General features: G+C 69.9%; 54 protein-coding genes and 1 pseudogene (2 of these 55 running past the window's edge). 19 read left to right on the top strand and 36 right to left on the bottom strand.

Annotation, left to right across the window (positions count from 1 at the left end):
* The 7 genes from N538_RS0109250 to N538_RS0109220 form a co-directional block, all read right to left on the bottom strand.
* Nucleotides 1-60, bottom strand: the 5' end (the start) of a protein-coding gene (locus N538_RS0109250; protein WP_028637074.1) for an EthD family reductase. 270 nt of this gene lie to the left of the window's left edge; 60 of the gene's 330 nt are visible here — the first part of the coding sequence; the start codon lies at nucleotides 58-60; the stop codon falls past the left edge of the window.
* A gap of 36 nt (nucleotides 61-96) precedes the next feature.
* Nucleotides 97-1,131 (bottom strand): ornithine carbamoyltransferase, encoded by a 1,035-nt coding sequence (argF, locus tag N538_RS0109245; protein WP_081790384.1) that lies wholly within the window; start codon nucleotides 1,129-1,131, stop codon nucleotides 97-99.
* A complete protein-coding gene (locus tag N538_RS0109240; RefSeq protein ID WP_051549076.1) occupies nucleotides 1,128-2,390 on the bottom strand; it encodes an arginine deiminase in 1,263 nt (420 codons plus the stop codon). The genes argF and N538_RS0109240 overlap by 4 nt, the downstream gene beginning before the upstream one ends.
* Nucleotides 2,387-3,778, bottom strand: a complete 1,392-nt coding sequence (locus tag N538_RS24595) for an amino acid permease (RefSeq protein ID WP_081790383.1) — start codon at nucleotides 3,776-3,778, stop codon at nucleotides 2,387-2,389. Before N538_RS24595 ends, N538_RS0109240 begins: the two co-directional genes overlap by 4 nt.
* 547 nt (nucleotides 3,779-4,325) lie before the next feature.
* Nucleotides 4,326-5,054, bottom strand: coding sequence for an SDR family oxidoreductase (locus N538_RS0109230; RefSeq protein ID WP_028637071.1), 729 nt, complete (start codon nucleotides 5,052-5,054; stop codon nucleotides 4,326-4,328).
* Nucleotides 5,051-6,556 (bottom strand): MFS transporter, encoded by a 1,506-nt coding sequence (locus N538_RS24590; RefSeq protein ID WP_051549074.1) that lies wholly within the window; start codon nucleotides 6,554-6,556, stop codon nucleotides 5,051-5,053. Before N538_RS24590 ends, N538_RS0109230 begins: the two co-directional genes overlap by 4 nt.
* Nucleotides 6,553-7,185, bottom strand: a complete 633-nt coding sequence (locus N538_RS0109220; RefSeq protein ID WP_028637070.1) for a muconolactone Delta-isomerase family protein — start codon at nucleotides 7,183-7,185, stop codon at nucleotides 6,553-6,555. Before N538_RS0109220 ends, N538_RS24590 begins: the two co-directional genes overlap by 4 nt.
* Nucleotides 7,186-7,357: 172 nt before the next feature.
* On the opposite strand from N538_RS0109220, the gene N538_RS0109215 reads away from it, so the two are divergent.
* Both N538_RS0109215 and N538_RS0109210 read left to right on the top strand, forming a co-directional pair.
* The gene (locus tag N538_RS0109215) at nucleotides 7,358-7,975 is read left to right on the top strand and encodes a VOC family protein (protein ID WP_028637069.1); all 618 of its coding nucleotides are present in this window, start codon (nucleotides 7,358-7,360) and stop codon (nucleotides 7,973-7,975) included.
* A complete protein-coding gene (locus tag N538_RS0109210) occupies nucleotides 7,972-8,733 on the top strand; it encodes an SDR family NAD(P)-dependent oxidoreductase (RefSeq protein WP_028637068.1) in 762 nt (253 codons plus the stop codon). Before N538_RS0109215 ends, N538_RS0109210 begins: the two co-directional genes overlap by 4 nt.
* Before the next feature lie 21 nt (nucleotides 8,734-8,754).
* Here the strand turns inward: N538_RS0109210 and N538_RS0109205 are convergent, their stop codons facing one another.
* Genes N538_RS0109205 through N538_RS0109195 form a run of 3 tightly spaced genes read right to left on the bottom strand, consistent with a single transcriptional unit; the run spans nucleotide 8,755 to nucleotide 12,132 of the window.
* Nucleotides 8,755-9,255, bottom strand: coding sequence for a hypothetical protein (locus tag N538_RS0109205; RefSeq protein ID WP_028637067.1), 501 nt, complete (start codon nucleotides 9,253-9,255; stop codon nucleotides 8,755-8,757).
* On the bottom strand, nucleotides 9,252-10,994 hold the full coding sequence (locus N538_RS0109200) for a pyruvate dehydrogenase (RefSeq protein WP_028637066.1): 1,743 nt from the start codon (nucleotides 10,992-10,994) through the stop codon (nucleotides 9,252-9,254). Before N538_RS0109200 ends, N538_RS0109205 begins: the two co-directional genes overlap by 4 nt.
* A 16-nt stretch (nucleotides 10,995-11,010) precedes the next feature.
* The gene (locus N538_RS0109195; protein ID WP_028637065.1) at nucleotides 11,011-12,132 is read right to left on the bottom strand and encodes an acetamidase/formamidase family protein; all 1,122 of its coding nucleotides are present in this window, start codon (nucleotides 12,130-12,132) and stop codon (nucleotides 11,011-11,013) included.
* Nucleotides 12,133-12,212: 80 nt separating this feature from the next.
* On the opposite strand from N538_RS0109195, the gene N538_RS0109190 reads away from it, so the two are divergent.
* A complete protein-coding gene (locus tag N538_RS0109190; RefSeq protein ID WP_231496183.1) occupies nucleotides 12,213-12,980 on the top strand; it encodes a redoxin domain-containing protein in 768 nt (255 codons plus the stop codon).
* A gap of 157 nt (nucleotides 12,981-13,137) precedes the next feature.
* Here the strand turns inward: N538_RS0109190 and N538_RS0109185 are convergent, their stop codons facing one another.
* Together N538_RS0109185 and N538_RS29690 are read right to left on the bottom strand one after the other, a co-directional pair.
* Nucleotides 13,138-15,381 (bottom strand): helix-turn-helix transcriptional regulator, encoded by a 2,244-nt coding sequence (locus N538_RS0109185; RefSeq protein WP_231496182.1) that lies wholly within the window; start codon nucleotides 15,379-15,381, stop codon nucleotides 13,138-13,140.
* A gap of 3 nt (nucleotides 15,382-15,384) precedes the next feature.
* Nucleotides 15,385-16,005: pseudogene (locus tag N538_RS29690) on the bottom strand (AAA family ATPase); the annotation flags it as partial.
* Between the two features lie 418 nt (nucleotides 16,006-16,423).
* Between N538_RS29690 and N538_RS24585 the strand changes: the two are divergent.
* Nucleotides 16,424-19,207, top strand: coding sequence for an ATP-binding protein (locus N538_RS24585; protein WP_051549073.1), 2,784 nt, complete (start codon nucleotides 16,424-16,426; stop codon nucleotides 19,205-19,207).
* Between the two features lie 740 nt (nucleotides 19,208-19,947).
* On the opposite strand, the gene N538_RS0109175 is transcribed toward N538_RS24585, so the two are convergent.
* The 9 genes from N538_RS0109175 to N538_RS28365 form a co-directional block, all read right to left on the bottom strand.
* Nucleotides 19,948-21,210 carry an amidohydrolase gene (locus N538_RS0109175; protein ID WP_028637062.1) on the bottom strand — a complete coding sequence of 421 codons (1,263 nt, stop codon included), beginning with the start codon at nucleotides 21,208-21,210 and terminating at the stop codon, nucleotides 19,948-19,950.
* Between the two features lie 7 nt (nucleotides 21,211-21,217).
* Complete coding sequence (locus N538_RS0109170; RefSeq protein WP_028637061.1) at nucleotides 21,218-21,853, bottom strand: trimeric intracellular cation channel family protein; 636 nt, start codon at nucleotides 21,851-21,853, stop codon at nucleotides 21,218-21,220.
* Nucleotides 21,854-21,899: 46 nt separating this feature from the next.
* Nucleotides 21,900-22,796, bottom strand: coding sequence for a 4,5-DOPA dioxygenase extradiol (gene ygiD / locus N538_RS0109165; RefSeq protein ID WP_231496181.1), 897 nt, complete (start codon nucleotides 22,794-22,796; stop codon nucleotides 21,900-21,902).
* A 182-nt stretch (nucleotides 22,797-22,978) separates the two neighbouring features.
* Entirely contained in the window at nucleotides 22,979-24,874 is a 1,896-nt protein-coding gene (gene nhaA, locus N538_RS0109160; RefSeq protein WP_028637059.1) for a Na+/H+ antiporter NhaA, read from the bottom strand.
* Between the two features lie 335 nt (nucleotides 24,875-25,209).
* Nucleotides 25,210-26,445, bottom strand: a complete 1,236-nt coding sequence (locus tag N538_RS0109155) for a TerC family protein (protein WP_028637058.1) — start codon at nucleotides 26,443-26,445, stop codon at nucleotides 25,210-25,212.
* A gap of 49 nt (nucleotides 26,446-26,494) precedes the next feature.
* On the bottom strand, nucleotides 26,495-27,130 hold the full coding sequence (locus tag N538_RS0109150; protein WP_028637057.1) for a hypothetical protein: 636 nt from the start codon (nucleotides 27,128-27,130) through the stop codon (nucleotides 26,495-26,497).
* The gene (locus tag N538_RS0109145; RefSeq protein ID WP_028637056.1) at nucleotides 27,127-27,420 is read right to left on the bottom strand and encodes a hypothetical protein; all 294 of its coding nucleotides are present in this window, start codon (nucleotides 27,418-27,420) and stop codon (nucleotides 27,127-27,129) included. Before N538_RS0109145 ends, N538_RS0109150 begins: the two co-directional genes overlap by 4 nt.
* A 151-nt stretch (nucleotides 27,421-27,571) precedes the next feature.
* Nucleotides 27,572-29,482 carry an FAD-dependent oxidoreductase gene (locus N538_RS24580; RefSeq protein ID WP_081790381.1) on the bottom strand — a complete coding sequence of 637 codons (1,911 nt, stop codon included), beginning with the start codon at nucleotides 29,480-29,482 and terminating at the stop codon, nucleotides 27,572-27,574.
* Between the two features lie 67 nt (nucleotides 29,483-29,549).
* Complete coding sequence (locus N538_RS28365; protein ID WP_155992023.1) at nucleotides 29,550-29,699, bottom strand: hypothetical protein; 150 nt, start codon at nucleotides 29,697-29,699, stop codon at nucleotides 29,550-29,552.
* Between the two features lie 85 nt (nucleotides 29,700-29,784).
* Here N538_RS28365 and N538_RS0109130 point away from each other — a divergent pair, with 85 nt between their 5' ends.
* Nucleotides 29,785-30,279: a MarR family winged helix-turn-helix transcriptional regulator gene (locus N538_RS0109130; RefSeq protein ID WP_028637055.1), complete on the top strand. Its 495-nt coding sequence runs from the start codon at nucleotides 29,785-29,787 to the stop codon at nucleotides 30,277-30,279.
* 249 nt (nucleotides 30,280-30,528) lie between these two features.
* Here the strand turns inward: N538_RS0109130 and N538_RS0109125 are convergent, their stop codons facing one another.
* Together N538_RS0109125 and N538_RS0109120 are read right to left on the bottom strand one after the other, a co-directional pair.
* Nucleotides 30,529-30,936 (bottom strand): (R)-mandelonitrile lyase, encoded by a 408-nt coding sequence (locus tag N538_RS0109125; RefSeq protein ID WP_028637054.1) that lies wholly within the window; start codon nucleotides 30,934-30,936, stop codon nucleotides 30,529-30,531.
* 20 nt (nucleotides 30,937-30,956) lie between these two features.
* Complete coding sequence (locus N538_RS0109120; RefSeq protein WP_028637053.1) at nucleotides 30,957-31,838, bottom strand: helix-turn-helix transcriptional regulator; 882 nt, start codon at nucleotides 31,836-31,838, stop codon at nucleotides 30,957-30,959.
* Nucleotides 31,839-32,011: 173 nt separating this feature from the next.
* Between N538_RS0109120 and N538_RS0109115 the strand changes: the two genes are divergently transcribed.
* The 3 genes from N538_RS0109115 (at nucleotide 32,012) to N538_RS0109105 (ending at nucleotide 34,148) form a co-directional block, all read left to right on the top strand.
* Nucleotides 32,012-33,031: a zinc-dependent alcohol dehydrogenase family protein gene (locus N538_RS0109115; RefSeq protein ID WP_028637052.1), complete on the top strand. Its 1,020-nt coding sequence runs from the start codon at nucleotides 32,012-32,014 to the stop codon at nucleotides 33,029-33,031.
* A gap of 170 nt (nucleotides 33,032-33,201) precedes the next feature.
* Nucleotides 33,202-33,555: a cyclophilin-like fold protein gene (locus tag N538_RS0109110; RefSeq protein WP_231496180.1), complete on the top strand. Its 354-nt coding sequence runs from the start codon at nucleotides 33,202-33,204 to the stop codon at nucleotides 33,553-33,555.
* A 5-nt stretch (nucleotides 33,556-33,560) separates the two neighbouring features.
* Nucleotides 33,561-34,148, top strand: a complete 588-nt coding sequence (locus N538_RS0109105; protein ID WP_036569982.1) for a sugar O-acetyltransferase — start codon at nucleotides 33,561-33,563, stop codon at nucleotides 34,146-34,148.
* Nucleotides 34,149-34,226: 78 nt separating this feature from the next.
* On the opposite strand, the gene N538_RS28360 is transcribed toward N538_RS0109105, so the two are convergent.
* The 4 genes from N538_RS28360 to N538_RS0109085 form a co-directional block, all read right to left on the bottom strand.
* On the bottom strand, nucleotides 34,227-34,403 hold the full coding sequence (locus N538_RS28360; RefSeq protein WP_155992022.1) for a hypothetical protein: 177 nt from the start codon (nucleotides 34,401-34,403) through the stop codon (nucleotides 34,227-34,229).
* The gene (locus tag N538_RS0109095; RefSeq protein WP_028637049.1) at nucleotides 34,400-34,627 is read right to left on the bottom strand and encodes a hypothetical protein; all 228 of its coding nucleotides are present in this window, start codon (nucleotides 34,625-34,627) and stop codon (nucleotides 34,400-34,402) included. Before N538_RS0109095 ends, N538_RS28360 begins: the two co-directional genes overlap by 4 nt.
* A 128-nt stretch (nucleotides 34,628-34,755) precedes the next feature.
* Complete coding sequence (locus N538_RS24575; protein WP_036570050.1) at nucleotides 34,756-35,985, bottom strand: cytochrome P450; 1,230 nt, start codon at nucleotides 35,983-35,985, stop codon at nucleotides 34,756-34,758.
* Nucleotides 35,986-36,027: 42 nt separating this feature from the next.
* Nucleotides 36,028-36,276, bottom strand: coding sequence for a hypothetical protein (locus tag N538_RS0109085; RefSeq protein ID WP_028637048.1), 249 nt, complete (start codon nucleotides 36,274-36,276; stop codon nucleotides 36,028-36,030).
* 228 nt (nucleotides 36,277-36,504) lie between these two features.
* Here N538_RS0109085 and N538_RS0109080 point away from each other — a divergent pair, with 228 nt between their 5' ends.
* Nucleotides 36,505-37,233 (top strand): ANTAR domain-containing protein, encoded by a 729-nt coding sequence (locus N538_RS0109080; protein ID WP_028637047.1) that lies wholly within the window; start codon nucleotides 36,505-36,507, stop codon nucleotides 37,231-37,233.
* Nucleotides 37,234-37,290: 57 nt separating this feature from the next.
* Nucleotides 37,291-38,007 (top strand): GAF and ANTAR domain-containing protein, encoded by a 717-nt coding sequence (locus tag N538_RS24570; protein ID WP_081790380.1) that lies wholly within the window; start codon nucleotides 37,291-37,293, stop codon nucleotides 38,005-38,007.
* Between the two features lie 51 nt (nucleotides 38,008-38,058).
* Here the strand turns inward: N538_RS24570 and N538_RS0109070 are convergent, their stop codons facing one another.
* The gene (locus tag N538_RS0109070) at nucleotides 38,059-38,709 is read right to left on the bottom strand and encodes a CGNR zinc finger domain-containing protein (protein WP_197025287.1); all 651 of its coding nucleotides are present in this window, start codon (nucleotides 38,707-38,709) and stop codon (nucleotides 38,059-38,061) included.
* 39 nt (nucleotides 38,710-38,748) lie between these two features.
* On the opposite strand from N538_RS0109070, the gene N538_RS24565 reads away from it, so the two are divergent.
* Complete coding sequence (locus tag N538_RS24565; RefSeq protein WP_081790379.1) at nucleotides 38,749-39,687, top strand: DMT family transporter; 939 nt, start codon at nucleotides 38,749-38,751, stop codon at nucleotides 39,685-39,687.
* 122 nt (nucleotides 39,688-39,809) lie between these two features.
* Here N538_RS24565 and N538_RS0109060 read toward each other — a convergent pair whose 3' ends face one another.
* The 8 genes from N538_RS0109060 to N538_RS24550 form a co-directional block, all read right to left on the bottom strand.
* Nucleotides 39,810-41,537: an ABC transporter substrate-binding protein gene (locus N538_RS0109060; protein WP_028637045.1), complete on the bottom strand. Its 1,728-nt coding sequence runs from the start codon at nucleotides 41,535-41,537 to the stop codon at nucleotides 39,810-39,812.
* 274 nt (nucleotides 41,538-41,811) lie between these two features.
* Nucleotides 41,812-42,993, bottom strand: coding sequence for an HNH endonuclease signature motif containing protein (locus tag N538_RS27315; protein WP_081790378.1), 1,182 nt, complete (start codon nucleotides 42,991-42,993; stop codon nucleotides 41,812-41,814).
* 327 nt (nucleotides 42,994-43,320) lie between these two features.
* Nucleotides 43,321-43,953 (bottom strand): response regulator transcription factor, encoded by a 633-nt coding sequence (locus tag N538_RS0109050; protein WP_028637044.1) that lies wholly within the window; start codon nucleotides 43,951-43,953, stop codon nucleotides 43,321-43,323.
* Nucleotides 43,950-45,533, bottom strand: coding sequence for a phytoene desaturase family protein (locus N538_RS0109045; RefSeq protein ID WP_028637043.1), 1,584 nt, complete (start codon nucleotides 45,531-45,533; stop codon nucleotides 43,950-43,952). The genes N538_RS0109050 and N538_RS0109045 overlap by 4 nt, the downstream gene beginning before the upstream one ends.
* Nucleotides 45,530-46,729 carry an aminomethyltransferase family protein gene (locus N538_RS0109040; RefSeq protein WP_028637042.1) on the bottom strand — a complete coding sequence of 400 codons (1,200 nt, stop codon included), beginning with the start codon at nucleotides 46,727-46,729 and terminating at the stop codon, nucleotides 45,530-45,532. The genes N538_RS0109045 and N538_RS0109040 overlap by 4 nt, the downstream gene beginning before the upstream one ends.
* A 41-nt stretch (nucleotides 46,730-46,770) precedes the next feature.
* On the bottom strand, nucleotides 46,771-47,514 hold the full coding sequence (locus N538_RS0109035) for an amino acid ABC transporter ATP-binding protein (protein WP_028637041.1): 744 nt from the start codon (nucleotides 47,512-47,514) through the stop codon (nucleotides 46,771-46,773).
* 8 nt (nucleotides 47,515-47,522) lie between these two features.
* On the bottom strand, nucleotides 47,523-48,437 hold the full coding sequence (locus N538_RS24555) for an amino acid ABC transporter permease (RefSeq protein ID WP_051549065.1): 915 nt from the start codon (nucleotides 48,435-48,437) through the stop codon (nucleotides 47,523-47,525).
* Nucleotides 48,434-49,351: a transporter substrate-binding domain-containing protein gene (locus tag N538_RS24550; protein ID WP_051549064.1), complete on the bottom strand. Its 918-nt coding sequence runs from the start codon at nucleotides 49,349-49,351 to the stop codon at nucleotides 48,434-48,436. The genes N538_RS24555 and N538_RS24550 overlap by 4 nt, the downstream gene beginning before the upstream one ends.
* Before the next feature lie 112 nt (nucleotides 49,352-49,463).
* Here N538_RS24550 and N538_RS24545 point away from each other — a divergent pair, with 112 nt between their 5' ends.
* The 8 genes in view from N538_RS24545 to N538_RS0108985 are tightly spaced (at most 49 nt apart) and all read left to right on the top strand, a layout consistent with a single transcriptional unit that may run on beyond the window.
* Nucleotides 49,464-50,006 (top strand): TetR/AcrR family transcriptional regulator, encoded by a 543-nt coding sequence (locus N538_RS24545; RefSeq protein ID WP_051549062.1) that lies wholly within the window; start codon nucleotides 49,464-49,466, stop codon nucleotides 50,004-50,006.
* Nucleotides 50,003-51,220: a cytochrome P450 gene (locus N538_RS0109015; protein WP_028637040.1), complete on the top strand. Its 1,218-nt coding sequence runs from the start codon at nucleotides 50,003-50,005 to the stop codon at nucleotides 51,218-51,220. Before N538_RS24545 ends, N538_RS0109015 begins: the two co-directional genes overlap by 4 nt.
* On the top strand, nucleotides 51,217-51,993 hold the full coding sequence (locus N538_RS0109010; RefSeq protein ID WP_028637039.1) for an SDR family oxidoreductase: 777 nt from the start codon (nucleotides 51,217-51,219) through the stop codon (nucleotides 51,991-51,993). The genes N538_RS0109015 and N538_RS0109010 overlap by 4 nt, the downstream gene beginning before the upstream one ends.
* Nucleotides 51,990-53,336 carry a cytochrome P450 gene (locus tag N538_RS0109005; RefSeq protein ID WP_028637038.1) on the top strand — a complete coding sequence of 449 codons (1,347 nt, stop codon included), beginning with the start codon at nucleotides 51,990-51,992 and terminating at the stop codon, nucleotides 53,334-53,336. The genes N538_RS0109010 and N538_RS0109005 overlap by 4 nt, the downstream gene beginning before the upstream one ends.
* A 49-nt stretch (nucleotides 53,337-53,385) precedes the next feature.
* On the top strand, nucleotides 53,386-53,583 hold the full coding sequence (locus N538_RS0109000; RefSeq protein ID WP_028637037.1) for a ferredoxin: 198 nt from the start codon (nucleotides 53,386-53,388) through the stop codon (nucleotides 53,581-53,583).
* 1 nt (nucleotide 53,584) lies between these two features.
* The gene (locus N538_RS24540) at nucleotides 53,585-54,193 is read left to right on the top strand and encodes a hypothetical protein (protein WP_051549060.1); all 609 of its coding nucleotides are present in this window, start codon (nucleotides 53,585-53,587) and stop codon (nucleotides 54,191-54,193) included.
* A complete protein-coding gene (locus N538_RS0108990) occupies nucleotides 54,190-55,641 on the top strand; it encodes an aldehyde dehydrogenase (protein ID WP_028637036.1) in 1,452 nt (483 codons plus the stop codon). The genes N538_RS24540 and N538_RS0108990 overlap by 4 nt, the downstream gene beginning before the upstream one ends.
* 8 nt (nucleotides 55,642-55,649) lie before the next feature.
* Nucleotides 55,650-56,232: the 5' portion of an SDR family oxidoreductase gene (locus tag N538_RS0108985; RefSeq protein WP_028637035.1), read on the top strand. It continues 149 nt past the right edge of the window; the window shows 583 of its 732 coding nt (coding positions 1-583); the start codon lies at nucleotides 55,650-55,652; its stop codon lies beyond the right edge, outside the window.

The raw sequence follows: 56,232 nt of genomic DNA, 5'->3' as shown, positions 1-56,232 counted from the left end.
CGCTTCGAACGCCTCGGGATTGAGAGGGTTGTCGTAGATGAGCGTGATCTTCGTGGTCATGGCGCTGGCTCCTCTGTTGGCGGTTTGGTTCGGCGATCAGTGGTTTTCCGGGCTGGTCAGGGCCGAGACGATGACGGCCTTGATCGTGTGCATCCGGTTCTCGGCCTGCTGGAAGACATCGGAGGCCGGCGAGGTGAAGACGTCGTCGGTCACCTCGGCGCCGTGCAATCCGTACCGGTCGAGCACCCGCCGTCCGAGCTCGGTGTGCTCGTCGTGGGTGGAAGGCAGGCAGTGCATGAACCGCGTCGTCGGCTTGCCGGACGCGGCGATCAGCTCGGGTCTCACGCGGTACTCGCGCAACAGCGAGACCCGGTCGTCCCAGACCGAGTCGGCCTCGCCCATGCTCACCCACACGTCGGTGTAGACGACGTCCGTGCCGGTCACGGCGTGCACCGGGTCGTCGGTCACCCAGGCGCGGCCGCCGCTTGCTCGTGCCAGCGCTGCGGCCAGCGCCTGGACGTCCTGGGGGGGTTGGAGTGCGGCGGGCGCTGCGATGCGGACGTCCATCCCGAGCATCGCCCCGGTGACCAGGATCGAGCGGGCCACGTTGTTGCGGCCGTCGCCGACATAGGTCCAGGCGACTCCGCGGAGCTCCTTGGACACGGTCTCCCTGATCGTGAGGACGTCGGCGAGCATCTGAGTCGGGTGCCACTGGTCGGTCAGGCCGTTCCAGACCGGCACGTCGGCGTGCTCCGCGAGCTCTTCGACGGTCTCGTGGGCGAAGCCGCGGAACTCGATGCCGTCGTAGAGGCGGCTGAGGACCTGGGCGGTGTCGGCGATGCTCTCCTCGCGGCCGATGTGGCTGCCCTCCGGTCCCAGATACGTGGTCATGGCGCCCTGCTGCGCCGCGGCCACCTCGAAGGCGCACCGGGTCCGGGTGGAGGCCTTCTCGAAGATCAGGGCGATGCCCTTGCCGGCCAGCCGCGGGACCTCGCGTCCTTCTCGCCGCGCGGCCTTGAGGTCGGCGGCCAGGTCGACCAGGCGCAGGAAGCTCTCCCGGCCGAGGGCAGCTTCGGTCAGCAGCGAGCCGGCGGCCGGTCCGGCTTGGGTGCGTACGGGGCTGAGCGTCATCGGCGCTCCTCGACTGGGTCGCGCTGGATGGGACAGGTCATGCACCGGGCCCCGCCGCGCCCGCGGCCCAGCTCGTTGCCGACCAGGGGCAGGACCTCGACGCCGTGGTCGGCCAGCAGCCGGTTGGTGTCGGTGTTGCGCTCGTAGCCGATGACGATGCCGGGGGCGATCGCGAGGTAGTTGTCGGCGTCGTTCCACTGCTCGCGTTCGGCGGTCCGGCGGTCCTGGACGGCGCGCAGCACGCGGACGTCGTCCCGGCTGAGCACCTCGGCGAGCGTGGCCTCGAGCCCGCGGCGCTCCTCGACCTGTGGTCGGGCCGGGTCCTCACCCGCCGTGAGGAGCCACATCCGCACCTGGTCGCCCTCGAAGTAGGGATAGGCGACGAAGGTGGCGATGTCGACCATCGTGAGCACGGTGTCCAGGTGCATCGCTGATCGAGCCTTGGGCAGTTCGATGGCGAGCACGCGGCGGGCGCTGTTCGAGGCAAACAGGCTGCGCGCGAGCATCTCGACGCCCATCGGTGTCGTGCGCTCGCCCATCCCGATCATCACCGTCTCGTGGGAGAGCACGTGGATGTCGCCACCCTCGAGCGTGGCCGGTGCGCGGTCGAGGTCGTCGTCGCCGTAGTGGATCGCGAACGTCGCCTCCGCGAAGAGCGGGTGGTGCCGGTAGACGGTTCGGGTGTGCAACGACTCGCGGCGCCGGGCGGGCATCGCCATCGGGTTCACGGTGGCGCCGTGTCCGATCCAGGCGGTGTTGTCGCGCTGGAAGAGCGTGTTGGGCACCGGGGGCAGCACGAAGTCGTCGACGTCGAGCGAGGCCGAGGTGAGGCCGGTGAACCCGAGCGGCCGCAGCTCGGAGGCGACCAGTCCGCCGATGAAGATGTCGGCAAGACCGGCCGGGTCGGTGTCGGCGAAGAGGGCGCGCAAGTCTGCAGCCAGGGCCGGTCCGAACCGCTCGTCCGCGCACACCCTCTCGACTGCGAAAGCGCGTCCGTCCGGGGTGGCGAGCGCCTCCTCGAGCAAGGCCGCGAAGTGGTGCACGCGTACGCCGCGGTCGGAGAGCAGCTCGCTGAACGCGTCGTGCTCCTCACGTGCGCGGTCGGCCCACATCACGTCGTCGAACAGCAGGCCCGGCGCGTTGGCCGGCGTGAGCCGATCGAGCTCGCGACCCGGTCGGTGCACGATCGCCTCGCGGAGCTGGCCCACCTCGGAGTGGATCCCGACGCCGAGGCGGGGTTCGTGGACCGTGGCGCTCATCGGGCCACCGCCGAAGGCAGCACCAGGGTGCTCGCCGGGCTCTCGAGCACCGGCACGGATTCGCCGTACTCACCCTTGCGGCTCTTGTGCCAGACGTAGACCGGGACACCCAACAGCACACCGAACATCCCGTAGTAGACCGCCTGCTGGCCGCTGCCCTGCAGCGCCCAGAACGAGAACACCAGAGCTAGCAGCCCCACGATGAGGTCTCTGGCCAGGTGGGCTGGATGCAGGGTCCGGGCCGACGTGGCCAGCCAGTAGACCTGCGCCGCGGCCGAGAAGAGATACGGGATCACCGACGTCAGGACCGACAGGAGGACCACGGTGGTGAAGACCTCGTCGAAGGACGTGTAGCTGACCACGGTGAGCACCGAGGCGAGGATGGTCGCGGACACGATGCCGAACGCCGGGACGCCGCGGCGACTCTCCCGCAGGAACGCCAGTGGGAACACTCCGTCCCGGGCGGCAGCCTGCGGCATCTCCGCGACGATCAGGGTCCAGCCCACGAGAGCTCCGAACCCGGAGACCACCGCGGCCACGCCCACGGCCTGGCCGGCCCAGACGCCTCCGAAGATCGCGTTCGCAGAATCCGTGAAGGGCGCCGAGGACCCGATGAGCTGCGCGTGCGGGACCGTCCCGAAGACGGCCAACGTGCCGATCAGGTAGACGACCGCGCACGCGAGCGTCCCGAGGACCGTCGCCCGGCCGACGTTGCGAGCCGGGTTGCGCACCCGGCCCGCTGCCACGGACGCCGTCTCGATGCCCAGGTAGCTGAACAGGGCGATCGCACCCGCGGAAGAGATGGCGCTCCAGCCCGACCCGCCCGAGGCATTGAACTCACCGAAGTTCGCGCGACTCATGAAGAACAGGCCGATCACCGCCACGAGGAGCAGCGGCACGAACTTCAGCACCGTCGTGACCACCTGGAACGCCGCGATGCTGCGCAGCCCCGCCAGGTTGACCGCGGCCGGTAGCCAGAGCCCGACGAGTGCGATCGCGATCGAGCCGGCCTTGCTGTGGCCGGTGTTCCAGAACACCTCGACGTAGCCGACCCAGGCGACCACGATCGCTGCGTTGCCGGCCCAGGCCGTGATCCAGTAGCTCCAGGCGTTGAGAAATCCGGCGAACTCGCCGAACGCGTCCCGCGCGTACACGTACGGGCCGCCGGAGCCCGGAAGCCGGGCGTTCAGCGAGCGGAAGGTGAGCGCCAGTGCCACTGCGCCCACCGTGACCAGCACGAACGCCACCAGAGAGATCGGGCCGTACGCCGCGAGGGCGCCGGGCAGTGCGAAGACCCCGGTGCCGATCACGGAGCCCACCACCAGAGCCGAGGCCGAGGGCAGTCCGAACCTTTCGGAGGTGGAGGTGGGCACGTTGGTGGCGGTCATGGTGGTTCCTTCCGGCGCAGTGGTGGCGTCTCCGTGGATGCCCCTGCGTCCACCGTGTCCGGTTCAGCGTCTGCTTCGCGCCCGTGACCACCCGTGCCTGCTCACCGGTCTGGAGGCGTCATACGCGGGTGCGAGTGCCGTGACGTCCTTCTTCGGCCCCACTCCCGGTCAGGGCCCAAGGAGAGCCGGGGACGCGCGTGGAGGAGAGCAAGGGCAATCCACCACACCGGAAGAGCTCGGCGCTGCGGGGTCGACAAGCCGAATGTGCGGTGTTTGACGCGGCGATCGCCGCCGCCCGCTCGGCTGAGAGTCGGGTACTGGTGGTGCGAGGCGACGCAGGTGGCGGGGAATCTGCGCCCCTCGAACACCTGGCGAGCTCGACGGATGAATGCGGATGCTGCGTGCACTCGGCGTCGAGTCCGAGATCGAGCTCCCCCTTCGCGGCGTTGGATCAGCTCTGGGCGTCGGCGCTCGAGCGGCAACGAAGATCCGCCGGCCGCTCGTGACTTGAGACCGGCCAGTTTCCGCCGGACTCAAACCGGCTGCCTCAGGGGATGAGCTGCTGGCCGCCGTCGACGTCGTAGGTGGCTCCGGTCACCGCCGTGTTGGTCATCAGCTGGATGGCCACCGCGGCGACGTCGTCCGGGCCCACGACCCGATGGATCGGCAGGGTGGCGCGAAGCTCGTCGCGGCGACGGTCGAACTGGTCGCCGAGAAGCCGAGCGGACAGTGCTGTGTCGACGAAGCCGGCCGCGATCACGTTGGCCCGCATCGGTGCCAGCTCGACCGCGATGTTCGCGGCAATGACCGGCACAGCGGCAGCGGCGATGGCCGCGATGCTCAACCCGACGCCCGGGCGGCGCGCGTGGGTGCCGGTGATCAACGTGAGCGAACCGCCCGCACGGACGCGGGCGGCACACGCCCGCGCGATCCTCAGGGCACCCAGGAGGTGCTCGTCGAGCACGCGGAGCGCCTCGTCGAAGTCGAGGTCGACGATCGGCGAGTAAGTCGGACCGCCACCGGTGACGAGCACGTGGTCGATCCGCGCCGGCAGACCGGTGAAGAAGCCGTCGACTGCGACCGGGTCCGCCAGGTCCACCGTCGCGGTCGTGAGCGCGCCGACCTCGTTCCCGGCGCGCTCCAGTCGTTCCTTGTTCCGACCGGTGATGATGAGCTCGGCGCCGGCGGACCGCGCCTGCCGGGCGGTTGCCAGGCCGATGCCGGAGCTCCCCCCGATGATCACGACGGTCTGTCCGGCAAGGCTGGTTTCGTTCATGAGGTCCTCCCTGGAGCGGCGGGTTCGGGCAAGGCACAGGCGGAGACTCGTGGCGTGGCAGTCGGCAGTTGCGAGACCGGGACGCGACCGTGCGACACGAACAGCACCGTGATGGCCGCGGCGGCCAGACAGAGGATCGCCATGACGAGCATGGCCGCCGGGTAGTCATCGGCGAGAGGTCCGGTGAGGTCACGCGCACCGCCCGCGCCGAGCAGGACCGGGACGAGCGCGATCATCACCACCCCGCCGACGCGCGACGCGGCGTCGTTGATCGCCGTCGCCTCGCCGAGGTCGGAGTCGTCGACGGCGGCGAGGACGCCGGCGGTCAACGGGGCCACCGTCAGGCCGATCCCCAGGCCCCACAGAATCGCACCGGGCAGGATCGTCTGCGCGTATCTGGTGCCCGGTTCCGCCGTCGAGAGCCACGCGAACCCGCCGGCCACGAGCAGGATGCCGACCGCCATCGGGACTCGGGTGCCGACCCGCGCCACGAGGCCGCCGACGAGCGGGGAGACCAGCAGGAACACGACCGACTCAGGGATGAGAGCCGCGCCGGCCTCCGTTGCGGTGTAGCCGAGCCGGAGCTCACACTGCAGGACGATCAGGTAGCTGGTGGCGGCGAGTGCTCCGTAGAGCAGCACGGTCGCGATGTTGATGGCGTCGAATTGACGCGATCTGAACAGCGAGGTCCTGAGCATCGGTCGGGGGCGTCGCTGTTCCACGGGGACCAGGGCGGCGAGACAGAGGCTGCCTACGCCCGCGGAAGCGAGCACGTAGGCGTCGCCCCACCCGGATGCCGGGCCCTCGGTCAGGGCGTAGATGACCCCACCGAGGCCGAGGACGGCGAGCAGGCCGCCGAGGAGGTCGACGGACAACGGGCGCCGATGGAGGTCGACCTCGGGCACGATGCGCAGCACCAGGAGAGCCCCGACGATCAGGGGGAGGTTGAGTAGGAACACCCACCGCCAGGACGCGTGGTCGACCAGCCATCCGCCGCCGTACGGACCGAAGGTGGTGCCGAGGGTCGCGAGGCCGGCCCAGACGCCGATGGCCCGGGCCCGGTCGGGACCCCGCAGTGTGCCGTTGAGGAGGGCGAGGCTGCTCGGCACGACCAGCGCGGCGCCGACACCCTGGGCCAGCCGGGCCGCGATCAGGGCGCCCGTTGTCGGCGCGGCCGCGCAACCCAGCGAGGTCACGAGCATCACGAGGAGCCCGACGACGAGGATGCGTCGTCGCCCGAAGTGGTCGGCCAGCGCACCGGCCAGGAGCAACAGGGCGGCGACAGTGATCAGGTACCCGGTCAGCACCCACTGCAGGTCGGTGACGCTCGCGTGCAGGTCCCCACCGATGGCCGGTACGGCGACGTTGATCATGTATGCGTCGAGGAACGCCACCATGGACGCCAGGACCGTCGCGGCGACGAGGGCGACACCCGTCCGACTGCGCAGCGCGAACAGGCTCTCGGGTGCGGCGCCGATCGTCGACGGCGTGTCGACAGTCATCTCGGCGTCCGCACCGGCGCACCGGGCGCCGCTGTCGACGCGGGATCGCTGGGGTGTCGGGTCAGCGGCACGGTGTCGACGGCGAGCCAGTCCCTCATCGGAAGCGACCGCAGGATCGCGCCCATGGCCGCGCTGTCCGGGGCCTGCCATTGACCCAGGACGCGCGCGGGACTCTGAAGAGTCCAGAGCCGGACCAACCGGCCGTCCCGAGCGAGCTCGCGTGCACGGTCGGCCTCCCGAGCCGTGACGGTCTCGACCAGGTCGGGGCTGGTTCCGGGCGGAACGGTGACGACGAACGTCGTCAGGAACTCGGTACCGGTCGGATCCACAGTCGTTCGTGCGGGACCAGGGTCGTTGGGATGCGGACCAAGCGCGGTGACCTCGTCGGTGCGCCAGATGCGCAGCGGCATCGAGGCGAGTATCTGCTCCAGCTGCTCGGAGTCGTCGGCAACGAACAAGCCCAGCGTGCGCCACTGACCCGGCCGCACGGGCGGACGCCACAGGCGACGAACGCGTCCCTCGAGCACGAGGTCCGCCGTGCGGGCCGCCTCACGCTCCCGCATTCGGGCAACGTCACGGTCCGAGACGCCGTTCGGCACTTGCGTGGTCATCGTGACGAGGAACTCCATGCTCCGCCTCCAGGTTCGGGCTTCGTCCGGCACGGCTCAGTCTTCGGTCTCCAGCCGTCGCTCGCGCCCGTGAGTGTCACTGGTACGGGCCGACCAGTGAGAGTCACGGGCGCGACCGAGCACGAGAGCGGGTCATGGTCGTGGCATTACACCCGAGCGCAAGGAGCGCACCATGGACATGAAGCTCGAGCTCGTCGTCATCCCGGTCTCCGACGTCGACCGGTCGAAGGACTTCTACAAGGCGTTGGGTTGGCGGTTGGACGCCGACATCGCCACCGACGCGGATTTCCGGGTGGTGCAGCTGACCCCACCCGGGTCGCCGGCCTCAGTCATCTTCGGTACCCAGGTCAGCTCCCAGTCGCCAGGCTCTGCGCAGGGCCTGCACCTGATCGTCAGCGACATCGAGGCTGCACACGACGAGCTGACGCGCCTCGGCGCGGAGGTGAGCGACGTCTTCCATGACGCCGGCGGTGTCTTCCACCACGCCGGCACGCAGGGCCGAGTGGTGGGTCCGGACCCCGAGGGGCGCAGCTACGGTTCGTTCCTGTCCTTCAGCGACCCGGATGGCAACGGCTGGGTGCTGCAGGAGATCACCAGCCGGCTGCCCGGGCGCATCGACCCCACGGTCACGTCCTTCGCCTCCGGCGCTGACCTGGCAGGGGCGTTGCGGCGTGCGGCGGCTGCGCACGGCGAGCACGAGGCGCGGACCGGTGCAGAGGACCCGGACTGGCCGGACTGGTACGCCGAGTACATCGTCCGCGAACAGGCCGGGATCGAGCCCCCGTCGTGACCACACTGGATGGGGCAGTCGCTCTGGTCACCGGCGCCAGCAGCGGCATCGGTGCGGCGACGGCCCTTGGGCTGGCGCAGAACGGCGCGTCGATCGCGCTGATCGGGCGACGCCGTGACCGCCTCGACGGCGTTGCGAACGACATCACGGAGCTCGGCGCGAAGGTGCTCGTCCTCGAGGGCGACCTCACGGACCCGAAGGGCGCCGAAGACATGGTGCAGGAGACGATCGACCGCCTCGGGCGGCTGGACGTCCTGGTCAACAACGCCGGCATCATGCTGCTCGGCACGGCACTGCACACCACGACCGAGGACTGGGACCGGATGGTTGCCCTCAACGTCTCGGCAATGTTGCACATCACCCATGCCGCGGTTCCCTACCTGATCGACGCGGCGGCGACGTCGCCGCGCGGGGTCTCCGACATCGTGAACGTCAGCTCGACCGCCGGTAGGGTCGCGCGACCGAGCAGCAGCGTCTACACCCTGACGAAGTTCGGGGTGAATGGGTTCACCGAGTCGCTTCGCCAGGAGCTCCTGAGCGAACGGGTGCGGGTCAGCGTGGTCGCGCCGGGCACGGTCGACACCGAGCTGGTCGACCACCTGCGCGACTCGATCCGTGACGCGGCACGGCGGCAGGTCGACAGCATCGAGCCGCTCCGGCCGGCCGACATCGCGGATGCAATCGGTTACATCGTCACCCGCGATCGACGGGTCGCCGTCAACGAGATGCTGATCCGCGCCGGCGAGCAGACCTGGTGAGGGGTTCGCGCCGGCGACCGATTAGGTGGTCAGCAGCGCGAACGTGGCGCTGGCGACGGCTCCGTACACGAGGTGCGCAGAGAGGTCCTTCTCCAGAGTGGGCGCGTCATAGGTCCACACCGGCCGGTACACCTTCGCGAGCGGAAGCACCACGTAGCTGGCCGACCAGGCCGCCGGCCCCAGTGCGAGAGCTCGCAGCCAGGGATGGCGCGCGGTTCGGCCGGCGAGGACGCCGTACTGGACTCCCCAGCCGACGCCGGTGGCCCAGTGCACGAGTTGGGTCGTGGTCCGAGCCCATCGGTCCGGAGCGGGCTTCCCCATGACTGCGTCCAGTGCTTTCCGACCGAGCTGTCCCGGGGCCGACGCCTGCTCCCAGGTGGTCACGTCCCGTGCGGACTCCCATTGCCACAGCGCCTCCTGGCCGCCGTCGCGTCGGTAGCGCCGGTACCAGACCAGGTCCATGGCTGCGGTGCCGACGGCTCCGGCGACGACGCCGGCGACGGCGTTGCGGATCAGCGTCATCTCGTTCCTCCAATTGCCCCGATGTTGCGGATGTTGGTGCGGGCGAGGTCGAGCATGCTGCCGACCCCTCCGTCGAGCACTGTCTTGCCCACCGCGGTGGCGAACCCGCGGATCTGCGCGCCGGTGACCTGTGGAGGCAGCGACAGCGCGTTCTTGGTCGTCACCACTTCGAGGAGAGTGGGACCGCGGTTGGCCAGGTAATGCGTCAACTCCGGTCGCAACTGCCGTGGATCGGTCACGCGGACCGCATCGAGGCCGATAGCCGCCGCAATGTCCGCGTAGTTCACGGAGGCGAAGCTGGTGCCGTGAGGGAGAAAGCCCTCGACGAGCATCTCGAGCTCGACCATGCCTAGCGCCGAGTTGTTGAAGACGACGACCGTGACACCGAGGTCGTGCTGTCTCAGCGTGATCAGCTCGCCGAGCAGCATGGCCAGGCCGCCGTCGCCCGACATGGCCACGACCTGCCGGTCCGGGTACGCGAACGACGCGCCGATTGCGTGGGGCAACGCGTTCGCCATGGTGCCGTGCACGAACGACCCGATGACCCTCCGACGCCCGTTGGGGGTGAGGTACCGGGCAGCCCACACGTTGTTCATCCCGGTGTCGACGGTGAAGATTGCGTCGTCGGCCGCGAGTTCGTCGAGCACCGCGGCGACGTACTCGGGATGGACCGGGGTCTGCTGATGCGCTTCCCCGGTGTAGGTGGTGATCGCACGGGCCAGTGCCCGTTCGTGGCGCCTCAGCATGTCGTCGAGGAAGGCTCGGGACTCCTTGTGCTTCACGAGGCTCTCGAGGGAGCGCAGGGTCTCTCCCACATCACCGTGCACCGCGACCTCGAGTGGTGTACGCCGCCCGAGGTGCGCGGCGTTCGCATCGACCTGGGCGGTACGGCGCCCAGGCAGCAGGTCGTCGTAGGGAAAGTCCGTCCCGAGCAGCACGACGAGGTCGGCCTGGTGCATCGCTTGGTGGCAGGCGCCGTACCCGAGCAGGCCGATCATCCCGACGTCGAACGGGTTCTCGTACTGGATCCACTCCTTCCCGCGAAGTGTGTGACCGATCGGCGCATGCACCCGCTCGGCGAAGGCCAGCACGTCGGTGCGGGCGTCTCGCACCCCGGCACCGCAGTACAGCATGACCGTCTCCGCGTCGTTCACCGCGTCGGCTAGCGCCTGGAGCTGGTCAGATGGCGGCACCACGCGGCCTTGTTCGGCGCACCACGTGTGCTCACCAGTGGGGTGGTCGATTTCGAGGTCGGCGATGTCTCCTGGGACGACCAGGACGGAGACACCCTTCTCTGCGAGCGCGTGCTGGATCGCGATGCGCAACATCCGGGGCATCTGGTTGGCTCCGGCCAGCGTCTCGCACCAGGTGCTGCAGTCCGCGAACAGCGACGCGGGGTGCGTCTCCTGGAAGTACGCGCTGCCAATCTGGTCGCTGGGGATGTGCGACGCCAGCGCCAGCACTGGTGCCCCAGAGCGGTTGGCGTCGTACAGACCCTGGACCAGGTGGGTGTTGCCCGGCCCTGAGCTTCCGGCGCAGACGGCGAGCCGCCCGGTGAGCTGCGCCTCCGCGCAGGCGGCGAAAGCTCCAGCCTCCTCGTTGTGGACGTGCACCCAGTCGATGCCGGGCGCGCGCCTGATCGCATCGACGATGGGGTTGAGGCTGTCGCCGGCCACGCCGTAGACGCGCCGGACACCGGCCTGGATGAGGACCTCGACGAGCTGCTCGGCGATGTTCATGCGCTCTCCGCCTTCGTCAGTTCTCGACGACCGCGAGCGGCAGCACAGCCGACACGATGAAGTTCGGGACGTCGACGAGTTCGCTGATCTTCAGGTCGACCGCGACGCTACAGATCGTGTACGCCTGCTGGCGCGTGTAGCCGTACTCGTCGCCGAGGTGCTTGATCATGTTGCGCAGGGCATTGCGGGCGGCCTCCGTTACGTTCTCGGAGTAGTTCGTCCCGTCCCCATCGACCGCGATTCCGGTTGTCGCGAAGAACCGCCGCGGTGCCTGGAGCTCCGGTGGCAGGAAGTAGTCGTCGCGCTCGAACTGCACGTCGCGGATCCCGCGCTCGGCAGCGACTCCCTTGCGGAGGTCGAAGCGGGCCCGGAAGGTCGCCGCCATCTCGATGGCCGTGCCGCAGGTCTCGCAGTCTCCCTGGGCGTAGTGCGCGTCGCCGGCAGAGAACAGCGCCCCCTCGGTGAACACCGGCATCAGCAGCCGCGCTCCCACCGCGGTGTGCTTGATGTCCATGTTGCCCCCGATCTCCCGCGGGGGAATGGTGCGCAGGGCCTCACCGGCGATGTCCGGGTCCGACGGCACCGCCCCTCCCACGTCGGGCGGAAGGACGAAGCCTCCTCGGTCCAGCAGTGCCTGCTCGCGGGCAGTGATCTGTCCCAGCAGTTCGCGCGACGGGGCGACACCCATGATGCCCATGAACGGCGCCCCCGCGACCCGGACACCGGGAAGCGAAGCCGAGGTCGCGTACCCGTCCTCGACGTCCCACTTGACGATGTACGGGTCTGGGAAGTCGTCGCGAAGGAACCCGAAGCCCGGGACCTGCGCCGTGTACGGCGTCCCGGCGGGTCGCACGTCGAGGATCTCGACGACCAGCAGGTCACCAGGCGCAGCGCCCTCGACGAAGACCGGCCCGGTCAGCGGGTGCACCAGGTCCAGGTCGACTCCGGCGATCTCCTCGCCCGTGAGGTCGTCGGCAGCGAACTGCAGGTCGAAGGCGTCGCGCGTCTCCATCTCGACCTCGTCGCCCGGCCGGCACCTGACGATCGGCTCGATGTCCGGGTGCCAGCGGTTGTGCCCGCTGGCCGGCTCCTTGGCCAACGGATTTGAGCGATCAATGCGGATCTCGTATTCGGCCACGTCAACGTCTCCTCATCGGTCCGGCAGGCGGTTCGCGCTGCGCTTCCCACGCTCGCAAGGCCAGGACGCTGGTCGCGCCAGTGCGCACACGGGCCAGTGCACTGGTCGTCACGCCCGTGAGGGGCACGGGCGCGATGCCCCGCCCCCAACTGACATGTTCGCTACGTCGGCACATCCCGGCGTCGATGCATCGACCGGCACAGACGAGAGAGGTCCACATGCGATCCGACATCAGCCCTGGCGGGGTCTTTCCCGACTACCAGCTGCCCGACCACACGGACACGATCCGCACGCTCAGCGAGTTGCAGGGAGACGACCCGATGGTCCTGACTCTTGCCCGCGGTCATTACTGTCCGAAGGAGCACCAGCAGCACCTGGAGCTGGCTGCCATGCAGTCGAAATTCGCCGTTTCCTACACGCAGGTCGTCACGATCGCGACGGACGAGCACCACGTCTTGCAGGAGTTCCGCGCGTCGGTGGGTGCGGACTGGACGTTCCTGTCAGACCCGGAACGCGTCGTCCAGAAGGACCTCGACATCCAGGTGTACACCGACCCCGAGCACGACCCGATGATCCCGCACACGCTCGTCCTCAAGCCCGGCCTCGTCGTGCACAGCGTCTACAACGGCTACTGGTTCTGGGGACGTCCGTCCGTGGACGACCTCTGGCGTGACCTGCGGAATGCATCGAGTGAGATCCGACCCGACTGGGACCTCAGTACGCCGGGACTCCGCGACGCCTGGGACAAGGGCGACGTCTCGTCCTTCCACGGGTGGGATCGGATGTCACCCGAGGAGGTCAGTCGAGCGCGGGCAGCCGGGCCGCCACATCTGGTCCTTCAGCCATGATCCAACCGGCGAACAGCCGCGGTCTGGGTTGACGAGCCCATGGGTCCCTCGGTCGCGCTCTTCGCCAGGTCAACCAGACGGCGCCGCCCTTGGCCACCAGTGGGCCATTTCATGGCCACGGACAACCGGCACACGACTGCACGGAGGCCGACCGTGCTTATCGATCTCCCAGAGCGCTTCGCAGGTCCTTGCGCGAGCTGATGACGAGCTTTGCAAACACTTTCCGTAGATGCCACTCGACCGTGCGAGCGCTGATGAAGAGACGTTCTGCGATGTCGGCGTTCGTGAGACCAGAGATGGCGAGCTCTGCGATCTGCATCTCTTGAGGCGTCAGTTCGGTCGGGTCCTCCACGTGGGCACGCTTGCGCACCGTTTCGCCGGTCGCCGACAGCTCGCGCCGCGCCCGCTCGGCGAACGCCTCCATCCCGATAGCAGACAAGAGGTCCTGGGCGGCACGCAGTTGACTTCGTCCGTCGACGCGGCGGTTCTCGCGGCGCAACCACTCGCCATACAGCAGATGCGCACGTCCCAGTTCGCCGCGGAGCCGGGCACGGTCGAAGCAAGCGATCGCTTGGAGGTAGTACTCCTCAGCCGTCGGTCCCGCACTCAGCAACGCGCGAGCCCGTGCCTCGACGCCACGTGCAAAGTCGGTTGCCGCGGGCGCTGTCGTGCGGACCAGGCGGTTGAGAGCCTCTTGTGCAACAGCTGGCTTCCCGGTCCGCACGGCCGCCTCGACCAGCTCCGGCAGCGCCCAGGCCGATGGAGGCAGGTCCAACGGGTCGCGACTGGCAAGTTGAGCCTGGGTCAATGCCTCCTCGTAGCGGCCATGGCCGTTGTGCAGCACTGCTGCCGCCCAGTGGGCGATATCGGCGGCAAGTCCTTGTCCCTGCTCGGTGGCCTGACTCAACGTGGCCTCGATCATTGCCGTGGCGGGATCGGTCCCGCGCAGGGAAGCGACGTACATCGGTCCATGGGCGACGAGACCGGTGCCAGTGGCGGCGCGTACCTCGGCACCCTCCGCACCGAGAGTCTCCGCGCCAGCGAGATCGCCCGAACGTGCCACGACGATACTCAACGCGGCGAGGTAGAAGGGCAGCTGCTCGAGTGCCCCTGTGGCCCGCACGAGCTGGATTTGCCGAGAGCAGATGGCCCTCGCCCCGTCGTCGTCCCACAGGAGAAACGGGGCGGTCACGCCCATCCATCCCCAGGCAATAGTGGCCTCCTCGCGCGCGAACATGTCCGTTGCCTGCCGCAGCTCCGCCGCCGCAGCGGCGCGCCCAGCAGTGACCAACAGGGCGAGTCCGTCCAGGAGATGATCCATGGCGCGTGGTGATCCGGCCGGCGTTCCGAACTGGACGACGGCTCGGCTGATCTCGGGCAGATCGCCAGCGTCGGCCCGGTCAGCGAAGAGCGCCGCTCCCCACGCGTTCAGGTAGGTCTCGCGAGCGAGTTCGATGTCGAGCGGTTCGAGTTCTCTGGCCGCCGCGAGCAGCAGTTGGGCAGCCGCGCTGGTCGCCCCTGAGCTGAACGCGAGTTGACCTCGCAGGAGGGTCAGCCGCGCGCGCTGGACGTTGTCGAGGCTCGCTGATCCCGCGGCAGCCAACATCCGGAGAGCGACCTTGAACGAGCCCGCATTCAGGCTTGCTTTGGCAGCGGCCAGGGCTCGGTCGGCGCGCAGCCTCGGCTCTGGCGTGAGTTCCAGTGCTCGTTGCAGGAACGCTGCCGCCGCGACGAGTCCGCCACGTGCCCGGGCTCGGCCGGCGCATCGTTCCAACTCCGCGGCGACCTCTTCGTCGGGTCCCGCGGCTGCCGCGGCCAGATGCCAGCCGCGTCGTTCGGCATTGATCTCCTGGTGCGAGACCTCAGCCAACACGAGATGCACCTTGCGACGCGTCGCAACGGTCGCGGCATGGTAGATCGCCGATCGCACAAGGGGATCGCGGAAGACGACCCGCTCCGTCATGGAGACGATCTGATCGGTGTGTGCTGCGGTCGCGGCGGATGGGGGGACACCAAGTCTGCCGGCTGCCGCCCAGACCAGCGCCGCGTCACCCCCAGGCTCTGCGGCCGCGATGAGCGCGAGGAGTTGGCTATCCGCGGGCAGTGCGGAGAATCGCTCTCGAAATCCTTCCTCGATTCGGCCGGTCAACGAGTCTTGCGCGATGGCTCCGAAACCGGTCGCCAGCTCACTGGACATCAAGCCTCTGGGTAGCTCGAGCAAGGCCAGTGGATTGCCCCTGGTCTCCGCCACGATTTGCTCAAGGATCCGCCTGTCCAGGCGAAAGCTCACCTTGGATCTCAGGAGCGCACGTGCGTCATCGGGACCCAGGCCCAGGATCTCGAGGTTCGGGAGCCCGCGCAGCTCCCCGATGGGGCCTCTGGTGCCGAACAGGATCGCCACCGACTCCGCTTGTAGGCGTCTCGCCACGAATCCCATCACTCGGGCGGAGGCCGGATCCAGCCAATGAGCATCGTCCACGACGCAGACGAGTGGTCGCTCCGCGGCAACGTCCGCGACCAGTCCCAAGACGGCAAGGCCGACGAGGGACCGATCCGGAGGGTCTCCGTGGCTGAGACCGAAGACGGTCTCGAGGGCCGTACGCTGAGGCTCGGGCAAGCGCCCTATCCGGTCGAGAATCGGTGCGCAGAGCTGGTGAAGCGCCGCGAAGGGCAGCTCCATCTCAGACTGGACTCCTGCAGCGCGCAGGACCCGCACGTCATGCGCCGATGCAACGACATGGTCCAGGAGTGCGGTCTTTCCTATACCCGTATCGCCAGTGAGGACAAGAGCGCGGCTCTCGCCTCTTCTCACTGCACCCATCATGGTCTCGAGAACCGTGCACTCATCCTGACGCCCGCGAAGCGTTGCCCGCTCGGTCGATGCTCTCGGCTTCACACTTCGTACGGCCCCTAGTCTCGGCCCGGCGCGCACCCACGGCGCTGAGAAGGAGATGTCGCCGAGGAACAGTTCTTCGGACACTAGAGCGCGGGATGTCCGGTGGCAACGGCAGTCACCTTCTCTCATCCCGATTGGAGGCTGAATCGACGTCTCAGTGAACTACCTCTAGAGTTCGCGCCCTGGCACGGACTGGCCAGGACCCCGGAAGTGCGCGGCCTGGCCGGGGCTCGCGACGTGCGCCCAACAGCATCTCTGAACCGCTGACGCCAAGCTCGTCACGATCGAGCGCTCGCCCGCGGCGGACTGACCAATCTGACAACGCTCGCGGGCGCGCAGATAAGTAGCAACCACGCGGGCGAACTCGTAGAGTGGCCGACAGACTGGCTTTCGTGATCCACATCGTCGGCCGCCACATCCAAGTTCCATGATCGACCACCGATCGCGCTGGACCGGCCGGCATCCTGCGGCGGTCGCCTGTTTGTGATCCTGGTGGTTCTTGCCCTCGCGTTGTCGACGTGGTCTTGAACAGGGAAGGCGACCAAAGTTGGAGGTCAACGAACGCCTGTTTCCCGGCGGAAAGGACGGCCGCCTGTTCGGACGCGACGCCGAGTCCGACCGGTTCGACGAGTTGCTGGCATCGGCTCGGTCCGGGACGAGCGGGGTCATCATGATCCGTGGAGGCCCCGGGCTCGGGAAGTCGATGGTGCTGGAGCATGCCGTCGGCAGAGCGAAGGACATGCGGATCCTCCGTGCACTCGGGGTCGAATCCGAGATGGAGCTCGCCTATGCCGCCTTGCACCAGCTCTGCGCGCCACTCCTGCCTTTTCTGCCCAAGCTTCCGGCACCGCAAAGCGAAGCTCTGGCAACCGTGTTCGGCATCCAGACCGGTCCACCCCCTGACCGCTTTCTTGTCGGTCTCTCGGCGCTCAGCCTCCTGTCCCAGGCTGCCGACGACCAGCCGCTGTTCTGTGTCGTGGACGACGCACAGTGGCTGGATATCTCCTCGGCCCAGGTTCTCGGGTTCGTCGCTCGCCGACTCCTTGCTGAACCGATCGCAATCACGTTCGCTGCGCGGCAACCGCCGGTGGGGCTCCTCGGGCTGCCGGAGCTCGAACTCGCCGGTCTCCGTGACGATGACGCCCGCGTCCTCCTGAACTGGGTCACCCGCACGCGGCTCGATGCGGACATCCGCGATCAGATCGTCGCGGAGACCAGGGGCAACCCGCTGGCCCTGCTGGAGCTTCCTCGCGGCCTCACCACCACCGAGTTGGCCGGCGGATTCGGTCTGTTGCAGGCTGGCGCGCTGCCGGATCGGATCGAAGAGAGTTTCAAGCGTCGCATCGACGGTTTGTCTGAGGGCACCAGGACGCTCCTCCTCATCGCCGCGGCTGAGCCCGTCGGTGACCCGGCCATTATGTGGCGAGCCGCGGAGCGCCTCGGCATCCAGCTCAGCACCGCCCTCGACAACGACACCGAAGATCTCCTGGCGATTCACGAACGCGTCACCTTCAGGCACCCGCTGGTGCGCTCAGCGGTGTACGGCGCGGCCAACTCGTCGGATCGCCGTACGGTCCACCGTGCCCTGGCTGCGGTCACCGACAAGGACCTCGATCCCGACCGTCGAGCGTGGCACCTCGCTTCCGCGGCAGCCGGTCCCGACGAGTCTGTAGCCGCCGAACTGGAGCGCTCTGCCGAGAGGGCTCAAGCCAGAGGCGGACTGCCAGCAGCAGCCGCGTTCCTGCAGCGAGCCGTGACCCTCACCACCGACGCGGCCCGACGTGCCGACCGAGCCGTGGCCGCGGCGCGCGCGAGCCTTCACGCGGCCGACCTCGAGACCGCCGGCCGGTTCGCCGAGATAGCGAGCCGGGAGGCGCAGGACGAGTCGCAGGAGGCGAGGGCGCTACTGATCCAGGGTCACATCGCCTTCGCTTCAGGGCTCAGCGACAAAGCCATCCCGCTGCTGTTCGAAGCAGCCCGGCGCCTGGAGCCGCTGGACATGGCCCTCGCGAGGGAGACCTACCTCGTCGCCTGGGGGTCGGCGGCCGTGCTCGCCGCCGACCAAGAGAATGTCGAGAAGATCTCCCGTGCAGTCGTGGCACTGCCGCCCTTGACCGCTGACCCCCGGCCGCTCGACCTCGTGCTGGATGGTTGCGCCCGCTTGGTCACCGACGGTCGGGCGGCAGCTATCCCCCTGCTGAAGGAGGCTGCGGGAGCCATCGCCGAGCTACCGGCCCGCGATGTGCTCACCTGGGGTTGGCAGGCAAGCGGTGTCTTTGCCGCCATCTGGGACGACGCACTCCAGCGCGCCGTGCACAGCCGCGAGGTCGATGTGGTCCGAGCGGCGGGTGCGTTGACCGAGCTTCCGATCCACCTCGTCTCCAAAGCAGTGACTGTGATCTGGACCGGCGATTTCGCCGCCGCTGAAGTCATCGTCGCCGAAGGGGATCTGGCAGCTTCTGCGATCGGCACTCAGCTGGCGCCAAGCGCGGGCCTCATCTTGGCCGCGCTTCGTGGCCGAGAGACGGAGGCTGCGCCGCTCATCCAGGCGATCACCGAGCAAGCGGGCGCGGCGCATCAACTCATGGGAGTCACGTATGCCAACTGGGCCGCTGCCATCCTGTACAACGGGCTCGCCAAGTACGACGACGCCGTACGCGCGGCTCGCGTTTGTGCGGACATTGGGGACCTCTGGATCTCGGTCTGGGCGCTCCCGGAGATGGTGGAAGCGGCGACGCGTGCGGGAGACGAGGAGACCGCGCGGGCGGCGCTCACCCGACTCGAGGACGCGATAGAACCTTGCGGCACCGATTGGGCACTAGGAGTCCTGGCTCGCTCGCGGGCGCTGCTGGCAGACGAGGACCGTTCGACGGAGCTGTTCGCTGAAGCCGTGAATTGCCTGAGCCGCACCCGGTTGCGCCCCGAGCTGGCCAGGGCGCACCTCCTGCACGGTGAGTGGCTGCGAGGGAACGGACGGCGCGAGGATGCCCGCGAGTCTCTGCGGAAGGCGTACGACATGTTCGACGCGATCGGTATGGAGGCTTTCGCAGAACGGGCGCGTCGAGAGCTTCTGGCAGCCGGAGAAAAGGTCGGGCGGCGAGCAAGCCGCTCCACCGCTAACGACGAATTGACGCCTCAGGAGCGTCAGATCGCAGTGATGGTGCGAGCCGGGTTGTCGAACCCCGAGGTCGGTGCTCGTCTCTTCCTCAGCCCGCGCACGGTCGAGTGGCATCTCCGTAAGGTCTTCGCCAAACTATCGATCACGTCTCGGCAGCAGCTGCGCGACGCCCTGCAAGGCTTCGACTGGGTACCAACCGACGGGGCGGCATGATCGCCGCCGAGGGATGAGCCGCCGGCCGCGCGACCTTTCTAGACCACCCGAGCCGCCCGGGCATTTGTGGCGTTGGGAGTTCGATCCGATCGACTCGTCGCAGACGCGGGTCACACACCTACGACTGGACCGAACTGACTGACGAGAAGCGCTTGCCTCGCGCCCGAGCGACGACGGCCGACAAGCTCGAGGCGTCGCTGGAGCGACTCGCCGCTCTTGCCGAACGGGGCTGACAGGCTCACGTTCTCGCCGCCCCGCGGCGCGTGGGTTTCGATCGTGGGACATCTATGGGCCAGTGACTAGCGCGCAACGGCGAGCAGTGGTGGGCTATCGTGAGCAGCGTCAAAGTGCCGTTCCACGGCCGTCACCAGCAGAGATGCGCTGTAACGGGCACTGACGAGTACCAGCGGGCAAGTGGTCGACCTTATCCAGAGGTCGCAGGTTCAAATCCTGCCCCCGCTACGCGATGGAGTGGCCCTCACCATTGATGGTGAGGGCCACTTCTGTTTGTGCGACCATCGACACGGTTTCGCGCCCGACCAGTCACATCCGAGAAGCAGGGTTCGCTCCTTGCAGTGGCGGAGGTGGACCAGGCCTGATGTGGTGGTGCATCCCGGGCCGCCGTACCTGGGCGGTCCGCCCGCCGCTGCCCAGGTGCTGGGGCTACCTACGACCCCGAGACGACCTGTTCCGGCGAGGGTGCGCCTCGACAGGGCCCATCCAGCGAACCACTTCCTGGGTCAGTCTGCCGACGGACTGTGCTGCAGCCAGGCCATGGCGGCGACGACAAGCGCTTGCGTCCCGGTGTCCAGGGTCGGCTGGAGGACCGGAGCGAAGGTGGCGGAGTGGTTGACGGGGATGTCGTCGGTGATGCGGCCGGCCTCCTCCGCGGCACGGTAGGCATCGGGGTCGGTGCCGCCGAAGAACCAGTAGGTGTACGGCGCGCCGAGGGCGGCCGGGATGTCGCTGAAGTCTTCGCTGGCGCTCTGTGCAGGCAGCTCGCGGGCGCGGTGGCCGAAGAAGTCCGCGAAGGCGGCGGCGACCCGGCCGGTCACCTCGGGATCGTTGCGGGTCAGCGGGTAGCGGTCGAACAGCTCGAACTCGGGGTCCGCCGGCGAGCCGGACGCCGTGCACTCCGCGCGCACGATCCGCTCGATGGCTTCGAGCACCTTGGTGCGCGTCTGCTCGTCGTAGGTGCGGACGTTGAGCTGCAGCACGGCGCGGTCCGGGATGACGTTGCTCTTGGTTCCGGCTTGGATGCTGCCGACGGTGAGCACTGCGGTGTCGGTGGGGGCTACTTCGCGGGCGACGATGCTTTGGAGCCGGACGACGATCATCGCGGCGAGCACGACGGGGTCGACGGCCGCTTGGGGCGTGGACCCGTGCGCGCCACGACCGTGGACCGTGACCCGCATGCTGTCCGCCGCGGAGAGCGCGGGCCCGGGCCGGGTGCCGAGGGTCCCGGCGGGGAACGGGAGCACGTGCTGGGCCATCGCAACGTCGACACTGCCGACGAGCTCGACGAGGCCGTCGGCGACCATGCCACGGGCGCCGTCGGCGGCCTCCTCGGCGGGCTGGAAGAGCGCGACGACCGTGCCGGACCACTGCTCGGGGGCGTCGCTGAGCAGCGTGGCGGCACCGAGGAGGCAGGTGACGTGTACGTCGTGACCGCACGCGTGCATCGTCGGCGTCCCGTCGTCGGTGACCTGGGTGCTCGCATAGGGGAGGCCCGTGTCCTCGCGCACGGGGAGTGCGTCCATGTCGGCGCGCAGCAGCACGACCGGACCTTCGCCGTTGCGGAGGATGCCGACCACGCCGGTGCCTCCGACCTGCTCGTGCACCTCGTACCCGGCGTCTCGCATCCGCCCGGCGACCTGACCGGCGGTCCGACGCTCCGCGTGCGGCAGCTCGGGATGTGCATGCAGGTCGCGGTAGAAGTCCTCCTGCCAGCCGCGCACGGTCGCGAGACCGTCCAGGACGGCGGTCACTGGGGCGTCGGTCATGAGTCCATCATGCGCCGCGCCTGGTCCTCGGGGGTCCGGGGGCGTCGAGGCCCAGGACGACGCCGAGCATGCGGATGGCGAAGCAGGTCCCGGCTGCGACGAGCGCGGTCGGGAGCGCTGGGGTTCCCAGCTGTGCACCTCCGGCGGCGATGAACGCGCCGACCAGGGCCGGGATCGCGTAGAGACCGCTGGTGAGGACGGCCGGGACCTCCCGGATGAGGACGTCACGCATCGTGCCGCCGCCCACCGCAGTGATCGCCCCGAGGATGGTGGCCTGGGCGACACCTACGTCGAAGTCCATCCCCTTGAGTGCGCCGCTGACCGCGAACAGGCTCAGACCGGCCGCGTCCAGGATCACGATCGCGTTGGAGATGCGGTCGAGGCCGCGGCCGAAGGCGAACGCGACCAGGCTGCCGGTCGCGGCGACCGCGAGGTAGCGCCAGTCGCGGAAGGTCGCCGGGGGCAGGGCGCCGAGCAGGATGTCGCGGACCATGCCCCCACCCAGCGCCGTGAACATGCCCAGGGTCAGCACGCCGACGATGTCCAACCGGGCGACCCGGATGGCGGTCAGCGCGCCGTTCAGCGCGAACGCGAACACGCCGGTCAGGTCCAGCACCAAGAACAGCGGCGACGACGTGTCCACCTCGTCCCCCTACCCGGCGCTCAGGAAACCAAGCAGAGGGGCTCGCCTAGATGTTCGACCCGTCGGGCGGTACGTCAAGAGGCGGCTGTGGGGATCCACCGGCCGGCGAGGTCGCCGGGGAGGACATTCCGATCGTGTAGGCGGTCATCGACAGGGACCCGTAGGCGTATCCGTCGACGAGCACCCGGGTGTCGCTGGACTGGCCGGCGGCGTCGGCGAGCCCGGCGAGGTAGAGCGCGGGGATGAAGTGGTCCGGGGTGGGGACGGCGTGGGCGTAGTCGCGGTGCGCGTCGAGCGCCGCGAACCCCGTGGGGTCGTTGAGCATCTGCTCCTTGGCGGCCTCGTCGAAGCGCTGCGCCCAGTCGTAGCCGTCGTCGGCGAGGTTCCAGTCCATGCCGCGCAGGTTGTGGACCACGTTGCCGCTCGTCACGACCAGGACCCCGCGTGACCGCAGGGTATGGAGCTTCGCACCCAGGTCGAGGTGGTAGTCCAGGGGCTTGTCCGCGTTGATGCTCAGCTGCACCACGGGGATGGAGGCGTCGGGGAACGCGTGCACGAGCACCGACCAGGTGCCGTGGTCGATGCCCCAGCTGTCGACGTCAGCCCCGACCCAGGTGGGGTGCACGACGTCGCTGATCTCGGCGGCGAGCTCGGGCATCCCCGGGGCGGGGTAGTCGACGTCGAACAGCTCCTGCGGGAACCCGTAGAAGTCGTGGATCGTGCGGGGCCGCGGCATCGCGGTCACCGCGGTCGCGTTGATGTACCAGTGCGCACTGACCACCAGGATCGCGCGGGGCCGCGGGACGGACTGGCCGAACGCCCTCCACGCGGCGGTGTAGCGGTTGTCCGACAGGGCGTTCATCGGGTTGCCGTGTCCGAAGAACGCCGCCGGCATGATCGACGGCCCCCCGGCTGCCTGGACGTTCGTGCTCTGGTCGCTCACGCTCGGATCCCGCCTCTCGATGCCATCACGCGTCCTCCAGAACCCCGGCCCGTGCGCGTTGTCGCGGGGCCTCCCACGGTGGTTACCCGTGCCAGTCTGCCGCGCACCGGACAGGTCTGGGAATGCCATGTGTACGCCGACGAGGCTCGGCACCGCCCGGTGTGGGGCGCCGGGCTACCGGTTCACCGGCTCTCGACGGGCCCCGTTCCAGCACCGGCGGAGTCCCGGGTCGCCCAGACTGCGCGCGTGATCGTTTCGGCGTCGTGTGGGCCGGTGTGCCGCACGCCGTTGATGAAGAACGTCGGGGTTCCTCGGGCCCCGCTGGCCTCGGCGCTTGCGATGTCCTCGCGCACCCGGGAGGCGGTGTGGTCGGCCTCGAGATCGCGGAGGAACCGTTCGACGTCGAGTCCGAGCTCCCCGGCGTAGCCAGCCAGGTCCTCGTAGTCCAGGTCGGCCGCGTGGGCGAACAGTGTCTCGTGCATGTCCCAGAAGCGTCCTTGGGCCTGGGCTGCGACGGCGGCTCGGGCGGCGAGCTCGGCGTGCGGGTGCACGTCGGCCAATGGGAGATGCCGGAACACGTAGCGGATGCCGTCGCCGAACCGGGCGCGCAGCTCGTCGGCCACGCCGGTGACGGCCGCGCAGAAGGGGCACTCGTAGTCGCCGTACTCGACGAGGGTGATGGGGGCCTCGGCCGAGCCGCGGATCGGGTCGCGGTCGGGGTCCACCGACGGGACCAGGCGCCGGGGTAGGTCGGCGTCGGTCTGGCCGCGCAGGACCGCCGCGGCGCGGAAGGCGACCCAGCCGGCGACGGTCGCGAGCACCGCCGCGACCAGGATGCCGACCACGGCCCGGCCGTGGTTCATGGGATCGGGGAACGCGAGGCCGGCGATCAGCAGGGACACCGTGAACCCGATCCCCGACAGCGCGGCGCCTCCCGTCACGTGACCGAACCCGACGCCCTGCGGCAGCTTGCCGAGCCCAGCGCGCACCCCGGCCCAGGACGCCAGCGTGATGCCGACGAGCTTGCCGACGACCAGAGCAATCGCCACGGCCCAGGTCAGGCGTGAGGCCAGCGCGTCGGTCAGGACGCCGTCGCGCAGGTCGACCCCGGCGTTCGCCAGGGCGAAGAGGGGGACGACGACGAAGCTGGCCCACGGATGCAGCCGGATCTGCAGGCGTTCGTTGACCGACACCGCACGCACCAGCTCACGGTGAGCGGTTCTGCCGGCCTCGACGCCCGGCGACTGGCGAAACGCGCGGAAGCGCCTGACCGCGCGTTCGACGGCATCGCGGCGCGGGAGGTGGGCAGCGATCAGCAGGCCGCCGAGCATGCCCGCGATGGAGGCATGCAGGCCCGCGTGCAGCGTCGCCAGCCACAGCCCGAGGCCGGCCAGCAGGTAGGGCATCGCGGGCCAGACCCCGTAGCGGCTCATCAACGCCATCACCGCCGCGAACACCGCCATGAGCACCAGCCCCGAGAGGCGCAGGGAGTCGCTGTAGAACACACCGATCACGCTGACCGCCACGATGTCGTCGATGACCGTGAGGGTCAGGAGGAAGACCCGTAGCTGCGTGGCCAGGCGTGGCCCGACTACGGCGAGAGCGCCCAGCATGAACGCGGTGTCGGTCCCGATGACCACGCCCCACGCGCCGTTCGCGTCGCTCGGCGCGAGCAGAAGGTATCCCAGAGCCGGGATGGCCAGGCCGCCGATCGCGGCGATCACCGGGATCGCGGCCCGCCGAGGGTCGGTCAGCGCGCCGACGGAGAACTCGCGGCGCACCTCCAGGCCGACCACGAAGAAGAAGACCGCCATCAGGCCGTCGTTCACCCAGTGCGCCAGGTCCATCGACAGGTTCCAGTCCGCCACCGAGATCGAGGCAGTGGCCGACCACAGCGAGACGTACGACTCCGACCACGGCGAGTTCGCCCAGACCAGCGCAAGCGCGGTCGCGGCGAGCAGCAGTCCCGCGCTGCCGGCCTCCGTGCTCAGGAACTGCCGCACGGGTGCCGCGAGCTGGACCAACAGGGAGCGCCGGACGGCCGGCGTCTCGTGCTGGCCGGTTCCGCCCCGGGTCATGTGCGGGCCGCCTGCTCCGGCCGGCGCTCGGGCCGCCCCTCAGCGCTGAGTCCGGCCGCGCGTGCGCCGGCGGGTCCGCCCACACGTGCGTTCCCCGAAGTCGTCCCGCTGTCCGCGCCGCGGCGGTCAGCGGCACCGCCGTCTGCGGCACGGCGGTCTGCAGCACGGCGGTCTGCGGCGAGGGCGGTGGAGACGACCCCGGTGAGCAGCAGACCGGTCACGGTCACCACGAACACCACTAGCGCCATCATTTCAAGGAATCCGTGCACGGTGGGTCCTCCGTTCCGTGTTGTCGACGTTCGCCCTGGCCATGGCGGGCTTCGGGCGGTGGTCGGTCATGTCGCCGAGCCGATGATCCTGGTCGGCCCGACGGGTGATGCCTCGCCGCGCTCGACCGCCTCGTCGTGGCTGTCGCGGGCGCGCTCGAGGAGCGCCATGAGCTCTGGTTCCTGGCGGACCGTGTCCCGGTACTCGGGTCCGAGGGCGAGGAGCTGGTCGCGCTCGGCGAGGAGGAGTCGAAAGATCCGCTCTCGCTCGGCGGGGTCGGTGGTGTATTCGGAGTCCAGGTACGCCGTCGCGTGCCGGCGGGCGTTGCCGATGGCGGTCTGCGCACGGCCGGCCGGACTGAGCAGGGACGCGGCGACGGTCACGGCCAGCACGCCGATGATCACGCTCAGCGACACCGCGGTGGTGATCTCCACGACGGGCACCGGGCGGCCGTCGTTGATGAGCGCCAGGTCGTTCTCGTGTAGCGCATGGAGGATCAGCTTGATGCCGATGAACCCCAGGATGGCGGCCAGGCCGTAGGAGAGGTAGATCAACCGATCCAGCAGGCCCTCGATGAGGAAGAACAGCTGGCGCAGACCGAGCAGCGAGAAGGCGGTGGCGGTGAACACCAGGTAGGTGCTCTGGGTGAGTCCGAAGATCGCCGGGATGGAGTCCAGCGCGAAGAGGATGTCGGTGCCGCCGATGGCCACCATGACGAGCAGCATCGGGGTCATCGCACGCCTGCCCTGGTGAACGGTGACAAGTCGGTCGCCGTCGTAGTGGTCCGTGGTGTGGATGAACCTGCGCGCCAGCCGCACGACGATGTTGTCACCGGCGTGCGACTCCTCCCCGTCGGGCTTGACCATGTTGCCCGCCGTGAGGATCAGGATGAGGCCGAAGAGGTAGAAGACCCAGGCGAAGGAGTTGATCAGCGCCGCGCCGAGGAAGATGAAGCCGGTGCGGGCGATGAGCGCGAAGGTGATGCCGAACAGCAGCGCCTTCTGCTGATCCTCGCGAGGCACCCGGAAGCTGGCCATGATGATCAGGAACACGAACAAATTGTCGACCGACAGGGCCTTCTCGGTGACGTAGCCGGCGAAGTACTCCGACCCGGCCGTGCCTCCGCCGAACACGAGTACTCCGAGCCCGAAGACCAGCGCGATCCCCACGTAGAGCGCCGACCAGGTCGCAGCCTCGCGCAGCGAGGGCACGTGAGCCTTGCGCACGTGGAAGACATAGTCGAAGGCGAGGAGCGCGACGATCGCTGCAACGGTCAGGCCCCACACCCAGGCCGGCACGCTCATGGCACTCCGATCCTCAGCTCGCCGCAGCGGTACCCGGCGCTCTGGACGGTCATGAGGCGAGCCGCCGTACGGCGTCGTCCCAGTCGACCGGCTCCCCGGGGGCGAGCAGGCCGGTGACGTGTGCCGGGTCCCGCTGCTCGAGCTCCTCGAGGTAGGCCTGGCGCCGGTCGACGAGCTCGAGGACGTCGGCCGTCGGGACCGATCCGGGGAGCGCGCGGCGCGCGTGGAGCGCGTGGAGCGCGGCCTCGGTCTCGCGCCACGCGTCCCACAGCTGCTCGTCGGTGAGCTGGCTCAACGGTGATGCCGGCACGTATCCCGGAGCCATGGGGGCGAGCCCACGCGTCAGAGCGTCCAACGTCCGCGCCGTACGCGACGGCACGGCGGCCATGCGGTCGCGTGCTGTCAGAACGCCGGGTGCGCTCCCGACCGCCATGATCACGATCAGCAGGAGGCCCGCGCCCAGGGCCTCGGCGTGCCCGACCACCGCCGCCGAGACGGCACCTGCGGCGACCGCGGTCGGACCGGCGCGGCGGCCGCGCCGGCGCAGCGTCCAGACGACACCGGCGACGGCGCCGAGCAGGAACATCACGGTGGTCAGGGCCGGGGTGTGCGCGATGCCGAGGACCAGGCCGCGGGCCACCAGGATGGAGACGGCGGCGGTCCAGATGAGCCGGTAGGTCTTCATCGCTGCCTGCCAGCGTTCGCGTACGCGCGGGCGCCGTGGCCGTCGGGGTCCCCATCAGTTGGTTCAGTCTCGAGCCGTCGCTCGTCGGCGGCGGCCGCCGCTGCGGCGTCGTCGTCGGCCGGAGTCCTCCCGTTAGCGCGGTCACCGCTGGCGCGGGCATCGGGCGCTGGCCGGGTCGGGCTGTTGTCGTCGCCGATGAGGCCGGCTGCGGCGAGTGTGCCGATGGTGAGGACGGCGATGATCATCGCCGCGGTCGCTATGAACCAGATCATGTAGCCGTTGTCGGACATGGTGAGTCCTCCTCCGTTCTGCCAGTGGGTAGGGAGGCCTCGGGGCACCTGGGGTGCCGGGAGGTGGGGTTCAGGGTGCGGGCACGGTCGGTGCCGGCGTTGCCCTCGGCCGCTGTGCGAGTCGCGGCTGTCGAGGGCAACGCCGGGTGGTTCAGGCGTCGACCGGTGCGCGCGCCGCGTCGTTGGCGACTTCAGGAACAGCCTCGCGCGCGGCGTCAAGGCCGGTGTCAGAGCCGGTGTGGTTGGCGGCCTCACGCCCGGCGAGGTGGCCGAAGACCAGGCCGAGGGCGATGGTTCCGCCAGCGCCTCCGTAGAACCCCTTGGTCGGTGCGCCGCCGGCGTTGCCAGCGGCGTACAGGCCGGGAATCGGTTTGCCGTCGGTGTCCAGCGCCCTGCCCAGGGCGTCGGTGCGCGGACCTCCGACGGTGCCCAGCGCGCTGGCCTCGACCTCGAGCGCGTAGAACGGAGCGGTCTCGACCGGACCGAGCACGCTCGACCGCGGGCTCTTCAACACCGGCCGGATGATCTTCGCCAGCGGCCCGACCACCAACGAGCGGACCCGCTCGGGGTCGTCGGCCTTCGCGACCCGGCCGGCGAGCCTGCTCACCAGCGGCCCGATCGCCGCGGCCACCAGCCCGCGGACCTTCGCGGTCGCGGCGGGGAACATCGCGTCGGGCGAGTACTTGCCCAGCCGGGGGTGGAAGTCGCCGAAGTACCGGTCGAAGAGGGTCTCGCCGCGACCGAACTGCAAGTCCCGGCCGCGCCGGGCGTCGGGGTTGAACCGTTCGACAGTGCGCTGCAGGCCATCAGGGTCGACGCCGATCTGGCTCGCGAGCTCCGCGAGAGTGTTGGCCCGGTGCAGGTAGTCCGGGACCTCGCCGCCGGGAGTGACTCCGAAGATGCCGAACTTCGTCCAGTAGGTGTGGTCGAAGACCAGCCAGGCCGTCGCGTTCGGCATCGACCCTGTCCGCGGGTCGACCTGGCGCATGATCCGGCCGAACTGGTCGTAGGCGAGCGCCTCGTTGGCGAATCGCTCGCCGTCGGCGTTGACCATGATGCTGTGCGGCAGCGCCCGCTCGCCCAGGAACACGCGGCTGAGCGGCTGTCCCTCCAGCTCCTCGCCAGGCAGCTGCACGCCGGGCATCCACCAGGCGTCCTCCATGCCGGTCAGGTCGGCACCGATCTCCTGCGCGAGCTGGACCGCGATGCCGTCGTGGCCCTTCGGGGAGACCTGCACACCGAACGGTGCGTCCAGGTAGGTGGTGGACTTCTCGTCCGAGCTCTCGAAACCACCGCTGGCCAGCACGACGCCCCGGCGGGCCCGGACCTCGTGCTCGACGCCCTCGGCGCGGACGGCGACACCGTGCACCCCTGCCTCGTCGGTGACCAGCCGGACCGCCGGTGCCTCCACGCGCACGTCGACCCCGTTGCGGAGCCCGGCCTCGAGCAGGGCCCCCACGAGTGCCGGACCCGCGAGCCACGCGTCCTTGACGCCGATGCCGGCGAGCAGCCAGAACGGCAGCGGGTTCTTGGCCATGCCCGTCGTCAGAGCCGGTCGCACGTACTTCGCGGCCTCGCCCAAGCCGGCGGGTGAGTACGGGCCGGGGAACAGCGCGCGCCCCACGGAAGCGCCGTCGATGTCGGAGCGGTAGTCCGGCCAGATGGTCGGGATCCATCCGAAGGCGGTGTGCTCCTCGATGTAGCGGGCGACCTCGGGTCCGGTTTGCAGGAACTGCTCGACCAGCGCGTGGTCGAGGACCTCTCCGCGGCCCTGTCCGTAGATGTAGCGGCGGGCCTGGTCCAGGTCGTCGTCCACGTTCAGCGCCTCGGTGGAGAAGCCGTGGTTGGGGATCCAAGCCGCACCGGCGGAGATGCCGGTGGCGCCGCCGACGACCTCACGGGACTCCACGACCACGACCTGGGCGCCCTCCTTCGCGGCGGTCAGCGCGGCGATGAGGCCGGCCCCGCCGGAGCCGACGATCACCACGTCGACCTCGCTGGGGATGCCCTCGCGGGCCACCGGCCCGATGGAGCCACGGTGCTTGACGGAACTGCTGCTCATCTTGTCCTCCTTCGTCTTCCTCTTCGTGTTCGTCTTCGACTGCGAGCCCGGCGCGGTGTTGCGCCGGTCACCAGTTGGCCGGCGGGTCGCTGGCCGGGAACGAGCCATGACCCCAGATGTCGACCACGTCGTCTTCAGCGACGTCGCTGACGAGGGTCCCGATGTCGATGGCGGTCTCGGCCGCGAACTCGGTCGGGGCGACGGTGCCTGTCGTCATCGGGACTCCTTCTGCACTAGCGGTTGATGTTTCAACGATAACAGTTGGACTCATCAAACCAAAATGGTTGGGCTAGTCTCACTACATGAGTGATGAGAGCCGAGCAGAGGCGGTGGTCGCCGCGGCGGCCGTCATGGAGCGGGCCGTGCCGATGGTGGTGCGCTGGTTCACGCGAAGCGATGTCCGACGGGCCATGCTGGCGGACGCCGAGCCCGCCCTGTCGGCCACGGACGCGTGGCTCCTGGGCCGCATCACCGACACCGGACCGGTGCGCCTCTCCGCGCTCGCCGACTGGCAGGAGGTCGACCGGTCGACCATGACGACCCAGGTGCGCCGGCTCGAGTCGATGGGCCTGGTCGCGAGAGCCACCGACCCGCTCGACGGCCGCGCCGTCCTGGTCAAGGCCACTCGTGCTGGGGCAGCCCGCCACCGACGGACGAAGCAGACCGCGCGAGCCGTCTACGAGGAGTTCCTCTCCGACTGGTCCGAGGACGACCTGCGTCAAGCGGCCCACGTCGCCGCGCGCCTCGTCACCGCCCTGGAGCACCGCTCGACCACCGGCGGGCACGGATCGCGGTGACCTGGCACCGGACCGCCATGAGCAACGGGCGGCACCTGCGCCGCCATTCGCCTTGTGAGGCTGGGGAGGAGCGACGTTCGACGTCGTGAGCGAACACCGGCGAGCTCCTGCTGCCACACAGGCGGAAGGGCACTCACACGCTGACGGTGAGGGCCCTTCGCACGGGTGGAACACTCCGCCGCCAGCCGTACGCTCTCAGCCAGATCGTCAAGAGCCAGCGCCCGTCAGCATGACGTCCAGGTAGCCCGATCAGTGCTGATCGCGCTGGGTGTACTCGTCCTCGGTGACGTGCTCGAGCCAGGTCACCACGTCGCCGTGGTCGTCGGCTTCCTGGATGGCGACGTGTGCCATGAAGCGGCCGGGGGTGGCGCCGTGCCAGTGCTCCTCGCCGGGCTCGATGTAGACCACGTCGCCGGGGCGGATCTCCTGTGGCTGGCTGCCGCGGCGAGCGACGTACCCGATGCCGTCGGTGACGTAGAGGGTCTGTCCCTTGGGGTGGTGGTGCCATGCGGTGCGGGCGCCGGGTGTGAAGCGGACGTGGGCGCAGCCGACCGCGGACTGGTCGTCGGGGTTGCGGATGCCGTCGATGTAGACGTCGCCGGTGAACCAGTCGGCGGGACCGGTCGCGGTGTCGGTGGAGCTGCGGGTGAGCTTCATGGTGGTGGTGGAACTCCTCCCTAGGAGTGGTCGCTGGGGATGGACGCCTGCTCCGATGCCGCCCAGGAGGCGAGCAGCCGGAGGCGTTCGGCGGAGGGTGATCCGGGTTCGGCGGTGTAGACGAGGAGGACGAGTCCGGGCTCGGCGGTGATGGCGAGCTCCTCGTAGGCGAGGCTGAGCTCGCCCACGATGGGGTGCTGGAATCGTTTGGTGCCGGTGCCGTGGGTGCGGACGTCATGTGCCGCCCACAGGCGGCGGAACGTGTCGCTGCGGGTGGAGAGCTCGCCGACGAGGTCCTGCAGACCCCGGTCGTGTGGGTCGCGGCCGGCCTCGGAGCGCATGATACCGACGCACATCTCGGCGAAGAGCTCCCAGTCGGGGTAGAACTCGCGCGAGGCGGGGTCGAGGAACTGGAACCGGGCCAGGTTCGGTGTCCTCCCACCGTCGCCGATGACAGGCGAGTAGAACGCCCGGCCCAGGGTGTTGGTCGCGAGCAGACTCTGGTGCGGGTCCCGGACGAACGCGACGCCGTCGGTGATGGCCTCCAGCGCCCACTGCAGGCTGAGCCGCGACGCGGCCTTGGTCGGCGTACGACGCCGCGGTCGGCCACTGGTGGGGATCCCGTCGGCGGCGCGGGCGAGGTCGTAGAGGTGGGCGCGCTCGGTCTCGTCGAGCTGGAGTGCGCGGGCCAGCGCCTCCAGGACGCTTGCGGAGGCGCCGGCGATCTGCCCGCGCTCGAGCCGGGCGTAGTACTCCACGCTCAGGCCGGCCAGCGTCGCGACCTCGCTGCGCCGCAGGCCCGGCACGCGGCGGCTGCCGGTGGTCGCGAGGCCGACCTGGTCCGGCGTGATGCGCGCGCGCCGGGTGGTGAGGAACTCGCGCACCTCTTGTCGGTTGTCCACGTCGTCGAGCCTAGGCCGCTCGACGCCGCGATCACGGCCTCGAGGGGTGCCCTGCCAATGCACCCCTTGACAGTGACTCCTACACGCGCGGAGGAGCGTGTTCACTCGTCGGGGTGCGGCGGAGGCCGCCGAACCAGCAGTAGGACCAGCACCGAGAAGAGGAGACCAACGCCATGCGCCAGGCAGTCATGCACGCACCCGGGGACGTGCGGGTGGAGGACCGCGAGGACCCCGTCATCATCGAGCCCACCGACGCGATCATCAGGCTGAGCGCCACCTGCATCTGCGGCAGCGACCTGTGGCCCTATCGGGGCGCTGAACCGGTCGAGCACCAGGTGATGGGCCACGAGTACGTCGGCGTGGTCGAGGCGATCGGCGACGAGGTCCGCACCATCGAGGTCGGCGACTTCGTCGTGGGCTCGTTCTGGGCCTCCGACAACACCTGCGAGATCTGCCGCGCCGGCTACCAGGCCTACTGCGTGCACCGCGTGCTCATGGGCACCATCGGCACCCAGTCCGAGCTGGCCCGGATCCCGCTCGCCGACGGCACCCTGGTCGCGACGCCGGGCATGCCCGAACCCGACCTGATCCCGTCGCTCATGGCGGCGTCCGACGTGCTCGGCACGGGCTGGTTCGCAGCCGTCGCGGCCGAGGCCGGGCCCGGCAAGACCGTCGCCGTCGTGGGTGACGGCGCGGTCGGCCTGCTCGGCATCCTGGCGGCCAAGCAGCTCGGCGCTGAGCGGATCATCGCCTTCAGCCGGCATGCCGACCGTCAGACGCTGGCGAGGGAGTTCGGCGCCACCGACATCGTCGAGGAGCGCGGCGAGAACGGCGTCGCGAAGGTCAAGGAGCTCACCGACGGTCTCGGCGCACACTCGGTCATCGAGGCCGTCGGCACCCAGGAAGCCATGATGCAGGCCATCCACTCCACCCGCCCCGGCGGGCACGTCGGGTTCGTCGGCGTCTCCCACGACGTCGCGATCCCCGGCGACGAGCTGTTCATGGCCGGCGTCCACCTCCACGGCGGACCCGCGCCGGTCCGGCAGTACCTGCCCGAGCTCATCAAGCTCATCTGGGACCGCGCCATCGACCCGGGCAAGGTCTTCGACCTCACCCTCCCGCTCGACCGCGCCGCCGAGGGCTACCAGGCCATGGACCAGCGCACCGCCACCAAGGTGCTCCTCCTGCCATGACCGTCACCGCCCGCGCACGTCCGACGGCGACCGGACTGGCTCTCGCGGTGTCGATCACCCTCGGTGCCTGTGCGTCCGCAAGCCCTGAGGCTCCGAGCCCCACCGGGAATCCGACAACCGGCGACCGGACCGACAGCCCCGAGGCCGCCCCGGCCGGAGAAGAGACCATCATGCGGATCGGCATCAGGATCGGCGACCAGCAGTTCACCGCCACGCTCGACCACAGCGCCGCCAGCAAGGACCTGCTCGCCCAGCTGCCCGTCACCATCGAGATGATCGACCACGGCGGGGTGGAGAAGACCGGACCGCTGCCCGGGCCGCTGTCCCTCGAGGGCCAGCCCGAGGGTGCGGACCCCGAGATCGGCGACCTCGGCTACTACGCGCCGGGCAACGACCTCGTCCTCTACTACGGCGACCAGTCCTACTTCCCGGGCATCGTCGTCCTGGGCCGTCTCGACGACATCGCCGCGGAGCGCATCGCGGCGCTGGACGGTGCGGTCACCGCCACCCTCGAGGCCAGGTGACTTCGATGCAGCTCCGGGAGTTTCTCCAGCACGTGAACAGCGGCGCGCTCATCGAGGGCGGGTCCGCCCACCACGAATTCATGCATGATGCCGCACAGGAGGCGTTCCAGATCACGGCGGAGCTCAACTCCGGGTACCACGACCCGGACGAGGTACGCGACCTCCTCGGCCGGCTCACCGGCCGGCCGGTCGACGACTCGGTCACCGTCTTCCCGCCCTTCCACAGCGAGTTCGGCAAGAACCTGCACCTCGGCAAGGACGTGTTCATCAACCTGGGCTGTCGCTTCCAGGACACCGGCGGCATCACCATCGGCGACGGCACCCTCATCGGGCACGGCAGCACGTTGACCACGCTCAACCACGCCATCGATCCTGACCGCCGCGCCGACATGAGCCCGAGCCCGGTGCTCATCGGACGCCACGTGTGGCTCGGCGCCGGGGTCACCGTGCTGCCCGGCGTCTCGATCGGCGACGGCGCCATCGTCGGCGCTGGCTCCGTCGTCACCAAGGACGTGCCCGCGGACACCGTCGTCGCGGGTGTGCCCGCCAGGACCATTCGCGCCACCGGATACGACACGACAGCGTCCGCCTGAGCGTGCTGCCCGTCTCCGCAGATCCGGGCGGTCGGGCGCCGCGGTCCGTGTGAGGTGTCGCGGTCCAGCCGGGGGAGCTCAGGCCCCGTTGGTCGCCTCGTGCCAGTCCCAGTGAACGCGGGGACAGCCGCGCTCCGAGGGCACGAGGGCGCCGCACACCCGACAGGCCAGGAGGCTGGTCGCCGATCCTTCCGGCAGGACGTCGAAGATCTCCAGCTCGTCCGGCTCGGGAGCAGTCGTCCCGGACTCGCTCATGCGCCTTGACCCAGTGGCTCGATCTGCCCGCGCTCGACGAGCTCCTCGAGAGCCCGCTGGCATCCCGACTGCCAGCGTCCCTGGTCGTCCTGGAAGGACACGACCGGCTCACCCTCGCAGCCGGCCTCCTGGGAGCCCTCGGCGCCGTGCCACGAGCACTGTCCGTCAGCGGCGCTGGAGCCGGCCGGGTGAAGCTCGGGGTCGTAGGGGTAGGACGTGTTCATCCACGACCGGTACCCGTTCGTCCGGCACGCACGCGGCGTCCGGGGGCGCGTCGAGCCGGCCCGGACGGCGATCCGGGTATCGGTCGCCGGAGCTGCCGGGATCCGTTGCCCTCACCTTGCCGTCGAGGTCAGACCGTCGTGCGCTCGCGCGGTCGGTGGAGCAACAACCCGTGACGGGGGAGCGCTGGTGCCCGGGTCGTGTCCAGCTGCTCGGCAGGGTCGCCGTACCCGTAGTCGAGTCTGCGTGCGAGCAGCTCGGTGCCTGCTTTCATCAGGGCGACGGTGATCGGTTCGCCCGGGCAGCGGTGGTGGGTCTGCGGCTCGCCGCCTCCCTGCGGGACGAAGGCGAACGGCCCGGGCGGGTCGCCATGGAACCGCATCGGGTCGAACCGGTGCGGGTCCTCCCAGGTGCGATCGTCGTGGTCGGTGCCGTAGAGGTCGAGAAGCACCCGTTGGCCCTTGCCGAAGTGGACGCCGTGCCACTCGAAGTCCCGGCGCACCCGGGTGATCGCCGCAGGGAAGAAGGGGTAGAACCGCCGTACCTCCTGCACGAACGCGTCGTCGAGGCTGTTGTCTGCTCGCAGGCGGTCGCGCCACTCGGGATGGTCACGCAACGCCTGCCCGACCAGGGTGAGGAACACCGAGACCGCCACCGTCGGACGGAGCAGGTTGAGCAGCTCGACACCGGCGATGCGGGCGGGCAGCAGGTCACCGGCCGGTGTCCGGTACGTCGCGACCAGCGCCACCGGCGAGTCGGGAACCAGTGGTGCACCAGGTGCCCGGGCATCGTTGATCAGGTCCTCCGCCCAGCGGTCGGCGAGCCGACGGGCCACCACGGAGCGTAGGTGGCGAGGGGCGAGCGCGCCGGCATCGTCGAAGAGCGACACCAGCTGACGCGTCCGCGGGCCCAGCTCGGCCTCGGAGAGGGGAATGCCAGCCCATTCGCACACAGCCAGGACCAGCGCCCGTTGGAACTCGGGGTAGAGCGCTACCGTGTCGCGCGTGGTCCATCCCTGGACCTGTTGCTCCAGGTGCTTGGTGAAGGCTGCGACCAGCCCCTCGACCTGCTCGCGCTCCATGAAATGGCTGAACAGAGCCTTGCGGTGTCGATGATCCGGCCCGTCGAGGCCCTGGACCCCGCCGCGACCGAAGAGTGTCAGCTGCAGCGGCAGGGGCGCCGCTCCGACCCTGGTGAACCGGGCCTCGTCATAGAACAGCTCGGCCGCCCTGGGCCCGGTCACGCACACCGCTCGCCTGCCCAGGAGACGGGTCTCGAAGGCGTCTCGGCCGGTGAGCCGAGCGCGCCGGCCGATGAACCCGTACGGGTCCCTGAGCAGCGACAGAGTGTCGTCGGACATCGTCACCCCCTCACGCTCGGAGACGGGCCGGGTCCCGCGGCGTCACTCGGTACCTTGCTGTGGGCTGGTGTTGTCGGTACCGCCCAGGTTCCGCAGGAACTCGTGGCAGCGATGGGCGCGGGTGGAGTCCTCCTCCATGACCTGCCGGAAGAACGCGGCGATGTCGGCCTGGCCGGCGTTCTCTGCGTCCCGGACGTACTGGCCGTAGTCGTGGCCTGCCTTGAGGGAGTGGTACTGCACCGAGATCAGGTCGTAGGTGACGTCGTCGAAGCCGGTTTCGCCGGTGGCCATGATGATCCTCCTCGTCGTTTGCTGACGCGATCCGGTTCCCTCTGTTCGGGGCGGGCATGCCTGGGAAGATGGCCTCGAGCGGCATGGACATCTCGACGACCGGGTACCCGATCGGCGGCGTCCCGGTCTCTGCCTCGAGCAGGAGCGGTCCAGTATCCTGACAGGGCTCGCTCGGGTCCCCTGAGCAACAGCGGATGTCGTCACGACCCGGGGATTGAGGAGACGCACATGTGCGCTGATCAGCGTGGGAGCCGTCCGGCGATCAGTGATGATCTTCTCTCCTCATTGGGTGAGCTCGCCGAGGTGATCCAGACCCGGGGCACCCTGGGGGGCGTGCTGGCCGACATCGCCGAACTGGCCACCACCTCGGTGCCCCGCTGCGACGCGGCCAGCGTCGCGCTGGCGGTCAACGGTCGTCCGACGACGGCGTCGGCGACTGCACGGGTGGCTCTCGAGCTCGACATGGTGCAGTACGACCTCCATGACGGACCCTGCCTGAAGACCTTCCGAACCATGGAAGGGCTGCGGCTGGACCTGGTGGGCCTGGAGGAGGTGCTGCCGCACTTCGCCGTCGCCGCGCGCAAGCTGGGCGTCACCAGTGTCCTGTCGACCCCGGCGATCTGGGGCGAGGAGCCCGTCGCCACGCTCAACCTCTACAGTCGCAGTGGCGTCTTCGACGAGACGGCGGAGGCCGTGGCTGCTGTGCTGGCCACGCAGGTCACGATCGCAGTGAGCCGCTCTCCGGAGTTCGCGGCTGCCCGCGGCGTTGTGGAGCAAGCCCAGCGGGACGCCGACGACCAGGCCGACATCAGCGTTGCCACGGGGCTGCTCATGGCAAGCCAGACGGTGAGCGCTGAGCAGGCCGCCGGCCTGCTGCGACGAGCAGCCCTGGACGACGAACAGACGATCCTCCACATCGCGCAGCGGATCATCCGACAGCACCGCACCACGCTCTGAGCTCGGTGGGCTGACCAGGCGGGGAGCTCGGGAACATGCGATCCGGGGAGGGATGTCATGGACGGCACAAGGGAGACACGGGGTCGCGCCAGCGACGTCCGGCGGGACGGACCAGTGCCGCCCGCACGCCATGTCGCGCTGGAGTCCCTGGCCCAGTCGGCTGCCCGTAACATTCCGGGCGCCGACTTCGTGAGCGTCACGGTGCGCAGCGGGAACGAACCACTGCGTACCCTGAGTGCCACTGACCCCGTGGCCGAGAAGGCCGACCACGTGCAGTACGACCTTCACGAAGGTCCCTGTTACGCCGCGGTCACCGACGACCGGTTCGTGCTGGTCAACGACATGGCCGCCACCAGCGAGTTCCCGCGCTACGGCCCCAGGGCGGTGGACCTGGGCATCGGTGCGCAGGCAGCCATCCAGCTGCTCCACGACGGAGAGACGGCAGCCCTCAACCTGTACGCCAGGCACGCCGGGGCCTTCGACCGTGACACCGTCCAGATCGCCGAGCTCTTCGCCACCCAGGCCGGCGCGCTGCTCGGCTACGCCTCCCAGGTGGAGCAGCTGAGCGAGGCGCTCCACACCCGCACCGACATCGGCACCGCCATCGGGATCCTGATGGAGCGCTACCGCATCGACCGCCACCAGGCGTTCGCGTTCCTGACCCGGAACTCCCAGACCCGCAACATCAAGGTGCGCCTCCTGGCCCAACAGGTCATCGACGGCACGTTCGAGGCCACCGCGGGCGACGACGCCCCACCACCCCACCGGCCCTGACCGCAAGGTTCGGCGGATTCGAGCCTCCTGTGCGGTACGTGGCTTGGTTCTTCAGCTCGGGGTCCGGGGCGCGGTCGTCGCGCTGGTCCTGGACCGGTGTCGCCGGGCGCGGCTCCTGTTGCCGCAGTCGGCAGAGCTGCACCACCTCCGCGACCCGTTCCTCGAGCGGTCGAGGAAGAGCCAGCCGCAGGCGTCGTCCCGGCACTGCCGGAGCCGGGTGGGGTCCTCGTGGGCGAGCAGGTCCCAGGCGTGGATGCCGAGCGCCTCCGGCAGGTCGCGCAGTCCTCGCGGGCGGCTGTCCCATCGCAACGGCATCACGGTCACGATCTCGCTGTGGCCGAGGTCCCGCAGGAGGCGGGCTACCAGGTGGGCTCGCGGCGCCGGGTCGGATCGCCCGTCCGTCGCCAGCGGCTGTACGACGGCGTACAGAGCATCGCGCAGGTCCCGGCAGCGGCGGACCACCTCGCGGGCGCCCGCGCGGTCCTGGTGCGCCTCGGCGGTGAACCCTTCCCGCTGCCCCGGGTCGAGGATGCCGACGAAGGCCGCCCACCGCACCAGCTCGGACGCCTCCCCGATACGGTCGACCGTCCGGTCGCGGTCGAGGCGCCAGGCCACGGTGTTGAGCAGCTCGAGTGCCGGGTGGTTGGCGGTCGCCTGCAGCGAGCCGCCGTCGGCGAAGCCGAGCACCGGTGCCGTTTCCACACCTTGACAGTAACGGGTCAAAGCGGTTTCAGTCGTTAGATGGCCAGCTCTCCCGGCACGGCTCGACCTGGTCTCGAGTACGCCGGCCCGCTGCGCCACGTCCGGCGGTCGAACCGGTCGGCGGCGGTTGCCGTCGCCGTCGGCGCCTTGGCCGTGTCGACGACGGCGATCTTCATCGATCTCTCGGGTGCGTCGTCGGCCACGTCGTCGGTCTGGCGCTGCCTGCTGGCGGCGCCGCTCGTCGCGCTGGCGGCACGCTGGGAGCCACGCACGGCGGACGCGGCTCGCTCACCTGGCCGACGGATCGCGCTGGCTTCGCTGTGCGGGGCCCTCTTCGCCGGAGACATGATCTGGTGGGCGCAGTCGATCGCGGAGCTCGGCGCGGGACTGTCGACGGTCCTGGTCAACGCCCAGATCGTCATCGTGCCCGGCCTGGCGTGGACCATCGACCGGGAGCGACCGCCGGGTCGGTACCTCGTCGCACTTCCGGTGATGGCGTGCGGGGTGGTGCTGGCGGGCGGCCTGGCCGGAGGTGCGAGTGCCGGCTCACAGGCGGGCATCGGGACACTCCACGCACTGCTGGCCGCGTGCGCGTACTCGGGATTCCTGTTCCTGCTGCGCCGACTGGGGAACCAGACCGCGCTGCGCAGCTACCGGGACACCCTGGTCACGGCTGCCGTGGTGTCCGCGGCCGTCGGGGCGCTCGCGGGTGGCTTGACCCTGAGCCCGGGGTGGACGGCGTTCGGTTGGCTGGTGCTGGTGGCCGCCGTCGGCCAGGCGCCGGGCTGGGCGCTGGTCGCCGTGGGCTCTCCCCGGCTCACGACGGCCCACGCCGCGGCCCTGCTGCTGCTCACGCCGGTAGGAGCGTTGCTGCTGTCGGTCGTCCTGCTGGACCAGGTGCCGACGGTGCTCCAGGTGCTCGGCTGCGCCCTGGTCGTGGCCGGCGTCCTCGTCCAGTCCCTGCGGTGGCGCCGATGACCGGGCGACCGCGACCCGCGCAGCCTCTGGCGACGCGATCGCCCGCACAGGTCGCCGCCTCCCGACCACGGTCGGGAGGCGACGACCCGGGGGGACCGGAGGCAGCTGTCCGTCGGGGGCGGTCAGCTCTGGACGCCGATGGCGCCGAGGTCGGGATAGCCGTTCGACGCCGGGGTGGCAACGAAGTTCGTCACCTTGGAGCCGTGCAGCATGTAGAACCGCGCGACGCTGAGCGGGATGTAGGCGACGTCCTTGCCGAGCTGGATGTCGGCCTTCTGCAGGGCGGCGGTCTGCGTGTCCAGGTCGGCCGCGTGCTGGGCCTCGTCGACCAGCTTGTTGAACGCGGGGCTGTCGTAGGCGCCGTAGTCCTGTCCGTCGGAGGCCGACGTCAGGTTCGGGCGGCTGTCGAACAGCGGAGGCGTCACCGTGATCGCCGAGGGCCAGTCGGCGCCCCAGCCGCCCCACATCACGTCGGAGTCCTTGTCGGGCTTCTGGATGACGTCGTAATAGGTGTCACCGAGGCCGTCGAGCGTCGTGTCGAAGCCGGCCTGGTCCCACGTGTCCTTCAGCGCGGCCGCCCACTTGTCGGCGGTCTCGCTGGAGGGATAGGTGAACTTGATCGGCACCGGCATCGGGACGCCGGCCTGCTCGAGCAGCTTCTTCGCGGCCGCGGTGTCACCCGAGTTCGACCCGTCGAACGCGGGGTTCGCCTGGTAGCCGACCACGGAGGGGTTCACGACCGACTCGGCCACCTTGCCGGCCTTGTCGCCCCCGAGTGCCACGTTGTACGCGTCGGCGTTCGTCGCGAGCGCGAGCGCCTGACGCACCTTGAGGTTCTTCATCTCGGCGCTGCGGAAGTACGGCACCAGGTAGTAGACGTACGGCGAGTCGACCAGCACCGAGCGGTCTGCGACCGCGCCCTCGATCTGGCTGTAGTACGCCGGTGGCGCGGACGTTCCCGTGACCGCATTGGGGTCGGTGTCGGCGATCAGCCGGTCGTACTGGTTCTCCGCCGTCAGACCGACCTGGAACTCGATCGAGTCCGGCAGGGCCTTGCGCAGGTCCGGCGTGTCCGTGGACGGGTCGTAGTTGGTGTTGCGTACCAGCGTGCCGCCCTTGTTCTTGCTCCAGGTGCCCTCGAGCTTGTACGGGCCGTTGGAGAAGATCTGGTAGTTCGAGCGCTCGCCCTGGTCCTTGTCCTGCCGGTACGGGTCCATCATGTGCAGGCCAGCGATCGCCAGCGGGAAGTCCGGCCACGGCTTGTTGAAGTGGTAGGTGATGGTGTTGCCGTCGCACGTGACGGCCTTGTCGAAGTACTGCTGGCCGTCCTTCTTGTAGGGACCGTCGTACGCCGGCAGCCCGGTCTTCGGGTCGGTCGGGATGTCCAGGTAGCTGAGCAGGTAGTTGGGGCCACCGGTGATCACGTCGGTCGCGAACACCCGGGAGGCGCCGTACTTGAAGTCCTCGCAGGTGATGGGCTGCCCGTCCTCCCACGTCACCCCGTCCTTGACCGTGAACGACCAGACCTTGCCGCCCGCGGTGGACGTGCCGGTGTCGGTTGCGAGGTCGGGGACCGGCTTGTTGGCCACGTCCGGGTCCTCGGAGACGGGGAACGCCACGAGCGAGCGGTAGACGGTCCGGGTCAGGTTGGAGATGTCGCGACCGACGTACACGCGCTGGGGATCGAGGTGCTCGATCGGCGTGTAGATGTAGTAGAGGAGGTCCCCGCCGGACTTGTCGGACTGGGGGGAACCGTTGTTGCCGCTGGAGCCACCGCCGCCACATGCGGCGAGGCCGGCTGCGAGGGCGGCCGCGGCACCTACCGCGACCATGCGCTTGCGAAGACTCATGGGCCAACTCCTGGAAGAAGGTCACGCTCGTACGGCCTGCGCGCGCGCAGGCACCGACCAGGGCGCGGTGCACACGGCACCGGCCCTCGTCCTGCGACCACCGTGCACGTTCGACGTCGCCCGTCCCACAGCAGCCGGTGGTCAGTCGAGGCGGGGCGACCCTTTCTTCTTATCCGCCAGACGTAGGCAGCACACGTCCCGGCGGGGAACTGGTGCGGAACCGTTCGCCGATGGATGCGCAATCGTGACCGAGCGCGGCCTCGTCAGCATCGGCCTAGGTTCGTCGGTGGAACCTGGTGTGGTGCTTGGGGCAGAGGAGCCTGCCGTGCTCGACGTCGGTGGGTCCGCCGCGGCTCCACGGGATGTCGTGATGGACGTGACACATCGCCGGGGGCCAATCGCAGCCCGGCTCGGTGCAGCCCTTGTCCCGGATCCCGATCGCGGTCCGCTGGGCCTTGGTGTGGAACCGGCGGGTGCGGCCCAGGTCGAGGACCTCGGATCGTCCGCCGAGCACGGCGGGGATCAGGCCGGCCTCGCAGGCCAGCCGGCGGGCGGTGGCGGCGGTGATCTTCTCCCCGGTGTCCAGGAGTGCGGCCTGCTCGAGGCGGCCTTCGAGGGCCTCGAGGGTCATGGTGACCACGATGGTGGCGGAGATTCCGCCGGTCTGGGGGAGCCGGCGGGCGGGGTAGCGCTCGAGGAGCTCGCAGAACGCCCGCCCCAGGCGTTCCCGACCGGGCCGGGGCACCACCCCGGCGCCGGGGGCTGCGGGGCCGTCGGTGGCGGTGCGGTGCTGGGGGGCGGCGATCGCGAGCAGCATCTTCTTCAGCGCGGCACCGTGCAAGGACGGGACCGTGAACTTCCCGTGGCACTTGCCGTGCCCGTCATCGACCATCGTGAACGTGGTGGCCAGCAGCGCGTCGGCCTCTTCGCGGGCGAGCTGCTTCGCTTCGTACTCGTCCGCCAGGTCGGGGGCGACCACGTCCATCAGCCGCTTGCCCAGGATCCGCAGGGTGGGGGCGGTGTGCTCGCGTCCGGCGGCCACCAGGTGCCGCTCGGCCTTCTCCACCAGGGTCGTGTCGAGGTCGCCGGGGAGCTGGTCCGGCGCGGCGACGATCACCCGGGCCTGCTCGACCACCAGGTCACCCGCGGCGAGCGCGTCCCGCACATGGCCCCGGGTCACCAGCGCCTGGCCGAGCCGCACCTGGCCGAGCACTACGGGCTTGGTCTGCCGGGTCCGGTGCGCCCACGTATCGACCTGTTCGTCGTCGGCGTGCTCGGCCACCCGGGCCTCGAGCTCGGCCACCCGCGCCTTCAACCGGGTCAGCTGGATCAGCGTCGCGGTGGTCTCGGCGGCGTCCATGGACCACACCGACGCATCGGCGACCGCATCGATCTCGGAGTGGGCGTGCGCGACGGCCACCGAGACCCGGTGTCGAGGTGTGGCCATCGCTGTCATGGCTCTACTCAAGCACCGGCCACCGACACTGAGAGGCCCAGAACCCCATGTTCCACAGGGTCCTGGGTAACGAACAGGTCACGATTCCGAGCCGCTCTCCACAGGCCCAGGGACACGGCAAGCCCGCAAGCCGGGGATCGGCGACGACCCCCGACCCACCGTTCCCGTAGCTGCCCTGTCGGCGAAACCACCCACGGCCAGCAAGCCACAGCCGTCGACCCGCAGGCCGGGAGACCACGAAGACCACCCACCCACCGCTCCCGTAGCTGCCTATCGGTCGAAACCACCCGCGACCAGAAAGCCACGGGCACCGGCCGCACCGCCGTCTCAGATGCCCGTGTCGTCCGTGGACTCGAAGCCGTTGCGGATCCCCCACGCGACCGCCTCGGCGCGGTTGCGCACGCCGATCTTGGCGTAGGCGGTGCGGATGTAGGTCTTCACGGTGTTGATGCTGAGGTAGGCCCGACGGGCGATCTCGGCGTTGGTGAGGCCGCGAGTGATGAAGCCCAGCATCTCCGACTCTCGCTGCGAGAGCCCGATCGCCTGCCCCGGCCAGGTGATGACGGGTTCGCCGTCCGGCTCGACGGCTTCCACCGTCGTCCGGTCGTGGATCGCGGCGATGGCGGCGACCAGCTCGTTCGCGCTCAGCCGCTTGCTGACATACCCCGCCGCACCGGCCCGGCGGGCCGCCTCCTCGGGGTAGTCGTCCCAGCTGTAGACGACCACCTTCGCGGGGTTCTGGTCGATGACGGCGCGCAGCTTGCGGTCGTCGTCGGGCAGCCGGCCGAACGTGTCGAACAAGATCACGTCGGGGCGGTGCTGCATCTCGGTGTTCGTGGTCAGGTCGACGACCTGGACCTGGCTGGGGTGCCGCGCGAGCATCTGGGCGATCCCCAGCAGCGCGATCTCGTAGTCGTTGGACAGGGCCACCCGGATCGGTCGGGCCTCGTGGTCGGTCACCGCTTGAGGTCCTTCAGGACGCGCGCGCTCGCGAGCCTGCCGGGCGAGCCGATGACGCAGCCGCCCGGGTGGGTGCCGGAGCCGCACTGGTAGTAGCCCTCGATCGGCGTGGCGTACTGGCTCCAGCCGGGTGCCGGCCGGAAGAAGTACATCTGCGGGGCGAGGAACTCGCCGGCGAAGATGTTGCCCTCGGTCAGGCCGGTGCGGGTCTCGATGTCGACCGGCGTCACGACCTCCCGGTGCAGCACCAGGTCACCGAAGCCGGGGAAGTGCGACTCGAGCACGGCCTGTGCCTTGTCGCCGAAGGCCTGCCGCTCGGTCTCCCAGTCGCTGCCGCGCAGCTCGTACGGCGCGTACTGGACGAAGCAGGACATCACGTGCTTGCCCGGCGGCGCCATGTCCGGGTCGACGACGGACTGGATCGCGGCGTCGATGAACGGCTGCTCGCTGTACCAGCCGTACTTCGCGGCGTCGAAGGCCCGCTCGATGTACTCGATCGTCGGGCCGATGTTCAGGAACCCGCCGTAGTGGTCGACCGTGTCCGGCAGGGCCGGGAAGACCGGCAGCCCGTCGAGGGCGAAGTTCACCTTCGCCGACACCCCGCGGAACTTCATCCGGCGGATGTTGTCGACGAGGTCGAGCGGCAGCTCGCGGGGCTCGACGAGCTCCAGGAAGGTACGCCGGGGGTCGAGCGCGGACACGACGACCTGAGCGCGGAACTCGGTGCCGTCCTCGAGCGCGACGCCGACGGCGCGGCCGCCGTCGGTGAGCACGGACGTCACGGGCGCGCCCAGCCGGATCTCGGCGCCGTACGCCTGCGCCGCGCGGGCCAGCACCTGCGTGAAGCCGCCGTTGCCACCCTTGTGGAACGCCCACGAGCCGAGGTGGCCGTCGTGCTCGCCCATCTTGTGGAACAGCAGCACCAGGCCGGAGCCCGGCGACATCGGGCCGACCTTCGAGCCGATGATCGACGAGGAGGCGTGGTAGCCCTTGATCGCCTCGTGCTCGAAGTAGTCGTCGAGCCAGTCCTTGGCGCTGCCGGTCAGCAGCCGCACGACGTCGTGCATGGTCTTGCGGTCGATGCCGCCGAGGTGGTCCATCAGCCACTTCACGTCGGCCGCGTCATCCGGGTCGTTGCCGAAGACGTTCGGCGGTGCGTTGTCGAAGAGCGGCCGGATCGCCTGGCAGACCCGGTCCAGGTCGCGGTGGTAGCGCTCGTAGGCGTCCGCGTCGCGCGGCGAGTGCCGGCGTACCTCCTGGAGGTTCTGGGCGTGGTCGTCGCCGAAGAGCAGGTAGTCGCCGTCGCCGGTGGGGTGGAACGACGAAGGCATCATCAGCGGGAGGAACCCGTGCTCGACCAGGTTGAGCTCGTGGATGATCTCCGGCCGGAGCAGGCTCAGCGCGTACGAGAACGTCGTGAAGTTGAACCCCGGCAGCAGCTCCTCGGTGATGGCCGCACCACCCACGAGGTCGTTCTTCTCGAGCACCAGCGTGCGCAGGCCCGCCTTGGCGAGGTACGCCGCGTGGGTGAGCCCGTTGTGGCCCCCGCCGACGACGATCGCGTCGTACTCGTGGCTCATGCCTTCTTCCTCTCGGGGTCGAAGAACGGCATCGAGGTCGTCGTGACCCGCACCGTGGTGTTGTGGTGGTTGATGGCGAGCTCGAGCCGCAGGGCGGTGCCGGCGGCGGCGAGGTCGGGCCGGACCCGGGCGATCCCGATGTGGCGCTGGAGCACGGGGGAGTAGACGAAGCTCGTGCAGTAGCCGACCTCCACCCGGTCCTCGTCGAGGACCATGGACTCGTACGGCCACGGGTGCTCGGACTTCGGCGGGAACAGGTCCGCCTCCCGGTACAGCCGGTCCCAGTCCTCGGGGTCGACGACGATGCCGGTCGTCGCCCAGCGCGAGGTGCCGTCGACGAGCTCGCGGCGGATCGCGTCCGACCCGACGAACCGGCGGGAGCCGTCGCGGACTCCGCGGAGCATCCACCCGAAGCCGAGCTCCTTGGGGGTCACGCAGTCGGCGTCGCTGAAGGCGAGCCGCGCGTCGTGCCACTCGACGTCCACGAGAGGCAGCCCGGCCTCGATGCGCAGCGTCATCAGCGCCTCCTCGCCGAACGGTCGGATGCTGTGCGGCCGGCCGGCCTCCAGCACCGCGTCCAGCACGGCGAGCGCGTCGTCGGCGGGGACGGTGATCTCGAAGCCGAGGTCGCCGGTGTAGCCGGTGCGCGAGAGCGTGACACCGGCATCCGCGACCTTCGCTGGCACGTGATCGAAGTAGCCGAGCTTCTCCGCCTCGGGCATCAGCTCGGCCAGTACGGCGCGCGAGCGCGGCCCCTGCACGGCGAGCATCCCGTAGTCGTCGGTGACGTCCTCGAGCTCGACGCGGAGACCGGCCGCGAGCTCCTGGAACCACGAGAGCGCGGGTCGGCCGGCCGTGAGCAGGAAGTCGTCCGTCGAGTGCCGGAACGCCACGCCGTCGTGCATGACGAAGCCGCGGTCATCGCACCAGGCGGTGTACTGCGCCTGCCCCGGCCGGCAGGTCCGGATGTCGCGGACCAGCGCACCCGAGAGCAGCCGCTCCGCGTCCGGACCGGTCACGGCGTACTTGTACAGCGGCGAGGTGTCGAAGACGCCGGCGCTGTTGCGGACCGCGAAGTACTCGTGCTTCGGCGCGTGGCTGTAGCGCATCGGCGACAGCGTGCCCTGCCAGTGCGTGTAGAGCTGTTGGTCGTTGAGCTCGCTGAGCCGCGCATGGAACGGCGTCGTCCTGATCATGGGTTCCCTCCCTGGGCCCGGTGGGCCAGCATATTCAGAGGTCAGAGCACCGCGTCCAGGAACGTCTTCGTCTCCGGGCGGGTCGGCGCCGAGACGATCTGCGACGGCGGCCCCTCCTCGAGGATCCGGCCCTCGTGGAAGAAGCACATCCGGTCCGCGACCTCGCGGGCGAAGCCCATCTCGTGGGTCACGACCATCATCGTCATGTGCAGGTCGGTGGCCAGCGAGGTCATCACCGCCAGCACCTCGCCGGTCAGCTCCGGGTCGAGCGAGGACGTCGGCTCGTCGAAGAGCATCACGTCCGGCTGCATCGCGAGCGCTCGCGCGATCGCGACCCGCTGCTGCTGCCCGCCCGACAGCCGGATCGGGTGCTCGCCCGCCTTGTCGGCCAGGCCGACCCGGTCGAGCAGCTCCAGGGCCTGCTGCTTGATCACCGTGTCCTTGCCGTGCCCGGCGCTCACCGGACCGCACATCACGTTGTCGAGGACCGTCATGTTCGGGAACAGGTTGAACTGCTGGAACACCATCCCGGTCTTCAGCCGCAGCTGCCGGATCTGCCGGCGCTTGCGACGGGTCCGGTGGCCGCCGGAGAGACGGACCCCGGACACCTCGATCGTGCCTTCGGTCGGGTCCTCGATCATGTTCACGCAGCGCAGCAGCGTGGACTTGCCCGACCCGGACCGGCCGAAGATCACCACGACCTCGCCGCGCTGGACCTCCAGGTCCACGCCCCGGACGACCTCGAGGTGGCCGAAGCGCTTGTGCAGCCCTTCGATGCGGACGATCGGGTCGGTCATACGACTCCTCCTCCGCCGCCGTGGGGCTGGACGGGGATCGCCTTCATCGGCGTGCGCACGTAGCCGCGCGCCAGCCGGGACTCCAGGCGGCGCTGGAAGAACGAGAAGATGCCCGTGAGTGCCCAGTAGATGATCGCCGCTGCCAGGTAGGCCTCGAGGTTCTTGAAGTCGGCCTTCCCGAGCAGCTGGGCCCGCCGGAAGATCTCCGCGCTGGCGATCGTCACACCGAGGAACGAGACCAGGGCCGTGTCCTTCATCATCGCGATGAACTCGTTGCCGGTCGGGGGGATGATCACGCGGAACGCCTGCGGCAGGATCACCTTGCGCATCTTCTGGGCGTGCGTCATGCCGAGCGCGTCGGCCGCCTCGGACTGGCCGAGCGCGACTGCCTGGATGCCGGCCCGGAAGATCTCGGTCATGTACGCGCCGTAGTTGAGGCCGAGGGCCAACGTGCCGGCCATCGCCGCGGACAGCACGAACACGGAGTCGAAGTCCGGGGGCAGCCAGGTGTAGCGATCGGCCAGGTTGCGGCCGACCGGCGGTAGCGCGAGGTAGATCAGGAACATCTGCACGATCAGCGGCGTGCCCCGGAAGAACGAGACGTAGAACCCTGCCACGCCGTACGCGATCGGGTTCCGCGACAGCCGGGCGAGCGCCCCGAACGTGGCCAGCACGATCGCGATGCCGATGCCGCCGACCGCCATGATGAGCGTGTAGCGCAGACCGCCCGCGATGTACCGGATGTTGTCGCGGATCCAGTCACGATCGAAGCCGGCAGCGAGCACGAACAGCGCGAGCAGCACGAAGATGACCACCCAGACGGCGGCCACCTTCAGCCGGAACGGGACGCGCGCACTGGCGAGCGCGAGCCGCTCGATCCGCGACTCTGCGGGGGCGGCGGGATCGGTCACTGCTGCGACACGGAGAGGTCGACGCCGTCGTACCACTTCTTGGAGAGCTCGGTCAGGGTGCCGTCGTCGTGCATCTCGCCGACGATCTTGTCGATCGCCTCGGCCAGGCTCGTCGGGTCCTGCTCCGCGGACTTGTCGATGGCGACCGCGAGCGGCTCGTAGAACACCGGGTCGCCCACGATCTTGACCGGGTTGCCGGCGTCGGCGTAGCCCTGCGCCGTGGTGAGCGAGGTGATCACCGCGTCCAGGCGGGTGCCGTCACCGAGCGCCAGGTCCTGCAGGGCGGTCGTGTCGGTGTCGTAGCCGTGGATGTCGGCGTCGTCGATGACGAAGTCGAAGGTGAAGCCGTTGATCGCCAGGGTCTTGTCGAGGAAGGCCTCGTACGTGCAGCCGGAGCAGACGCCGATCTTCTTGCCGTCCAGGTCCGTGGAGACGTCCGAGATCGTGGTGTTGTCGGTGTTCACGGCCACCACGGCCGGCGTGTAGTAGTACGGCTGGGTGAAGTCGAGGACCTTCTGGCGGGCGTTCGTCGGGGTCATCGAGCCGACGCTCATCTGCCAGCGGTCGTTCCAGCCGCCCGCGGTGATGACGTCCCACGAGGGTGTCTCCCAGCCGATCTTCACGCCCAGCCGGTGAGCGATCTCGGTCGCCACGTCGATGTCGAAGCCGACGTAGGTGTTCGTCTTCGGGTCCAGCGAGGACTGCGGCGGGTACGCCGGGTCCGTCGACACCGTGATCGTGCCCTTGTCGCAGACCTCCTTGAGCAGGCCGTCCGGGGTGCCCTCGCCGCAGACGCCGCTGCCGGCCGCCGGAGCGTCCGCGTCGGCGCCGCCGCCGTCGGAGCTGCCGCAGCCCGCGAGGACCAGGGCGGTGAGCAGGGTGGTCGCTGCCACCAGGGTGTGCCGCTTGAGCATGAACAGCCTCCTCGACGGGGGACGGACGGGTCCGGGTTGTGTCGCAGGATGGCAGAAAGTGTGCACCGGGTGGGGGATTGCAGGAAAGCGCAACACGTTCTAGTTTGGACAGGTGTCCAGTTCCACCGCCGAGCACCTGCTCGCCGCCGGCCGTGAGGAGCTGCGCGCCGTCGGCCCGGAGGCCCTGACGATCCGGACGGTGGCCCAGCGCGCGGGCGTCTCGTCGGCGACGGCGTACACCTATCTGGCGTCCAAGAACCGGCTGTACGCCGAGCTGTTCTGGCGCTTCCTCGTCGAGGACTCCGACCGCGCGCCGGAGGGGGTTGAGCCGGTCGAGCGGGTCCGCTCCGTGACGAGGAACCTCTCGCACCGGCTGGCCTCCGCGCCCGAGCTGGCCGCGGCCGTGACGCCCGCGCTCCTCGGCACCGACCCCGAGGTGGACGAGCTGCGGCTGCGGATCGGCGCCGAGCTGGTCCGGCGGTTCCGCACGGCCGTCGGCGACGGCGACCCGGCGATGGTCGAGGCACTGGTCGAGGCGCTCGGCCTGGCGTTCTCCGGCGCGCTGCTGCAGGCGGGCATGGGGCTGATGTCCTACACGGAGATGGGCGAGCGGCTGGACGCCGTCGTCGGAGTGATCATGAGGGGCAACGCATGAGCGTGGTGCAGGACAGCCCGGTCCTCGACCCGTACGACTACGGGTTCCAGGACGACCCCTATCCGGTCTACGCCTGGCTGCGCGCGAACGAGCCGCTGCACCACAACCCGGTCCTGGACCTGTGGGCGCTGACCCTGCACGCGGACATCGCGGAGGCGCTCCGCACGGAGGGCACCTACTCCAACTCCTACGGTGTCGCGATCGAGCGGAGTGCCTGGGGTCCGGAAGCCCACAAGGTGATGTCGATCCTCGGGATGGACCCGCCTCGCCAGAAGCGCCTGCGCTCGCTGGTGTCGCGCGGCTTCACCCCCCGACGCGTCCACGACCTCCTCCCACGCATCCAGGAGCTCACCGACCGCTACCTCGGCGAGTGCCTCGAGATGGGCAGCTTCGACTGGATCGCCGACTTCGCGGGGCGGCTCCCCATGGACGTCATCTCCGAGATGATGGGCGTCCCGGAGGAGGACCGCGCCGAGGTCCGTCGCCAGGCCGACGTCGTCGTGCACCGCGAGGACGGGGTGTACGACGTGCCGCCGGCCGGCGCCGAGGCCTCGCTCTGGCTGGTCGGCTACTACCTGGACATGGTCGCCGAGCGGCGGCGCAAGCCCACCGACGACCTGACCAGTGCCCTCATCGAGGCGGAGATCGACGGTGAGCGGCTGACCGACGACGACGTGATCGCCTTCCTGTTCCTCATGGTCGTCGCGGGCAACGAGACGACGACGAAGCTGCTGGGCCACGCGGCCTTCCACCTCACCCGGCACCCTGACCAGCACGACCTGGTCTTCGGCGGCGCGGGGGACACCGACCTGGTGGCGCCCTGGGTGGAGGAGACGCTGCGGTACGACACCTCCAGCCAGCTCCTCGCCCGCTACCTGCTCCGGGACGTCGAGCTCCACGGCCGGGTCGCGCCGCAGGGCGCCAAGCTGCTGCTCTGCCTGGGCTCGGCCAACCGCGACGAGGCGGTGTTCGGCCGACCGGACGAGTACGACATCACCCGCGACGCGGACGAGCTGGCCAGGATCCTCTCCTTCGGCGGCGGCCGGCACTTCTGCCTGGGCGCCAACCTCGCCCGTCTCGAGGCCCGGGTGGCCCTGACCGCGCTCGTCGAGCGAGCCGGATCCATCGAGGTCGACCACGAAGCCTGTCGCCGCGTGCACTCGGTCAACGTCCGCGGGTTCGCGGTCGCGCCCATGACGGTGGTGCCGCGATGAGCAGGTACGAGCAGCCCTCCCGCCGGCCGGCGGTCGTCACCGGCGCCTCCTCGGGGATCGGCGCCGCGACCGCGCTCGCTCTCGCGGCGGCCGGCTTCCCGGTCGCGCTCGGCGCCCGGCGTACCGACCGCTGCGAGGACGTCGTGGCGCAGGTCCGCGAGGCCGGAGGCGAGGCCGTCGTGCACGCGCTCGACCTCACCGACGAGACCTCGGTGGGGACGTTCGCCGAGAAGGTCGTCGCCGACCTGGGCGAGATCGAGGTCGTGGTCTCGAACGCCGGCGCGGTCGCGCCCGGCACCGTCCACGAGGTCGACAGCGAGCGGTTCGCGCGGGAGCTGGACCTCAACATCGTCGGCGCCCACCGACTGGTCCGAGCCTTCGTCCCCGGCATGGTCGAGCGCCGCCGCGGCGACGTCGTCTTCATCTCCTCCGACGTCGCCGTGCGGGCGCGGCCCTTCATGTCGTCGTACGCCGCCGGCAAGTGGGGGCTCGAGGGCCTGGCGCACGCGATGCAGATGGAGCTCGAGGGCACCGGCGTCCGCGCGTCGATCGTCCGACCCGGCCCGACGTGGAGCGAGATGGGCTCCGACTGGGACGTGGACGAGGCGGCGTTCGTGCTCAACCAGTGGGTGCGGTTCGGGCAGGCCCGGCACCCCCACTTCCTCAAGCCCGCGGCGATCGCCGATGCGATCACCACCGTCGTCAGCGCGCCGCGTGGCGTGCACCTCAGCCTCATCGAGGTGAACCCCGAGGCCCCCCTGGAGGACCGATGACCGAGCAGATCCGCGAAGTCTCCTATGCCGGCCCCGACGAGGACCCCGCGCACGACTGGGGCCACCTCGCCGAGATGCGCGTCGACCCGATCGGCCTCTTCCAGCGGGTGTACGACGAGTGCGGCGACATCGGCCGCTTCCGGCTGGCCGGCAAGGACGTCGTCCTCGTCTACGGCGCCGACGCCCAGGAGCAGTTCTTCCGGGCTCCGGAGTCGACGCTCGACCAAGCGGCGGCGTACCCCTTCATGACGCCGATCTTCGGCAAGGGCGTTGTCTTCGACGCCTCGCCGGAGGAGCGCCAGCAGATGCTGAAGAACCAGGCGCTGCGCGGCGACCTGATGCGCGGGCACGCCTCGACGATCGAGGCCGAGATCCGCCGGATGGTCGCGGACTGGGGCGACGAGGGCGAGATCGACCTGCTCGACTGGTTCGCCGAGCTGACGATCTACACGACCTCCGCCTGCCTGATCGGGAAGCCGTTCCGCGAGGAGCTCGACTCGTCGTTCGCCCGGCACTACCACGAGCTCGAGCGGGGCACCGACGCGATCGCGTACGTCGACCCGTACGCCGACATCGAGTCGTTCCGGATCCGCGACGCGGCCCGGGAGAAGCTGGTCGGCCTGGTGCAGGGGATCATCGAGCGCCGCCAGCAGCGGGGACCCGTCGCGCGCGAGGACCGCGACCTGCTCGACGTGCTGATCTCCATCGACATGACCGCCGACTACATCACCGGCATCTTCATCTCGATGATGTTCGCCGGCCACCACACCTCGTCGGGCACGGCGTCGTGGGCGCTGATCGAGCTGATGCGGAACCCGGACGTGATGAAGGACGTCGTCGCCGAGCTCGACGACCTGTACGCGGACGGATCGGAGGTCTCGTTCCAGGCGCTGCGCTCCATCCCGCGGCTGGAGGCGGCGCTCAAGGAGACGCTGCGCCTCCACCCGCCGCTGATCATCCTGATGCGCGTCGTGCAGGAGGAGATCGAGCTGGCGGGCCACCGGGTCCAGCCCGGCACGGTCGTCGCCGCGTCGCCGCGCGTGTCGAACCGGATCGCCGAGGACTTCCCGGAACCCGACCTGTTCGACCCCGGCCGGTACCTCGACCCGCGCCAGGAGGACCTCCAGAACCGCTGGACGTGGATCCCGTTCGGCGCCGGCAAGCACCGCTGCGTCGGAAATGCGTTCGCGATGATGCAGATGAAGGCGATCTTCTCGGTGATCCTGCGCGACTACGAGTTCGAGATGGCGCAGCCCCCGGAGACCTACCGCGACGACGTCTCGAAGATGGTGATCCAGCTCGCGCAGCCGTGCCGGGTCCGCTACCGGAGGCGGCAGACATGATGTCTCGGTACGCGCGCGGGCGCCCGCTACTCGACAACCGGGGGACGCGGTGCGCGTGAGCGCCGACCTCGGCCTCTGCCAGGGGCACCAGATGTGCCAGGGCGAGGCGCCCGACGTCTTCGGCTTCGACGACGCCACCGACCGGGTGGTCGTGCTCGACGAGCACCCCGACGAGTCCCGGCGGCGCGACGTGAAGGCCGCCGTCCAGTACTGCCCAGCGATGGCGCTGGCCCTCGAGGAGGAATGACGTGACTGCACCGACCCGCGCCGAGATCGAGGCGTTCTGGGAGACCTGGCTCGACATCAACCGGCAGGCCGAGCAGTCGGGGGACTGGCGGCCGATGGCGGACTGGTACGCCGAGGACGCGACGTACGGCTGGATGCTGACGCCCGACGAGCACTTCATGGCGGTGGGGCGCGACCAGATCCGGGACTGGGCCATCGGCATCGAGATGGACGGGTTCGACGGCTGGCACTACGACTACCAGGCGACGGTCATCGACGAGAAGAACGGCATGGTCGTCGGCTTCTGGAAGCAGCGCGCCGGCATCGTCGACGACGCAACCGGTCGCGAGTTCGAGATCCCCGGCCTCGGGGGCTCCTGGTTCGGCGTCGAGCGGCAGGCCGACGGCGAGCTGAGGTTCGCCTGGCAGCGGGACTGGTTCGACTTCGGCGCGATGGCCCACACCATGGGTCGCGTCGTGAAGTCGGGCAAGGCGCCGGACACGCTGATGGAGCGGCTGAAGGTCTTCGGCCTCGAGGTGCCGGGCCACTACCGCCCCGAGGACCTGCCCTCGACCGTGTGGCCGCCGCCGGTCGAGCGCGGCGAGCACCTCACCCAGGAGCCTGCGCAGTGACACTTCCTCCCGCTGCTCAGCAGCTCATCGACGGCAAGCTGGTGGGTGCGGCCACGTCGTACCCGATCCTCAACCCCGCCACGGGCCAGGAGATCGGCGTGGCGCCGGACGGCACGGCGGCCGACGTCGACGCCGCGATCGCCGCCGCCCGGCGGGCGTTCGACGAGACCGACTGGTCGACGGACGTCGGGCTGCGCGTGCGCTGCCTGCGCCAGCTGCACGCCGCCCTGCTCGAGGAGGCGGACGTGTTCAAGGAGCTGACCACCGTCGAAGTAGGCATGCCCGGCTTCATGATGGGCGCGGCCGGGTTCGACGTGCCCGTCGAGGGGCTCACGTGGGTCACGGACCTGCTGGAGAACTACGAGTTCGAGACCGATCTCGGCATCGCGAGGCCGATGGGCATCCCGTCGCGGCGGACGGTGCGTCGCGAGCCCGTGGGTGTGGTCGCGGCGATCACGCCGTGGAACGTGCCGACCCAGATCAACCTGGCGAAGGTCGGCCCGGCGCTGGCGGCCGGCTGCACGGTCGTGCTCAAGCCCGCGCCGGACACCCCGTGGGTCGGCTGCGAGCTCGGCCGGCTGGTCGCCGAGCACACCGACATCCCGCCCGGCGTGCTCAACGTGGTCACCCCGCGCGCGAACGAGGTCGCCGCGCAGCTCACCACCGATCCGCGCGTCGACATGGTCTCGTTCACCGGCTCGACCGCGACCGGCAGGGCGATCATGGCCGCGGCCGCGCCGACGCTGAAGAAGGTGTTCCTCGAGCTCGGCGGCAAGTCCGCGGCGATCGTGCTCGACGACGCCGACATCGCGTCCGCCGCCGGGGCCACGGCGTTCACGGCGTGCATCCACGCCGGCCAGGGCTGCGCGATCACCACGCGCCTCGTCGTACCCCGCGAGAGGTACGACGAGGCCGTGCGGGTCGCCGCCGCGACCATGGAGTCGATCGGCGCGAAGGACCCGGCCGACCCGGCCGCGATCTGCGGCCCGGTGATCTCCCGGGCGCAGCGCGACCGGGTCGAGGAGTACCTCCGGCTCGCCGAGGAGGACGGCGGCAGGTTCGCCACCGGCGGCCACGTGATGGACCGGGACGGCTACTGGATCGAGCCGACGGTCGTGGCCGGCCTGGACAACTCCAGCCGCCTGGCGCAGGAGGAGATCTTCGGTCCGGTGCTGGTCGTCATCCCGCACGACGGCGACGACGACGCGGTGCGGATCGCCAACGACTCGGCGTACGGCCTCTCCGGCTCGGTCGAGTCCGGCGACCTGGCGCGGGCGAAGGCGGTGGCGGCGCGGATCCGCACGGGCACGGTCGCGGTCAACGGCGGCGTGTGGTTCAGCCCGGACGCGCCGTTCGGTGGCTACAAGCAGTCCGGCATCGGCCGGGAGATGGGTGTCGCGGGCTTCGAGGAGTACCTGGAGACCAAGACCGTCGCAGAGCCGGCATGAGGAGCGAGATGCGTTTCCAGGACAAGGTCGTCGTCGTCACGGGCGCGGCGCAGGGCATCGGCGAGGCCTATGCGCGTGCGCTGGCGGCCGAGGGCGCGTCGGTCGTCGTGGCCGACCTCAACGCCGAGGCGGGGGAGCAGGTGGCCGGGGACATCGGCGGCCTGTTCGTGCGCACCGACGTGTCCTCGCACGAGTCGGCCGCGGCGCTCGTCGAGGCGACCGTCGACCGCTACGGCGGCATCGACGGGTTGGTCAACAACGCGGCGATCTACGGCGAGATGCAGTTCGACCTGCTCATCTCGGTCGACTGGGACTACTACCGCAGGTTCATGTCGGTGAACATGGACGGCGCGCTGGTGATGACCCGGGCGGTCCACCCCGAGCTGCAGAAGCGCGGGGGCGGCTCGATCGTCAACCAGTCGAGCACCGCGGCGTACCTCTACTCCGGCTTCTACGGCCTCGCCAAGGTCGGCGTGAACGGGCTGACCCAGCAGCTCGCGCACGAGCTCGGTGGGATGCGGATCCGTGGCAACGCGATCGCGCCCGGCCCGACCGACACCGCCGCCACCCGCACGCAGGCCGGCGACGCCG

Origin of the sequence: Nocardioides sp. URHA0032, from assembly GCF_000620645.1 — a bacterium.
GTDB lineage: Bacteria > Actinomycetota > Actinomycetes > Propionibacteriales > Nocardioidaceae > Nocardioides.
The sequence above is the reverse complement of the archived record's forward strand: the minus strand, read 5'-3'. Positions and strand labels throughout refer to the sequence as shown.

Coding starts and splice junctions, on each gene's coding strand:
- argF (WP_081790384.1), bottom strand. CDS start 1,131: ATGACGCTCAGCCCCGTACGCACCCAAGCCGGACCGGCCGCCGGCTCG.
- N538_RS0109240 (WP_051549076.1), bottom strand. CDS start 2,390: ATGAGCGCCACGGTCCACGAACCCCGCCTCGGCGTCGGGATCCACTCC.
- N538_RS24595 (WP_081790383.1), bottom strand. CDS start 3,778: ATGACCGCCACCAACGTGCCCACCTCCACCTCCGAAAGGTTCGGACTG.
- N538_RS0109230 (WP_028637071.1), bottom strand. CDS start 5,054: ATGAACGAAACCAGCCTTGCCGGACAGACCGTCGTGATCATCGGGGGG.
- N538_RS24590 (WP_051549074.1), bottom strand. CDS start 6,556: ATGACTGTCGACACGCCGTCGACGATCGGCGCCGCACCCGAGAGCCTG.
- N538_RS0109220 (WP_028637070.1), bottom strand. CDS start 7,185: ATGGAGTTCCTCGTCACGATGACCACGCAAGTGCCGAACGGCGTCTCG.
- N538_RS0109215 (WP_028637069.1), top strand. CDS start 7,358: ATGGACATGAAGCTCGAGCTCGTCGTCATCCCGGTCTCCGACGTCGAC.
- N538_RS0109205 (WP_028637067.1), bottom strand. CDS start 9,255: ATGACGCTGATCCGCAACGCCGTCGCCGGCGTCGTCGCCGGAGCCGTC.
- N538_RS0109200 (WP_028637066.1), bottom strand. CDS start 10,994: ATGAACATCGCCGAGCAGCTCGTCGAGGTCCTCATCCAGGCCGGTGTC.
- N538_RS0109175 (WP_028637062.1), bottom strand. CDS start 21,210: ATGACCGACGCCCCAGTGACCGCCGTCCTGGACGGTCTCGCGACCGTG.
- nhaA (WP_028637059.1), bottom strand. CDS start 24,874: ATGACCCGGGGCGGAACCGGCCAGCACGAGACGCCGGCCGTCCGGCGC.
- N538_RS0109155 (WP_028637058.1), bottom strand. CDS start 26,445: ATGAGCGTGCCGGCCTGGGTGTGGGGCCTGACCGTTGCAGCGATCGTC.
- N538_RS0109150 (WP_028637057.1), bottom strand. CDS start 27,130: ATGAAGACCTACCGGCTCATCTGGACCGCCGCCGTCTCCATCCTGGTG.
- N538_RS0109145 (WP_028637056.1), bottom strand. CDS start 27,420: ATGTCCGACAACGGCTACATGATCTGGTTCATAGCGACCGCGGCGATG.
- N538_RS24580 (WP_081790381.1), bottom strand. CDS start 29,482: ATGAGCAGCAGTTCCGTCAAGCACCGTGGCTCCATCGGGCCGGTGGCC.
- N538_RS28365 (WP_155992023.1), bottom strand. CDS start 29,699: ATGACGACAGGCACCGTCGCCCCGACCGAGTTCGCGGCCGAGACCGCC.
- N538_RS0109130 (WP_028637055.1), top strand. CDS start 29,785: ATGAGTGATGAGAGCCGAGCAGAGGCGGTGGTCGCCGCGGCGGCCGTC.
- N538_RS0109125 (WP_028637054.1), bottom strand. CDS start 30,936: ATGAAGCTCACCCGCAGCTCCACCGACACCGCGACCGGTCCCGCCGAC.
- N538_RS0109115 (WP_028637052.1), top strand. CDS start 32,012: ATGCGCCAGGCAGTCATGCACGCACCCGGGGACGTGCGGGTGGAGGAC.
- N538_RS0109110 (WP_231496180.1), top strand. CDS start 33,202: ATGCGGATCGGCATCAGGATCGGCGACCAGCAGTTCACCGCCACGCTC.
- N538_RS0109105 (WP_036569982.1), top strand. CDS start 33,561: ATGCAGCTCCGGGAGTTTCTCCAGCACGTGAACAGCGGCGCGCTCATC.
- N538_RS28360 (WP_155992022.1), bottom strand. CDS start 34,403: ATGAGCGAGTCCGGGACGACTGCTCCCGAGCCGGACGAGCTGGAGATC.
- N538_RS0109095 (WP_028637049.1), bottom strand. CDS start 34,627: ATGAACACGTCCTACCCCTACGACCCCGAGCTTCACCCGGCCGGCTCC.
- N538_RS24575 (WP_036570050.1), bottom strand. CDS start 35,985: ATGTCCGACGACACTCTGTCGCTGCTCAGGGACCCGTACGGGTTCATC.
- N538_RS0109085 (WP_028637048.1), bottom strand. CDS start 36,276: ATGGCCACCGGCGAAACCGGCTTCGACGACGTCACCTACGACCTGATC.
- N538_RS0109080 (WP_028637047.1), top strand. CDS start 36,505: ATGTGCGCTGATCAGCGTGGGAGCCGTCCGGCGATCAGTGATGATCTT.
- N538_RS24570 (WP_081790380.1), top strand. CDS start 37,291: ATGGACGGCACAAGGGAGACACGGGGTCGCGCCAGCGACGTCCGGCGG.
- N538_RS24565 (WP_081790379.1), top strand. CDS start 38,749: ATGGCCAGCTCTCCCGGCACGGCTCGACCTGGTCTCGAGTACGCCGGC.
- N538_RS0109060 (WP_028637045.1), bottom strand. CDS start 41,537: ATGAGTCTTCGCAAGCGCATGGTCGCGGTAGGTGCCGCGGCCGCCCTC.
- N538_RS27315 (WP_081790378.1), bottom strand. CDS start 42,993: ATGACAGCGATGGCCACACCTCGACACCGGGTCTCGGTGGCCGTCGCG.
- N538_RS0109045 (WP_028637043.1), bottom strand. CDS start 45,533: ATGAGCCACGAGTACGACGCGATCGTCGTCGGCGGGGGCCACAACGGG.
- N538_RS0109040 (WP_028637042.1), bottom strand. CDS start 46,729: ATGATCAGGACGACGCCGTTCCATGCGCGGCTCAGCGAGCTCAACGAC.
- N538_RS24550 (WP_051549064.1), bottom strand. CDS start 49,351: ATGCTCAAGCGGCACACCCTGGTGGCAGCGACCACCCTGCTCACCGCC.
- N538_RS0109015 (WP_028637040.1), top strand. CDS start 50,003: ATGAGCGTGGTGCAGGACAGCCCGGTCCTCGACCCGTACGACTACGGG.
- N538_RS0109010 (WP_028637039.1), top strand. CDS start 51,217: ATGAGCAGGTACGAGCAGCCCTCCCGCCGGCCGGCGGTCGTCACCGGC.
- N538_RS0109005 (WP_028637038.1), top strand. CDS start 51,990: ATGACCGAGCAGATCCGCGAAGTCTCCTATGCCGGCCCCGACGAGGAC.